This is a genomic window from Bowmanella dokdonensis, assembly GCF_017254865.1.
GTDB classification, from domain to species: domain Bacteria; phylum Pseudomonadota; class Gammaproteobacteria; order Enterobacterales; family Alteromonadaceae; genus Bowmanella; species Bowmanella dokdonensis.
This window is the reverse complement of the sequence record NZ_JAFKCV010000002.1, coordinates 56,995-112,662: the sequence shown is the minus strand read 5'-3', so window position 1 is coordinate 112,662 and position 55,668 is coordinate 56,995. Positions and strand designations below refer to the sequence as shown.

The following is a 55,668-nucleotide window of genomic DNA, read 5'->3' as shown; positions in this document are numbered from 1 at the left end:
TGAACAGCATCAGCACCAGGCCGCCGTTAAGCCACCAAAATGCGGTTTTCATCAGCCTTTCGCTGAATTGCATATTGGGTCGGATATAGCGCAGCACCAGCAGGGCAAAGCCCAGGGCCAGGAAGCCATAGACCCCGAACAGTGCGGCATGGGCATGGGTAGCCGTGGTATTCAGACCCTGTACATAGTAGAGGGACACGGGTGGGTTGATCATAAAGCCGAATACGCCTGCGCCCAGCATGTTCCAGAATGACACGGCAACGAAGAACAGCAGTGGCCACTTGATCTGTTGCATCCAGGGGGCCCGCTGTTTCAGGCGCCAGTTTTCAAAAGCCTCATAACCGAGCACCACCAGGGGCACCACTTCCAGAGCGCTGAAGGTGGCGCCAACCGCCATGACCGGAGTGGTGGTGCCGGAGAAGTACAGGTGATGGAAAGTGCCGGGTACGCCACCGAGCATAAACAGAGAGGCCGAGGCCAGGCTGGCGGAGGTGGCGACAGTGCGGGACACCAGCCCCATGCTGCAGAAGATAAAGGCCAGGGCGGCAGTGGCGAATACCTCGAAGAAGCCTTCCACCCACAGATGAACGATCCACCAACGCCAGTATTCCATGATTGACAGATGGGTACGTTCGCCGTAGAAGAAGCCGGCACCGTAGAACAGGCCGATAGCCACCACTGAGGCAGTGAGCAGGGCCAGCAGATTACGATCGCCTGGCTGGCGAAGGGCAGGGATGATGCCGCGCAGCATCAACCCCAGCCAGAAGACGATGCCGGTAAATTTGCCAATTTGCCATAAACGCCCAAGATCGACGAATTCATAGCCCTGGTGGCCCAGCCAGAAATTCCACTGGGGCGGCATAATCTGCGCGATGGCCAGATAATTGCCAATAAAGGATCCCGCCACTACGACCACTAGCGCCCAGAACAGGATGTCCACACCCAGTTTCTGGTATTTGGGATCCCTGCCGCCGTTGATAACAGGCGCCAGGAACAGCCCTGCGGTGAGAAAACCGGTGGCAATCCAGAACAGCGCCGACTGAATGTGCCAGGTTCTCACCAGGGAGTAAGGGAAGTACTGGGAGATATCCAGGCCGTAAAACTGCTGACCCTCCACTGTATAGTGCGCAGTAAAACCGCCCAGGAAGACCTGAAAGGTAAACAGGGCCACCACCAGAAATACGTACTTGCCCAGGGCTTTTTGTGACGGGGTCAGCTTAACCAGGCTGAGCGGATCCTGCTTGGGAGCTGCAGGCTCGTCGTCTTCTTTTCTCAGAAACGCCCACGCCCACACCAGACCGCCCACACCGGCAATCAGCAGCACAATGGAGACTATGGACCAGAGAATATTCTCCCCGGTGGGCTGATTATCGATAAGGGGTTCATGAGGCCAGTTATTGGTGTACGTGGCGCTGGAATCCGGTCGTTCAGTGGCGGCGGCCCAGGCCGTCCAGAAGAAGAAATTTGCCAGGCGTGCGCGTTTCTGAGCATCCGGCAGTGTGTTTTCCTTCATGGCAAAACTTTCCCGGCTGCCCTGCAAAGAGGGGTGATCGCTGAACAGCCTGTCGTAATAGCCGGCAACCTCTGCCATGGCGGCGGCACGACGCTCTGATACCAGCAGGCTGCCATCGGATTGCAGCCCGTTAGTACGGTACGCCTGCTTCAGGCGATACTGCAACAGCGCCTTTTGTTCTCCATTCAGTCTGTCATAGGCGAGCTGATACTGATCTGCGGCAGCCAGTTCCAGCCAGGCCAGTAATTCACGGTGCAACCAATCCGCCGTCCAGTCCGGCGCCTGATAAGCCCCGTGGCCCCAGATTGACCCCAGTTGCATGCCGCCCACCGATTGCCAGGCAGACTGGCCATCCAGGATCTGCTCGTGGCTCATCAGCACGGATCCTGAAGGAGTGACCACCTGCACGGGAATGGGCGGTGCCTGTCGGTACACCTCGCGGCCAAAATAGCCGAGCATGGCGAAGGTGACGGCCAGGATGCCGATAAGCAGAAACCAAAATCGACGGTAGCTACCCATGGCTTACCCCCTGAATCACATTGTCTGCCCCTTGCTGAGGGGCCGGTTTGAATGTCGTATTTACCATCTGAGGACTCCTGAGTTGTTCTATGCTTCTCCTCAGAGGTATGGCAATGCCTGTGCCATGAACTATTTTATTGATATTTATCACTTTGTTAATGAGCATGGTTAATCTGACCCGATTCTGATAGGGTATATAAAACCTTTTGAAGGGTATTATGTACCATGTATGATGAGTTTCTGGTGGCCGATTTGGCCGTTCGTTTGCCCGACCTGGCTCGCCTGGAGAGGCTGGTCAAAACCCTCAAAGCCAGTTTCAATTGCGGCGCGGTTGCACTATTGAAAATGGAAGGGGAAGTGCTAAAGCCCATGGCTGTGTCGGGCCTGGTGCAGGAGGCCCTGGGCAGGCGTTTTCTGCCCGCCCAACATCCCCGTCTGGCCGCTATCCTGACCAGCGAACAGCAGCCCGTATGTTTCGAGCACAGCAGCGCCTTACCCGACCCCTACGATGGCTTGTTGGACCAGCTTGCCGGGGCGCCGTTACCCGTGCACGACTGTATGGGGATGCGCCTCGAGCAGGAGGGTAAAACCTGGGGCCTGATTACCTTCGATACCCTGATACCTGGTACCTTTGACGAAAGCTCCAGAGCCAGTCTCAGGCAGCATAAGCTACTTATCGAAGCGGCTATCCGTACTACCACGCTGGAGATGGAAAACCGCAGCCTGCTGCAATCACGGATCAATGCCGTGTCTTTACCGGACGAGGGCAAGGGCGAGGAGACTGAGATCATCGGTCGCAGTCAGGCTCTGGTGCAGTTGCTTGATGAACTGGATACGGTGGCGGATTCGGAACTGCCCGTGCTGTTGCTTGGTGAGACAGGGGTGGGCAAGGAATTGTTTGCCCGGCGCGTGCACCTGCATTCGAGACGAAGAAATCAGCCCCTTATCCACGTCAACTGCGCCGCTTTGCCCGAATCATTGGCCGAAAGCGAGCTGTTCGGCCATGTGAAAGGGGCGTTTTCCGGCGCCCATACGGAACGGGCCGGCAAGTTCGAGGCGGCCAACGGCGGGACCCTGTTCCTGGATGAGGTGGGCGAGCTGCCCCTGGCGGTGCAGGCCAAATTGCTCAGGGCGTTGCAAAACGGCGAAATACAGCGCCTTGGGGCTGACAAGCCCAGAAAAGTGGATGTGAGGATCATCGCGGCCACCAACAGGCAATTGAAAGAGACGGTCAAAAACGGGGATTTTCGCGCCGATCTCTATCACAGGTTATCGGTTTATCCGGTGCCTATCCCGCCGCTGCGTGAGCGGGGTAATGATGTGCTGTTGCTGGCGGGGCACTTTCTGGAACAAAACCGCGCCAGACTGGGACTGCGCAGCCTGCGACTGTCAGCCGAAGCGGAGCAGGCCCTGCTTGACTATCAGTGGCCCGGGAATGTTCGTGAGCTGGAGCATGTCATCAGCCGGGCGGCCATAAAGTGCCTGGGTCGGAACGGTCAGAAAGAAGGGATATCCACCCTGGTCCCCGAGTTGCTGGATCTGGAGGTGGCCCAGCGTCGGCCGGCTGCCGTCCCACTGGTCGGGGTGACTATGTCGGCTTCGGTGCAACCGATGAAAAAGCTGCTTGAGCAGACCCAGCGACGGGCCATTCAAGCAGCCCTGGAAGAATGCGGACAGAACTGGGCTCAGGCGGCCAAATTACTGGAGCTGGACTCCAGCAATCTGCATAAACTGGCCAAGCGCCTGGGCATCAAATAATGCCAGGGCGAGTTTATCTTTTATATTGACACTCTGCTGGAGGCTATTTTTTTGTCCGGCAAGGAAGAGATAGTGAGGTTGAGTGGGCCTGAATAAGCGACTGACCAATGGGCATGGACCCCATTGGAACAGCGAAGCGGTGAAATATAGGAATATATTTCATTTCACGCTGCTGGAAAAAAAATGCCCGGAGCATTTTTTAACAGCTTGGCTGGCCGCTAGTCGGCGAGTATCAGGGATGATAGGAGTAAAAATGGCTCCAGCCCGAAGGGGTGAGGCTTACAAACCTCACTCGGCGTTGCTCCTAACTTGTTTAGATAGCTAAACGGCGTTACTCGCGCCCTGATTGAGGTTTTTTTAGCACTCAGCAGAGACAACATGAAGGATAAATACGCCCTAATCAGAGCAGGCCAAAGGCCCCAGGCAGCAATTGTTCCACTGTCCAGCTCTGCATGGTTTTGCTGTCGCAACTGGCGTGGACTTTTGCATCAGGGGGGAAAAATTCGGCGATTACCTGGCGACAGGCGCCGCAGGGCGAGTAGAGCTTTTCCCCCGGCATGTAGATCATCAGTTCGTCGAAGCTGTCCGGCTTATGGCCCTGAGCCAGGGCGCTGAAAATAGCGGTGCGTTCGGCGCAGTTGGACAGCCCGTAGGAGGCATTTTCCACATTGCAGCCCGCGATCAGGCTGCCGTCCTTAAGTTTCAGTGCCGCGCCCACCGCAAAATGGCTGTAGGGCTGATAGGCATGTTCAGCGGCCTGTTTGGCCTTGAGGTGCAGGGATTTCAGTAGTTCTTGTTGTTTTGTCATTTTCTTTTTTCTGTATCAGGTTACAGGCTGACCTGTTGTCCTTCGTTTAAAATCAGCAGGGGTACCCGGCTGTCCATCTGCTTGCGCATACTAAGTAACCTCAACAACGCCGAGTGTGAGCTTTTATCCCCCATCTGCCAACTGGCATTGCCATACCCCCAGGGGATCATCACTTTGCAACCGAGCTCATCGGCAGCGGTCAGGGCATCCTCGGGGGTGGTATGTACATAGCGATACCACCTGGCGTATTGCTCGTGGTGGTAGGAGGCAATAGGCAGAAGGCAGATATCGATCTGGCCGTACCGCTGGTGAATATCTTTAAAATGCTCTGAATAGCCTGTATCGCCGGCAAAAAACAGTTTTTTTCCTCCATGCTCAACCAACCAGCCGGCCCACAGGCTGCGTTCGTTATCTTCATAGAGGTATGGCACCCAGATTCGGCTGTTGAAATGATGGGCCGGCACGGCATGGACAGTCAGCTCACCCAAAGCCCGGCGGGTAAACCAGGCCATCTCAGTAATCTGATAGCCGTTGTCGGCAAAGTGGCTGGCGCTGTCCAGGGCGACAAAATAGCGGGCTTGATTGCCGATACGCCGAATGTCGTCCTTGTTGAAATGATCATAATGAAGATGGGAATAGAACACCGCACTGGTTCTCGCCAGATCCTCCTCCATCGGCCATTCGCCTCGCGTACGCCAAGTACCGTCAGACAAAGCCGCCGCCCAGTTAACCGGCCAATCAAACTGATCGCTGACCGGATCAAACAACAGATACTGGCCATCCGGTGCGGTCACTGCAAAGGAGGCATGGCCCAGCCAGCGCACAGTGAATCCTGTGGCCATCGATGGCGCTTGTTGTGTGCCCTGATACCGGCATTGCTCCGCCGGCGCCTGGCAGATGACATCGGGATGGGGCGGGTAGCAACTTTGTTCGCAGGTTACCGGATATGTCTTCTCGCCCGGATACAGGTTCTGGTAGCGACCATCTTTTGCCAACGGCACCACAGAGTCCTGTGGAGCTACACGGGTGACCTGATTGGGGCTGGCACAAGCTGCCAGCAACAGACTCAGGCCGGATAAAAGCAACAGAGAATGTCTATTCATTTTAATTATTCAGGTTGTCCAATGGAGGCCACTTTATCGTCAATCAGGCCAGGTGCAGCTAAAGAAATTGTAACAAAATCAAGCATCGGGACCGTTGCTAGGATGACTTGGGCCGGAAAGGCTTCATTACTGCTTCGTTGCAGGTCAGATAAGGGCCGTCCATCAGGTCCAGACAGTAGGGAACGGCTGGAAACACCGCGTCCAGGCACTGGCGTATGGCTTTGGGCTTACCGGGCAGATTAATAATCAGCGACTGCCCCCGTAAACCGGCAGTCTGACGTGACAAAATCGCTGTGGGCACATATTTGAGGCTTTCCATGCGCATCAGTTCGCCAAATCCCGGCATCATACGATCGCAAACCGCTTCGGTGGCTTCAGGGGTCACGTCCCGTTTGGCAGGTCCCGTTCCACCTGTGGTGACCACCAGGGCGCAGCCTTCCTTGTCCACCAGGGCCCTGAGTGTGGCTTCTATCAACGGTTGTTCGTCCTCTATGACCCGATACACAGGTTGCCATTCACTGGTCAGATAATCATTCAGCGTCTCGATAATGGCCGGTCCGGAGATGTCCTCATACTGGCCGCGACTGGCCCGGTCGCTCACCGTCAGGATGCCGATTCTGGCAATACTCATGTCTGGGCTCCTCGCTTGAAAAAGGCCGGACAGATTACCCCCATATGCCATCAGGCACAATTACACAGAGTAATCCCATTGGTATAAGTAGCCTTGTTTCAGATCAAAACTGGTGAAGCACAGGAATAGGATAATAGCGGCACAATCCAGCAACCAGACTGTTCAATGCAGGAAACTTCACAAGGGCCGGAACTGCTGTGCCCGGCCGGCAGCCTTAAAGCCATGCGCTATGCCTTCGCTTATGGGGCCGATGCCGTCTACGCGGGCTTGCCCCGTTACAGTTTGCGGGTGCGCAATAACGAATTTGATCTCGCCAGCTTAAAAGCCGGGATTGATGAGGCCAGAGAACTGGGCAAGAAGTTTTATGTGGTGCTGAATATCGCGCCTCACAACAGCAAACTGTCGACCTTTTTAGAGGATGCCAGGGACGTGGTGGCCATGAGCCCGGATGCCCTGATTGTCTCGGATCCCGGAGTGATTTGGCTGCTGAGAAATCATTTTAGCCAGATCCCCCTGCACCTGTCGGTGCAGGCTAATACCCTGAACTGGGCGGCGGTTAAATTCTGGCAGCAGCAGGGTATCAGCAGGGTGATTCTGTCCAGGGAGTTGTCGGTGCAGGAAATCGGCGAGATCCGCAAGGAAGTCCCCGGCATGGAGTTGGAGGTGTTTGTTCACGGCGCCCTGTGTATGGCCTATTCGGGACGTTGCCTGCTGTCCGGTTATATGGACAAACGTGATCCCAATCAGGGGGCGTGTACCAATGCCTGTCGCTGGCAGTACGATATCCAGCCTGCCGAGGAACTGGCCAATGGCGATCTGGTTGCCGCCGCGGTCAGGATCCAACCGGCCAAACCGGTATTGCTGACGGAAAGGCAACGTCCTGACGCGCCCATGCCAATGGATGAAGACGAACATGGCACCTACATCCTCAATTCAAAAGATCTTCGCGCCGTCCAACACGTACCGTCCCTGGTGGCAATGGGCGTGCATTCGCTGAAAATCGAAGGCCGTACCAAGTCATTTTATTATGCGGCGCGCACCGCACAGGTATACCGCCAGGCCATTGACGATGCCCTGTCAGGTAAAGCCTTTGACCAGCAGCTGATGTATGAACTGGAGGGGTTGGCGTCCCGCGGTTATACGGAAGGCTTTTTGCGCCGGCATATTCCGGTGTCTGAACTGCAGAACTACCAGCAGGGCGCATCGCTGAGTACGCAGCAGCAATTTGTCGGTGAGGTGCTTGGCCAAGAGCCTTCAAGCGGCCTGTATCTGGTGGAAGTGAAAAACCGCTTTTCCCTGGGCGACAGACTGATGCTGATGACCCCGGCGGGCAACCAGACTTTTACCCTGAGCAAACTTTGTGACCAGCAGGGCAGGGACGCTGCGATTGCACCGGGAGCCGGCTATCGGATGCTGTTAGCGCTCCCCGGCGACAGTGTCGCTGACTATGCCTTACTTGTCCGTAACCTGGAGATAACCCCATGAGCCTGAAGATTACTGAAGACTGCATTAACTGCGATCTGTGCGAGCCCGAATGCCCCAACGAGGCCATCAGCATGGGCAAATCCATTTATCAGATTGATGCGGATTTATGTACCGAGTGCGAGGGATTTTACGATGAGCCGGCCTGCATAGCGGTGTGTCCGCTGGATTGTATTGAACCCTTATCTGCGGGATAAGAATTGCAGCCGGCTCAGCCCGGCTGCAGGTTGACCAGTTCTCCGTCGCGGGTCAGGGTAAGAAAATCGCCAATCATGCCGCTTTGGATCTTCTTCATCATCAGGTGGAGTGGCTGTGTGGCCTCATCGGAATTGGGGGCATAGCCGCCACGACCAGACAGGGCACTGACAAAAGCAATATCCCAATGCTCCCCCGTGTTAAGGGATTCCTCAACCAGTGCTTCAAAGGAGCCCACCTCGTCCGGAAGCTTGTCCACGCAGAGCACCGGACTCAGGGCACCACCGCCTCCCTGCTCAAAGGCATTTTTCTGTTTGTCTGTATGGCCGGTGGGCAGTTCGGCCCGGGCAAATACAAACAGCAGACGTTGGGGTTCGTGCTGGGCTTTGGCGACCTGAATCAGATCCTCATAGCTGGTGATATGCATAAAATGGTCTCCTGGAGTCTGATTCGGGATCTTAGCGAAACCCGGTGATATCCGCTTAAGGCAAAAGTGTCAGTTGACCTACCCATAAAGGGGTAGGCGGCCACAAGGCCTTTATCAAGCGGGATCCAGGGGATCCCATAAAATTCAAACCCGCCCCGGCGTCTGTTCATTGATCCAGATCAATTCCATAACTCTGTCCGCCATTAAGGTTGAGACACAATATATAGTGTTTGCTGCTCATTAATGACACAAGATGATGATAAAAAGCCCTTCAATGCCTTTCCTGCACAGATCTGCTTTCAGGAGGTCCCGGATGAGATATCCCTGGCCTTTACCATCAGCGGCTGTCCCCTCAAGTGTCCCGGCTGTCACAGCCAGGATACCTGGGATCCCCATGCAGGTCGGCCCCTGACAAATCCGGCCTTTGCTGAACAGGTGGATCGCTACGCACACCTGGTCACTTGCGTGCTGTTTTTTGGTGGCGAATGGCATCCGGACGCCCTGCTTCAAAAGCTGCTTATTGCCAGGGCGAAAGGGCTTAAGACCTGTCTTTACACCGGGAAGGAGCGATTGCCAAAACGGCTTCTGCGCCAGCTCGATTATCTGAAAACCGGACCCTATGACGCACGTCTAGGCGGTCTGGACAGCCCCGTCACCAACCAACGCTTTTTGCAGCTGGCAGGCGGGAACTTACTTAACTTTCGATTCAGGGAGAACAGCCATGCTGCCGCTTAATTCAGAACAAATACAAGGCAAACTGGACTTCATTCATCAGTACCAGCAAGCGGCCAATGCTGCCGACGGGTCCAAGCTTGACGCCAATGCCAATGTGACGCAGAAAAATATCGCCACGCTGGAGGCGGAACTGATGAAAGACTTTTTCATCCAGATCAACCGGGCCCAGGTACGGGGCAAAATTGCCGAACTCTACGGGCAGGCGCTGGCCGATGAGTACGTCCGGCAAATAGAGAATCATGAAATATACGTCCATGATGAAACCAGCCTTAAGCCTTACTGTACCTCCATTACTATGTATCCCTTTCTGCTCGACGGGCTGACACGGTTAGGGGGGGAGTCCAAAGCCCCCAAACATCTGGAGTCTTTCTGCGGCAGTTTTGTCAATCTGGTGTTTGCTGTGAGCTCGCAGTTTGCCGGGGCAGTGGCGACGGTGGAGTTTCTAACCTATTTCGATTATTTTGCCCGTCGCGATTACGGCGACAATTACCTGACTGACCATACCAAGGCTATCGAAAATCATCTTCAGCATGTGGTTTATGCACTGAATCAACCCGCCGCCGCACGAGGGTACCAAAGCGTGTTCTGGAATATCTCCCTTTATGACCAGCACTACTTTGATGCCATGTTCGGTAATTTTGTATTTCCGGATATGACGGCCCCCGACTGGCAGTCGGTCAGTGCCCTGCAGGGCTTTTTCCTCGACTGGTTCAACCGGGAGCGTAACAAGGCCATCCTGACCTTTCCGGTGGTCACCGCCGCCATGCTGACAGAAAAGGGCAGGGTCAAAGACCGTGAATTTGCCGGCCTCTGCGCCCGCAATATGAGCGAGGGGGCGCCTTTTTTGTGTATCAGTCGCAAAGCGCCGATTCGCTGGCCTCCTGCTGTCGATTACGTAACGAAATCAGCGACCATACTTTCTCTTACAGCCTGGGGGCCGGCGGCGTGGCAACCGGCTCCATCAATGTGATCACACTAAACATGAACCGGCTGATCCAGGATGGCCGGGATCTCGCCACCGAAATCCGTAAGATACAGCAGTATCAGGTTGCCTATCGCAAACTGATGGAAGATCACCAGAAAAGTGGCCTTTTGGGGGTGTATGACGCGGGCTTTATCAGTCTGGATAAGCAGTTTCTGACCATCGGCATCAACGGCATGGTGGAAGCGGCCGAGTATCTGGGGATGAAAGCCGAGGTGGATCCGGCCTATCAAAGCTTTGTCGAAGGTCAGCTTAAAGTTATCTATGATTTGAACCGTCAGGCCAGAAGTGAGACCGGTTATCTGTTCAATACGGAATTTGTGCCGGCAGAGAACCTGGGCGTCAAAAACGCCAATTGGGACAGAAAGGACGGCTATCAGGTGGGACGGGACTGCTACAACAGTTATTTTTATGCGGTGGAGGACAACAGCATTAACCATCTGGATAAGTTCATTCTGCACGGTGAGCAGATGACCCGCTATCTGGATGGAGGCTCGGCGTTGCACCTGAACCTGGAAGAACGGCTCAGTGAGCAGAATTATCTTAAGTTGTTCGACGTTGCCGCCACCACCGGTTGCAACTACTTCTGTGTCAATGTGCGGATCACCATCTGCAATGACTGCGAACATATCGACAAACGCAGTCTGCCGGGGTGTCCGGCCTGTGGCTCCAGTGATATTGATTACGGAACCCGGGTCATAGGCTATCTCAAGCGGGTCTCGGCCTTCAGTGCCGGCAGACGCCAGGAGCATGATCTGCGTCACTATCATCGACAGCAGGCCGGTTGACAAAGCCGGGGAATGAGCCAAGGATGGCAGTGTCGATAGACCTAATCCTGTGGGTAAAGGAGTTCCCTGATGAAGCTGTTTTCCTGCAATCAGTGCCGTAACCTGCTGTACTTCGAAAACACCCGGTGCACCGCTTGTGCTGCGGTACTGGGATTTCTGCCCGACCAACTCGATCTGGTGGCCCTGAGGCAAAGCAGCGATAAGCGCACCTGGTATCCCATTGGCGGCCAGAGTGCCTATCGTATGTGTGTGAACTACGCCCAGCACCAGGTTTGCAACTGGATGGTTGAGGACAGCTCTGATCAGGAATATTGCCTGGCCTGCCGGCTCAACCAGACCATCCCCGATTTGTCGGTGTCCGGCAATCTGTTGTTGTGGCAAAGGCTGGAAACAGAAAAACGCCGCCTGGTCTACAGCCTGTTGCAACTGGGCCTCCCTGTGGAACCGAAAAACAGTTCTGGTCAGGGCCTGGCCTTTGATTTTCTCGCCGATACCGCGCCTTCTTTCAGCGAACTGAACAAAGTCAGGACCGGCCATTCGGATGGACTGATCACACTGAATATTGCCGAGGCGGATGACGCCGAACGGGAGAGAATGCGTGAACAGATGGCCGAACCTTACCGGACTATCCTGGGTCACTTCCGTCATGAATCAGGTCACTACTACTGGGACAGATTAATCAGAGATTCGCAGCATTTAAGGGCATTCAGGGGCTTGTTTGGCGATGAACGACTGGATTATCAGCAGGCTCTGCAAAATCACTATCGCCAGGGGCCGCCGGAGGACTGGCAGCAACGGCACGTCAGCGCCTATGCAAGCAGCCATGCCTGGGAGGACTGGGCGGAAACCTGGGCCCACTATCTGCATATGGTGGATACCCTGGAAACGGCCCAGCAGTTCGGCATGCGAATCGACCCGCAACAGGGAAGATCGCCGCCTGCCCGGGATATGCAAAACTTCAACGCCTATGGACAAGGGCCATTTGAGCCGCTGATTGAGCACTGGTTGCCCCTGACCTATGCCCTGAACAGTTTGAACCGCAGTATGGGCCATGCCCATGCCTATCCCTTTTATCTGTCTGGCGGGGCCATGCAGAAACTGGGTTTTGTTCACCAGTTAGTGCACGGCCCGTGACATAGACCGCGCCTCAGTAGACAGCCATCAGTACGCGGGTAGTGGCATCTGTATCCAGCAGCCTGTCGCAGGTGGGATAGAGGCCGAATTCATCGTTTTCAAAGTGATCGGATAACAGATACTCCAGGGTCTGATCGTCTTCGCTGCTGTCTACCTGCCGATCCAGCAGGCTTTCTATCCAGTTCATCTGTTGCCGTATCTGTTGGTGTTCCCGGCGCGCCTTGTCAAAGACCGCCTGTTCATGGCTAACCAACTCCAGCTCGGGTAACAGGCATTGTTCCTCCTGTTCAATATGACGCTCCATGCCGGACTTGAATTTGTCAAACAACTGGCGGGCCATCAGTTTGTCCTTGCGCTTGTAACGCCGGTAGGCAATGAAGAGCAGTTCCAGTCCCTGCAGGTGACTGTAGAAAAACCGGGTGATGAATTGTTGCATGGCAATCTCCCATCAATGTTCAGGCTGTTAAGAGACAAAATCGGCTCACTCAACCGGCGTGCCCTTGTGCATACAGTTGAAGTGGTCGACCGATCATAAAGGGCAGTTGATCGAGTTCCAGGCTGTCCAGCAGGTTTTTCAGTGCCAGACCCAGTTCAGTGTCACCCGATATGGACAGCTGGCGACGAAAGAACAGGGTGTCGGGATCCACCGTCTGACTGGCCATCAGCAAAAAGCTTTGCAGTTCACCACTGAAGCAGACAGTTTCTTCCCCTTGGCTTTCCACCCGCAGACGACGCTGAGATAACCGGAAGTACCAGTTCTGCTGCAGATCCCTTATCTCCACTCTTACCGTCGCTGTGTCCAGGAAGTCCAGTAGCCCCTCTGCCAATGGCTTTTTCAGGGCCAGGTTGAAAAAGTGGCTGGCCAGGTGTTGTTGCAACCCTGCTGGCGAGTAAGCCAGTATCTGCAGGCCGGGTCTGAGCAGTTTGTCAGCATGTTTAAATAAGGTAGGAAGCATTTCCAGTCGCCTGTCCGGTTTGATAACTGCCGCTAGATTACTGCTGCCAAGTACCCGGAAACTTAATCTAAATCAAAGAAACCCGAGGTTTCGCTTGGCAGAATGCCGCCTCCTTTACCTGGTTGATACAGGAGGCTGTATGGAACTACTCTGCCCAGCAGGCAGTATGCCGGCCCTTAAGAAAGCCGTAGAGCAGGGCGCCGACGCCGTCTACATAGGCCTGAAAAATGATACCAATGCCCGGCACTTTGCCGGTCTGAATTTTACCGACCGCCAAGTCAGTGAGGCGGCAGATTACCTTCACAGGCATCAGCGCAAATTGCATGTGGCCATCAATACTTTTGTCCATCCGGATGGCTGGAAACGCTGGCAATACGCAGTGGACATGGCCGTGCAAAACGGCGCCGACACCTTGATCGTCGCCGATATGGCGGTGCTGGACTATGCAGCCGGTCGCTATCCGAATGCTTGTTTGCATCTGTCGGTACAGGCGTCCGCCACCAACACGGCGGCGATTGAGTTCTACCGGTCCCAGTTCGGTGTCAGTCGTGTGGTCCTGCCCAGGGTTCTGTCCATCCATCAGGTCAAACAACTGGCTCGCCAGACCGAGGTAGAGCTGGAGGTTTTTGCCTTTGGCAGCCTGTGTATCATGGCAGAGGGACGTTGCTACCTGTCTTCCTACATGACAGGTGAATCCCCCAACACGGCCGGGGCCTGCTCACCCGCCGCCCACGTGCGCTGGCAGGAAACGGACAAGGGCCTGGAGTCCAGACTCAACGGTGTATTGATCGATCGCTATAAATGCGGCGAGAAGGCGGGTTATCCGACCCTGTGCAAGGGGCGCTTTGATGTGGACGGTAATACCTTCCATGCCCTGGAAGAGCCCACCAGCCTTAATACCCTGGACCTGCTGCCGGATCTGATCGGTTGCGGGATCTCGGCGGTCAAGATAGAAGGGCGCCAGCGCAGCCCGGCCTATGTGCAGAAGGTAACGCGAATCTGGCGCCAGGCCATTGATGCCGCCCTGGTACGAACAGCTTCATTCCAGGTTCGCCCGGACTGGCAGCAAGGACTGGAAGAGGTCTCCGAAGGCAGTCAGACCTCTCTTGGCGCCTATCACAGAAAATGGCAGTGACAACATGCAGTATTCATTAGGTCCCATCCTATATTTCTGGCCCAAGGCTGAGGTGGAAGATTTTTATCGGCAGGCCTTGGCCAGTGATGCCGATATTATTTACCTGGGAGAAACTGTCTGCTCAAAACGCAGGGAACTGCGCCAGGCAGACTGGCTGGCCCTGGCCAGGGAACTGGCCGGCAAGGGCAAGCAGGTGGTGTTGTCAACCATGGCCCTGCTTGAGGCCCCGTCGGAAGTCAAGGCCCTAAAGGCCTACTGCGACAATGGTGAGTTCCTTGTGGAAGCCAATGATGTCAGCGCCATTCAACTGGTGACCGAACAGGGTAAGCCTTTTGTGGCCGGCCCAGCCATAAACAGCTACAGCCAGTACAGCCTGAAGAAGTTGCTGGACATGGGAATGCAACGCTGGGTGATGCCGGTGGAGCTGTCCCGCCAGTGGCTGGAAAAGATGTTGCAGGGTTGTGAGGAACTGGGCATCCGAAATCGGTTTTCAGTAGAGATCTTTGCCTATGGCTATCTGCCCCTGGCCTATTCGGCCCGCTGTTTTACCGCCCGTTCGGAGAACCGCTCCAAAGATGACTGTCAGCTGTGCTGCATCAACTATCCCACCGGCCGTCTGACCAGCAGCCAGGAAGGGCAGTCCCTGTTTACCCTCAACGGCATCCAAACGCAGTCGGGGCAGTGCTACAACCTGATCAATGATCTGCCGTCCATGCAGGGCCTGGTGGATGTGGTCAGGCTCAGTCCCCTGGGCAGTGAAACACTGGACTGGCTGGCCAGATTCAGGGCCAACCAAGACGGTCAGCAGCACTGGTCTTTGCCGGGTAGCTGTAACGGCTACTGGCATAGTATCGTCGGCATGGCTAAAGCCGGAACAGAGTCCGCTTCCTGAGCGCTACTCCCAAAGAGGTAGATGAGCTAAGTTTTCTGCCTCTTTGTCTGTATAGTGCAGCCCCTGCCGGAGCTCTATGATCCCACTTTGAGCAAGCTGACTTGGAGTGGAGATGATCGCAGCCGGTAGCGTTCCTGCCAGTGCCCAGAGATGGGCGCTGTGGTTGTCGACGCTGTCTTTTACGCTGTGCTTTGCGGTCTGGACGCTGTTTTCCATCCTCGGTATTCGGCTTAAGGACGAATTCGGCCTGTCCGATACCGAATTGGGTTTGCTGATGGCCACCCCCATTCTCACGGGCGCCATCAGCCGCTTGTTCCTGGGCCTGTTGACGGATCGCTATGGCGGCAGACAGGTGTTTTCCATTCTGATGCTGGCCACGTCGGTGTCGGTGTTCCTGCTCAGCCTGGCGGACAGTTATCTGTGGCTGCTTGTCTCGGCGCTCGGGGTGGGTCTGGCCGGCGGCGGTTTTATTGTCGGGGTCACTTATATTTCTGCCTGGTATGAGAAAGACCGGCAGGGCACAGCGCTGGGGATTTTCGGTGCCGGCAATGTGGGCGCCGCGCTGACCAGTTTTGCGGCGCCCTTTGTGCTGCTGGCGCTGGGTTGGCAGGACACGGCGCGGATCTATGCAGTGGTGATGGTCCTGATGGCGGTCATTTTCTTTGTCTGGGCCAAACCCGATCCCGGCCATACCGGCAAGAACAAAGCCCCTGTGCCCCTTTCACAACAGCTGTTGCCGCTGACGGACCTGCGGGTCTGGAGTTTTTCACTGTACTATTTTTTTGTTTTTGGTGCCTTTGTGGCCCTGGCCCTGTGGCTGCCGCATTATCTGATGCAGGTGTACGGGCTGAGCCTTGCCACAGCCGGTATACTGGCTGCCCTGTACAGTATTCCTGCCTCCCTGTTCCGTATACTGGGCGGTTGGTTGTCCGATAAGTACGGCGCCAGGGCAGTCATGTACTGGACGCTCATTGCCTCTGTGCTCTGTACCTTTTTACTCAGCTATCCACCCACCCGGTATCAGGTGCGTGGTGTAACGGACATATTGTCTTTCTCATTGGAAATGCCCCTGGTGTTGTTTGCGCTGCTGACCGTTGTGCTGGGATTTTTTATGTCCCTGGGCAAGGCCGCTGTGTTTAAACACATTCCGGTTTACTATCCCGGCCACGTGGGAGTGGTGGGCGGGGTAGTGGGCATGGTGGGCGGCCTGGGCGGCTTTCTGCTTCCCCTTACCTTCGGCATGCTTAACGATCTGGTGGGGGTCTGGCAAAGCTGTTTCATGCTGTTGTTTATTGTCTGCACTCTGGCTCTGCTGTGGATGCACTTTGCCATCCGTCGTGCCGAACGACAGGAATGGCAACAGGGTACTGGCTGTACCGATCTGCCGGAGATGTCCACACCCCAGAGCGGACCACTGCATGACTGGCGTCCGGAAGACAGACAATTCTGGCTGAGCCAGGGGCGGCGCATCGCTTCGCGCAATCTGTGGATCTCCATACCCAACCTGTTTGTCGCCTTCGCTGTCTGGTCCCTGTGGAGTATCCTGGTGGTGAAAATGCCTGTCCTTGGCTTTCCCTACTCGCAGAACCAACTGTTCTGGCTCGCCGCGCTCCCCGCACTGTCCGGGGCAACGTTCAGGCTGTTCTTTGCGTTCATGGTCCCTTTGTTCGGAGGCAGGCGCTGGACGGCGCTGTCAACCTTGCTACTGTTGGTACCCTGTTTGTGGATGGCTGTCGCCCTGCAGGATACCTCCACCTCCTATCTGACCATGTTGATCCTGGCTCTGCTTTGTGGTCTGGGTGGGGGCAATTTTGCTTCCAGCATGGCCAATATCAGTTTCTTTTACCCCGCGGCGGAAAAAGGTGCTGCTCTGGGGCTGAATGCGGGCCTGGGCAACCTCGGGGTTTCTGCCATGCAGATGATTGTGCCTTTGGTGATTGCCACCAGCCTGCTGGGTGAGGCCGCCGGGCCGCCTTTGATGACGCAAAACCATGGTTTGCCCCATCCGGTATGGTTACAAAATGCGGCATTAATCTGGATCCCCTTGATTCTGCTTTGCGCTGCGGCAGCCTGGTACGGCATGCATGACATAGATCAGGTCCCTGACCATGACACGCGGCAACTCGCCGTATTCAGACACCCTCACGCCTGGCTGATGAGTTGGCTTTACCTGGGCAGTTTCGGCAGTTTTATCGGATTTTACGCCGCCTTTCCATTGCTGTGCGGTCTGTTGTTTGAAGAAGTGGACCCCGTCAAGTATGCCTTTATCGGGCCGCTGGCTGCTGCCCTGGCGCGCCCTTTCGGCGGGGTGCTGGCAGATCGGCTGGGCGGCGCTACCGTCACCTTGTACAATTTTGTCCTCATGATGCTGTTGCTCGGCGGTATCTTTGTCTGTATGCCTTCAGCAGAAGACAGCGGCAGCTTTACCGGCTTTTTCTTCCTCTTTATGTTGCTGTTCATTGCCTCAGGTATCGGCAATGGCTCCACCTTTAAGATGGTGCCGATTATCTTTATGTCCCTGAAAAGCAAAGCCATGGGACAGGCCGGGCAACGCCGGGCCGATCGTGAAGGTAGCCTCGAAACGGCTGCCGTACTCGGACTGGTGTCTGCCGTTGGTGCCTATGGAGGCTTTTTCATACCCAAGGCCTATGGCACCTCGCTGGCTCTGACCGGCAGCGTCAACTGGGCCTTGTATGCATTTATGTTGTTCTATGCAAGCTGCGTCTTGATCACCTGGCGGTATTATGCACGCCCGGGTGCCCCCGTACCCTGTTAACCGGAGAAGACCGATGCAAAATGATCGATCTGTTCATCCCTGGCCCGTACTGAGACTCGGGTTTCGTCCGCTGTTTCTGCTGGGCGGTGTGTTTGCGTTGCTGGCTATCGCTGCCTGGGGCGGCATGCTGGCTGGACTTTGGGGATTTTCTCCTTACGGGGGGGCCTATTGGTGGCATGCCCACGAAATGCTGTTTGGCTTTGTGGCCGCCATTGTGGTGGGGTTCCTGCTCACAGCGGTCCAAAACTGGACAGGGGTACCCGGAGTGAAGGGGCAGCAACTGATGCAGTTGGTAATAGTCTGGTTAACGGGCAGAGCCTTACTGTGGTTCGACCCGGCCTGGCCAGTATGGCTGACCGCCAGTCTTGATCTGTTGTTTTTACCCCTGGCTGCGGGATTTATGGCCTATCCGTTAATTAAAGTCAGGCAGACACGGAATCTGTTTTTTGTGCCTGTCCTGTTGCTGATGACGGTGGCCAACCTGCTAATGCACGTAACGGTACTGAGCGGCCAACCCAGCTGGTTTGGCCATGGCAACGGCCTGATGCTGATGCTGGTGGTGACCCTGATGTGCGTTCTCGGCGGACGGGTCATTCCCATGTTTACCGCCAATGGCACGGCCACGGTGAAAGTAAACCCCTGGCCGTGGCTGGAAAGGTTTGCGTTGGGCGGCATCTGGCTGCTGGTTGTCAATGCGTTGTTTGGGGGATTGCTGCCACCTATGTGGCTTGGCTCACTCTTGCTGGCAACCGGCCTGTTGCATCTAGTGCGTTGGCTGAGGTGGCGGGTTTGGGTCACTTTACCGGTGCCCCTGTTGTGGTCGTTGCATCTGGCTTACCTGTTTATCCCGCTAGGGCTGCTGGCGCTGGCCGGTCATTATTTGCTTGCCTGGCTTCCTTACAGCACCGCTGTGCATGTGCTGACCGTTGGAGCGGTGGCAGGCATGATTCTGTCCATGATGGCCAGGGTGTCCCTTGGCCATACCGGCAGACCACTCAAGCCCCACCCGATGATGAATCTGGCGTTTGCCGCTGTGATCTTCTCCGCCCTGGTAAGGACGGCAGGGGTCTGGCTGTGGCATGAACAGGCGCAGATGCTGTTGTTGCTGTCCAGCCTGCTGTGGTGCCTGGCCTTTGGCCTGTTTGTTTGCTTTTACTGGCCGGTTTTGACCCGCCCGAGGGTAGACGGCAGGCCAGGTTGAGGGATGACGAATCAGCTTTCATTGCACAGGGAGGGAAACACTTGCGACAACTGCCGCGTCATGCGCCGGGTGTGCGAGCCCGGCCAGTATAAGCGGGAGCAACAGGCGCAATACCAGCAATCCTGGATCATGTTTCTGCTATCCGAAGGCGCCAGGTTGGTAATTTGCGCCGGAGTGGCAGGTTCAAGAGGATGATTGCATAGCAGGCACCGCCTAAACAGTTGCCCGGGAAGTGACAGGGACCAGTGATCTACCACCTGACTGAGCTGATCCAGTGGTTTGTCATGCAGAACAAGCAGGCTGCAGTCCGGCTGCAGACCGGTAATAAGCGCCTTGTCCCTGGTCAGCAGGCAACGTTGTTCACGGTCCGCCAGATGCACAAGCTGCGGATCCGGCAAGTGGGGATAGTATGCGGTGTCCAGGTTGAGCACTCTGAGCCAGCGACAGAGTCTGCCCAACATGGCATCGGCGAGAAAAGCAGGACGGATCATAGCTTCAGGATAGACAGTGGCAAAAGGACAGACAAAAAGAGGTATAAGATGGCAGAGAACCCGGTATTCAACTATGAGGCCAACCTGGGGCAGACTTACAGCCAGGCACTTCCGACCCTTGGCCAGTCCATGGCACAAACCATCCGTCATTTTGGCGGTAATCGGGTGTATGGGGTAGGGGGAGATTTTGCCGCCAACCTGATCAAGGCTCTGGAGGGCACCCTGTCGGTATGCCCCTCAAGCAATGAGATGCATGGCGCGTTCAGTGCCTGCGCTCAGGCCGAAACTCAGGGCATGGGGTTCTGCCTGACCACTTATACCGTCGGCAGTCTTCCTTGTCTGTCGGCCGCAGCCCTGGCCATGACTGAGAGTCTGCCGGTGGTGTTTATATCCGGGGCGCCGGGCGAAGCGGAAGTGGGACCACTGGCCATTCACCATACTGTCCATGCCCGTTCTTCGTGGCAGACTCAGTATAATAATGCCCTGCAGGCCTTTTCCGCGATGGGGATGCGGGCCGAGCGGTTGCAGGGGCAACGCAGTGCAGGACAGCCCAATATGGCCGGAGAACGCTTTTTCCAACTGGTGCGCCATGCCTGGCAACACAAACAGCCGGTATTTGTCGAGATCCCCAGGGATCAGGTCTTTCAGAAAACCCAGGCCCTGAAGCCGTTATCCTTGTTCACTGACAGCCAAGACAACGGCCAGATCCTGGCTGGCAGCGAACTCATTGCCAGACAGATTGAGCATAAGCTGCAGGCCAGTCATCACCCTTTGCTGTATATCGGCGATGGAGTGAAACACAACGCCAGGCTTAAGGCGCTACTGATTCAGTTTGCCGAGCGTTTCAATATCCCCTTTGCCACTACCTGGTTTGCCAAGGGGTTGTTTGACGAATACCACCCACTGTGTCTGGGGGCCTATAATGGTCTGTTCAGCCAGAATCCCAGCCGGCCTTATATCGAAAAGCAGATGGACTACGTGCTGGATGTGGCCAGCAGCATCTACGCCCAGGACACCAATACGGCATTTTCCACCGGCAGCCATTTCATCGAGGCCTTTAACAACAAGACTGTGCTTAAGAGTACGGTAGCTTTGGAACAGGATCTGGTGGAGTTGTTCGGGTACCTGTGCCAGGCCGATGTGCGCCGATTCGAACCTCGAATGCCACCGGCCCTCAGTCCCCTGGTGGCCGACGAGGATAAGTTGGACTTTCATAATCTGGCCGCCGTTCTCAATCATCTGCAACAACAGGATCCTCGCCCTTACCTGTATCTGCCTGAAGTAGGCAACAGCTATTTTGCCAGCTACGGACTGAGAAATCGCCTTGGCGGGGTGGGCAGAGGGTGGCTGACCAATCCCTGGTATGGCGCCATGGGTACCTCCTTACCCTACGCCAGGCAGGTCTGCCGGATGATAAGGGACCTGGACCTGGACGACATTGCAGTACTGATTACCGGCGATGGCGGTTTTCACTTTCAGTGCAACGAATTGATCGAGCTGCAAAAAGACGGCGCGGCGCTGATCATCCTGTATATGCGCAATAACCTCTTTCATCTGGGCAAGAGCAGTGACGCGCCCATCTACTATTGCAACGATGACGCTTTTGATGTGCACAGCCTCATAAGTGCCTATGGCGGTGAGTCGGTCCACTGTGAGCGAGTAGGAGACTTTCGCCGCCATTTCAGACGTTTCGTCGAGGACCGCCGGGGCATCAGACTTATTGAGATCCCCTGCGATCCCTCGCCTGAGTATCAGTGTCGCGAGATTGCCCTGTTGAATCTGTATATCCGCAGCCAGAACGGTGATGAGGAAGCCCTGGCTGAGTGGCAAAAAATGATTCAGTCAGAATAAGCACTGGCACAGACCGGGCAGTGGGGATCGGGCTTTAACTGATAACACTGCCACTGGCTGGTTTGGGCATCGAACAACTGGATCTGACCCGTGACAGGTTTGCCTATCCCGGTCAGAATTTTGATGGCTTCGAGGGCCTGCATAATCCCAATCAATCCGACGACCGGTGCCAGAATACCGGCTTCACTGCAGCTTAACTGCTGTTCAGAGAACAGACGGGAAAAGCATTGGTAACAGGGCAGGTTATTGGCAGGGAGATAGCAGAATAACTGGCCTTCCAGACGGATGGCCGCGCCGGATACCAGGGGTTTGAGTTGTTTGACGCACAGTCTGTTGATCAGATTGCGGCTGGCCAGGTTGTCGGTACAGTCCAGCACCAGGTCATGACCTTGAATTTGCTCTGCCAGGCGCGCTTCATCCAGCCGGGCCGGCAGGATAGTTATCTGAGCGTCACTGTTCATGGCCTGCAACCGCGCCTGGGCAGCCTGGCATTTACCCTGGCCCACATCCTGCTCAGCGAACAGAACCTGGCGCTGCAGATTGGTCATCTCCACCCTGTCATCATCACACAAGGTCAGGCTACCGAGTCCTGCCGCTACCAGATACTGGGCTGCGGCGTTTCCCAGGCCGCCAACGCCAATCATCAACACCCTGGCATTCAACAACCTTTCCTGACCGTCCAGATCCATGCCAGGCAGTGAGATATGCCGGTTGTACCGCATGGCCTGAGCGGCGGTAAGTGTTCTTAATGGGGGATTCTGACTCATGGGAGAATTATTGACTGCCTGGTCGCTTGTGGCAATACCCCCTGCGATTGCTGTTCTACCTCTTCGGGTATATGGATCCTGTCGGTAAAAGTTGTTCAACTGACTTCTCAGGACCGGGAGTTGCAGTATATGAAAGTAGTTGGCGTAATCATGGCCCAGCAGTGTTCATCTGTCTGGCAAAATAGCGAACACTGGCAACGGTCGATCACCCGGGCCGCAGCCTGTCTGGCTCAGTGCAGTCCGGACGGGATACTCATTAACCAAAACCGGTTTGCCGACGGCTATGTGCCGGACATCTACCCCGGACAGGGTCTGCTCAGCGCCGTGCATGCGGCAGCCTACCACAGGCCGGAGCATCATTTGTTGTGTATAAGCCCCGATATGCCCGGACTGGACGGGCCGTTGCTCAGATGGCTGGCAGCAACAGGAAAAAGCGCCCGCAGGAGCTGTCACTACCAACACCATGCCTTACCCCTGTTTGTGCACAACTCGGCCTCGATGCGCCAGCGTCTGGAGCAGAGGCTGACCAGCGACGAGCCGGTGTTAACCGACAATCTGGCATTGCTTGATTGCGTGGTCATCGTTGCGCCAGAGCCAGATAAGCTTAAACGCATTACTGACGGGCCTTCCTAAGTAAGGAAAAGTCTGGCCCCAGGTGCGGGGCCGTTCCCCAGGGTCAGGTTGGGGTCTGAGGATTGTTTTCCTTAATTTTTTTAGGTTGGGCTTCCCGTGGCTTGACCGGATCTTTATCCGCCTTTTCCTTGGCCGTCGCCTCGTCCCTGGCAATATTACCGCCACTGCGGCCAAGATTAGGCATCTCCCTGTTTTCTCTGTCTCTGTCCCGACTGACTACGCCCGGGCGTTTCTCGGCTTGAGTTTGTTTTGTCATCATTGCCTCCTTTTGGCTTGTGGGGCTCAGGTTTCCTGCAAGTTACCAATCACCCGCTGGTATTCCTCTTCCACTTCGGACAGGCTCTGGTAATCCTGCTCACGGATCTGCTCAATTAATGCCAGCTCTTCTTCACTGACATGGGCCCTTGCATATTCACGCACATCCTGGGAAGAGGCGGGAAAGCTTAAGCCTTCAAACATGCTGGCCACATGACTTGCTGCAAGGGGTTTTTCCGCCTGCAGATCAGATTTTAGGGGCGCCTGGTAGCCAGGGTCGGGTTGATAACTGTCCAGCTTGCCGAGCAATTCTGTCAATTCATCGGCTTGCGTGAACTGCTGATCAGGGAGCGAGTCCAGCAGCGGCAGCAAAGTGGTCTCCCCCCTGGCTTTCAGTGCATCTTCGAGTTCGCGGGTGGTCACCGGAAATTCCACATCGCGCACCAGCTTGTCGATATGGGCAGCAGTTGCCGGGTATTTGGGATGGGCTTTGAGCAGATGTTCCTCATAGCTGGATTGGGCGGTGAATTCCCGGTGGCATTGTGGGCAAGTGAACTGGATCATCTTTCCTCCCTGTTAAGCCCGTGGCTGTGTCTGATTTGCATGATCTGAACAGTGGTAATTAATTGAGAGCATTAGCTGTGCCAGTCTTCAAAACCCCAAAACAGGCAAGGGACAGAGGTTTGCGGACCTGATGGGCGCGTAAGAATTTCAATCTGACGAAGAATTTACAGCCAGGCTTTTTACTGGACTTTGTTTGAGTCCCGTAAGCGTGACACAGGAGATTGCCTTGGTTTTGCATCCCTTTTTTCTGCCACTATGTTGGGAAGACGCATGTCGCGCCAGGGACCAGAGGCAGGAAGAATCCATCTCAACCTGAATGGGGCCTGCGATGCAGGCTGAGCGACAAGATATCCGGGACCTCGGCGGGTTGCCCGATCAGTTGGAAGAGGCAGCAGAGGAAGATCAGAGAACACTTGACCGCCTCCGTTTCCCGCAGGTTAAGGCTAATCCGGAACAGATAAACCGGGCACAGCCTTTGCTTTTTTGTCTTTCCCGGTAGAAGGCAATCACAGTCGCAATCCGGCTTTGCCAACTGACCGGTCAGGCATCATCCGATGCATTTGAACCCCAAACAGCAAGGAGAGTTGAATATGCAGATTAAAAACATCATGAGCAAAGGCGGCACCCTGGTCAATCCTGAAACCAGCATTCAGGAGGCAGCCGACAGGATGCTGGAGCAGGAAGTGGGATTCCTCTTGGTAGGTGAGCAGGACAGGCTAAAAGGCACGGTCACGGACAGAGACATAGTGCTTCAGGTGGTTGCCAAGGGACTGGATCCCAGGACGACCAAGATCAGGGACCTGTTGTCCACCGGCGACATTATGTACTGCCGGGAAAGCCAGGAAGTTGAAGAGGTGGCCGACAGCATGAGCGACAACCAGGTACGACGCATGCCGGTGGTTGATGAGGACAAACGCCTGGTGGGCGTAGTGTCGATTGGCGATCTTGCCCAGCACTTGCAGGCCGAGCGTGTCGGTAAGTTGCTCAAGAGTATCACTTCGGACCGGGGTTAAGGGTTAAAGCCGTCCCGGCAAAGACATAAGGAAGACATAAGGAGGTGAAAATGACTGATTCTAAAATACAGGCCGCTATCAATGTCCTGAATCAATGTGCTCTGGCTTGCCATCATTGTTCGACGGCTTGCCTGGACGAACCGAACCCGGGGGAAATGCTTCGTTGTATCAAACTCGATCTGGACTGTGCGGCAATGTGCGAGGTCACGTCCGCTGCGCTGGCCCGGGGAAGTGAAAGGGCCGGTTGGTTTGCCAATGCTTGTGCTGAACTATGTAAGGCATGTGGCCAGGAATGTGAAAAACATCAGGCCGAGCATTGCCAGCAATGTGCAGAAGCGTGCTTTGGGGCCGTCTCCCCCTTGAAGGAGTTGGTTGTCAGTTAACACATCGGCGGCGTAGGCGTATGGGGCAGGGTGCCCCATACGATCTTTTAATTGCTGTCACAGGAGTACAAAAAGGACAGTTCTTAACTGCGTTGCCAGAATCTCAGCGCCTTACAACTGTCCATAAAACGTTCCGCATCCCTACTATTTTCTGCCAGTTGAAGGCCCTTGTCCCGGTGCTTGTCCAGGCCGAGTTTGGCCATCAGCGGCCGGCAACCGGCGGAGTAGGCGATAAACTTCTTATGGGCATAGGCATCACTGAGGAAATCCAGACAGGGCTTACTATGACAAAGTTTCTCTGCGGCCTGATCTTGCAGCAAAAGAGCCACGGCATCGTAGACCACAGAGGGGCCGCCGTCGATCAACTGGTCAGCAGGATGTTTTTTGCCGTTGGACAGGATGGCTCCTTCAACCTGGGGAGCGACGGTCTCCACCTGGGCCCCGGCATCTTTGGCCGCTTTTATAAACGCTGACAGCAGCGCGTCATCCGTACCTTCTGCGATTAAAATACCCAGCTTACGGCCTTTAAACGTATCAGGTTGTGACTTGAGAATGCTCAGCGCATCTGAAGGGGAAAGGTCGTTACGGGGCGCCACCGCGGGTTCCGTTTTAGCCGGCAGTTTATCCAGGCCCAGGCCGTCGGCTACATGCCGTGCAAGCTTGCGATCGATATTGAGCAAATGACTCACCATACGCTGTCGAATCTGCGTTCGTTGTACCTTGGACAGTTCAAACACCAGCGCATCCTGGATATGTTGCTGCTCCGTGTCTGTCTGACTGCAGTAAAACTGTCTGGCCTGACTGTAATGGTCGGCAAAAGAGTCGGCGCGAATCCGCGCTTTTTCCCCGCCCAGGGATTCGGCGAAGCTGGTAAAGCCTGTCTGAGGATTTTCCCGCACGCCGTCTTTTTCGTCCCAGCTGTTGGGCTCGTAATTGACCCGTCCTTCAGGGACCTCCATGGTCATATGACCATCCCGCTGGTAATTATGAAAAGGACAACGGGGGGCGTTGACCGGAATGTGGGTGAAGTTTGGACCGCCCAGGCGTTTGAGCTGAGTATCCAGGTAGGAAAAGTTTCGGCCTTGCAGCAGGGGATCATTGGAGTGATCAATGCCTGGCACGATATTCTGAGTACAGAATGCCACCTGTTCCGTTTCTGCAAAGAAATTCCGGGCGTTGCCGTTCAGGGTCAGGGTGCCTATGGTACGCACCGGTACCTGCTCCTCAGGGATGATCTTGGTGGCGTCCAGTACATCGAAGTCAAAGGAATCGGCGAACTCCTGATCGAATATCTGCACACCCAGATCCCATTGGGGATAATTCCCGGCCTCAATGGCTTCCCACAAATCGCGGCGGTGAAAGTCCGGCTCCATGCCGTTGAGTTTGAGCGCTTCATTCCATACCACCGACTGCATTCCCAGTCTGGGTTTCCAGTGGAACTTGACGAAATGCGACCGGCCCTCTTCATTTACCAGCCTGAAGGTATGCACCCCAAAGCCTTCCATAAAACGAAATGAGCGGGGAATGGTCCTGTCCGACATGATCCACATGACCATATGCATGCTTTCCGGAGTCAAAGAAATAAAATCCCAGAAGTTGTCATGGGCGGTCTGGGCCTGGGGAAAGCCCCGATCCGGTGCCGGTTTTACCGCATGGATAAGGTCGGGAAACTTGATGGCATCCTGGATAAAAAATACCGGGATATTATTACCCACCAAATCCCAGTTGCCTTCCCTGGTGTAGAATTTGACCGCGAAGCCTCTCACATCGCGGGCCAGATCGGCAGACCCCTTACTGCCGGCCACGGTTGAGAAGCGCACAAAGACAGGGGTTTCCTCTCCTACCTCACAGAGGATCCTTGCCCGCGTATAGCCCTTTAAAGATTCATTCAGTTTAAACACACCATGAGCCCCGTATCCCCTGGCATGCACCACGCGCTCGGGAATTCGTTCATGATCAAAATGGAAGATTTTTTCCCTGGCGATCTGATCTTCCAACAGGGAAGGGCCACGCTGACCGCCCTTGAGCCAGTTCTGGTTGTCGGCAACGGTAACCCCCTGGGCCGTGGTGAGATCTTTATTGCTTTTGCCGGCTGATTGATGAAGCTCGCCGGCATTTCCTGATTTATGTTGTGACATGTTGGATTCCTTGCTTTTGATCTGTGACTGCTTGTCGGTTGTCCCGCTCCTGAGGTTGGTTCCCCAGAGAACTTGATCGTCCGCAGCAAGGTCGGTGCCAGCTCCAATTCAGGTGTTTGGGACGCAAAGGGGCGGCTTAGCCCTTTAAACTCCATGCTTCGCCGGTAATTTTTACCACCGGATAGAATTTTTGACCCTGGCGGATTCCCACTACCGCGGGCCCTTCCTCCTCAAAGGCATTATTCAGGCCCGTTAACCCGACATGCTTAGCTCGATAAAGCAGGTATGGCATTTGCTGTAACAAATCGGGGCTCCGGCAGCGGGATCCCTATCTACCCCGCTCAGCGGCACTGACCCTGCAGAGGAGTGATGATTTCTCAGCAAACAAGAAGACGGCTGTGCAGTTCAAAGCCATAGGGTCTGGCCCGTCACTAAGCAGACGAAGTGACACAGCAAAGGAGCCGCCAAAAAAATCCCGGTTTCTGCCGGAGCAAATGGTTGGCGTCGTTCCTGTTGGTGACTCAGCCGCTCGTCTGCCCATGGAACCAGCGGGGGTAATTGATCAAAACGCTGTCAACAGATCAGGACGACTCAACATTCAATACCATCCAATCGGTATAAAAGGAGACTGTAATGCCGCAAGCATGGAGCGAGAAAGACGAAAAGCAGTATCAACATATCAAGAAAAGCGAGCGCGAACGCGGTGCCGGCAAGGACAAAGCTGAGCGCATTGCTGCCAGTAAGGTCAACAAGCAGCGCAGAGAGGAAGGCAGGGCGTCCAACAGCACTTCCCAGGGTAAGGGTAATCCCAACCAGAACCTTGAGAAACGCAGCAAGCGTGAGCTTTACAATCTGGCCAAGGAGCGCAATGTCGACGGTCGCAGCAAGATGAATAAGGAGCAATTGATTGAAGCGTTAAGGAGCAGACAATGAAGCACAGTCCAGACAATGAACCAATCCAAAGTAATCAACCAGGCCAGGAATGGCAGATGCAGCGCAAACCCCAGTACCTGCGTGAAGGCTATAAGGGCAGCGGAAAGCTGGAGGGTAAAGTCGCCATCATCACAGGTGGTGATTCGGGTATCGGTCGCGCCATTGCCGTTCATTTTGCCCTGGAGGGAGCCGACCTCGCACTGGCTTATCTCAATGAAGAGAAGGATGCCGTGCAAACCCGGAGACTGGTCGAAAAGGAGGGCGCCAAATGCATGCTGTTCAGCGGCGACCTGGGCGACAGCCAGACATGCCGGCAACTGGTCGATAAGGTAATTGACGAATACGGTTGTATTGATGTGCTGATCAACAATGTGGGGGAGCAGCATCCCCACCAGGACATCAGTGAAATTGATGATCAGCAGTTGGAGAAAACCTTCCGTACCAATATCTTCAGCTACTATCGGATGATCCGCGCGGCGTTGCCGCACATGCAACAGGGGGCCACCATAGTCAATACCTCATCCATCATAGGTAACCGCGGGGCTGATTTCCTGATTGACTATGCCGGCACTAAAGGCGCCATTGAAGCCCTGACAAAATCCATGGCTCAGTCCGTGGCCGATAAGGGCATCAGGGTTAATTGCGTGGCACCGGGTCCCATCTGGACACCGCTTATTCCGGCGACCTTCACGGCAGAAATGCTGGAGGGATTTGGCAAAGATACCCCCTTGGGCAGAGTGGGAGAGCCCTGGGAGGTCGCCACCTGCCATCTGTTTCTTGCCTGTGCGGACAGTGCCTACCTTCCCGGTCAGACACTCCACCCCAATGGGGGTGACTATATGGGCTGACCCCCAGAGTATAAAAAGGGAAGTCCTTGCCGGACTTCCCTTTTTAACAACGAAGGATTGCCGGTTTACAGGATATCCATCCAGCCGTCGTCCCCGGCGTCATCCCATTCATCCTCGTCCATGGTACAAAAACTGCTAAAACTGCTATAGAGCAACTATCACAGATAATGCAGAGGGAAAAAGGAGTGCAAGATGGCAGCACGAGCGATATGGAAAGGCCAACTGAGACTATCGCTGGTTTCTATTCCGGTTGAGCTCTACTCGGCCAAAAAATCCAGTGCCAAAATACGCTTTCGTCAGATCCACCAACCCAGCGGCCAGCCTGTGAAGTATGAGAAGGTGGTGAAGGGTATCGGACCGGTCGATCCTGAGGAAATCGTAAAAGGCTACCAGTATGACGAGGACAATTACTTGCTGCTGGAGCCCGATGAAATCGAGTCCATCAAGCTAAGCAGTCGCAAAACCCTGGAGTTGGTCCAGTTCGTAGGCGCCTGTGAAATCCCGCCTATATACTTTGATAAGCCTTACTACCTGTTCCCCACTGACAATCTGGCAGAGGATGCTTATCGGGTGGTAAGGGATGCATTGCGTAAAACGGAGAAGATAGGTCTGGGTCAGATCAGTTTCAGGGGCAGGGAGTACCTGGTGGCCATCAAGCCCTGTGGCGACGGCTTGCTGATGGAAACCCTGCATTATGCCGAAGAAGTGCGGGACGCCGATCCCGTGTTCTCCAGTATTGAAGACAAGCCGGTGGATAAGGAACTGCTTGAGGTGGCCCAAGCGCTGATTGACAAAAAGACGTCCGCATTCAAACCCGACGCCTATTCAGACAATTATCAGCAAGCTATGCAGGAACTGATAGACAAGAAACTTAAGAGTAAGAAGAGCAGCAGAGTCAGCGGGGTAAATGAGTCTGCCGATCCAGAAGATAAGGTTATCGATTTGATGGCGGCCCTTAAAAAGAGCCTTAAGGGCGCCTCGGCAAGAGGCGCCAGCTCTGGCTCAAAATCTGCTGGAAAGTCCGCAGGTAAGTCAACCAGTAAACCTAAGGTTTCATGAAAGAGTTGTGTGAATGGCTGGAGAAAATGACCCACTGCGCACCTACCGGGAAAAGCGTGACTTTTCCCTGACTCCCGAGCCTGATCACCGTCCCGGTGGCCGCACAAGTGAGCCGATTTTCCTGGTACAAAAGCATGATGCCCGACGCCTTCACTATGATTTCCGACTGGAATGGCAGGGGATTCTACTCAGTTGGGCTGTGACCAAAGGCCCCAGCAACGATCCGAGCCAGAAGCGGCTGGCGGTCCGCACCGAAGATCATCCACTTTCTTATCAGGATTTTGAGGGGAGTATCCCTAAGGGCCAATATGGCGGAGGAACTGTCATGCTTTGGGACAAGGGATTGTGGCATCCCCAGGGGGATACCGAACAGGGACTCCGCGACGGGAACCTGAGTTTCACGCTGGACGGACAAAGAATGCAGGGAGGCTACAGCCTGGTAAGGATGAAAGACAAAGGAGGCAAAAGACAGAACTGGTTATTGATCAAAAGCCATGACGAGTTTGCCTCGTCGGAACCGGACGGCCTGACCCGGCGCTTTACCACCAGTGTCACCAGCGGCCGTGATCTGGCAGAAATTGCCTCAGGCAAGGATCAGCGCCGCCAAGGGGCAGACCTGGCCGGGGATATAAAAGCCCGTGCACCGAAAGCGTCCGGCAGGCCGGATTTTGTCAAACCCCAACTGGCGACACTGGTCCGTCAGCCGCCTGAAGGAAAGGGTTGGCTGCATGAGAGCAAATTTGATGGTTACCGTTGCCTGGCGGCCATAGGTGGAGGTGGGGTTAGGTTGTATACCCGTTCGGGTTTGGACTGGAGCGACAGGTTTGGCCGGTTACAGGCCGACCTCAATGCACTGGATTGTGGCAGCGCCTTGCTCGACGGTGAAGTCGTGGCAGCCCACAACGAAGGACAATCAGACTTCTCTGCCTTGCAGCAGGCGCTGAAACAGAATAAACCGCTGCGCTTTTATGCATTCGATCTCTTGAAGCTTGATGGGGAGGATCTTCGCAAAAAGCCCCTGCTTGAGAGGAAGAAGAGATTGAAGGCGCTGCTGGCAAAGCAGAATGAACAGAGCTCAGTTCGCTATTCCGAGCATATACAGGGGCAGGGAAAAGAAGTCCTGGCCAGTATCTGCCAACAAGGCGGTGAAGGTATCATCTCCAAACGTGCTTCCGCTCCTTATACGGGCAAGCGCACCAAGGACTGGCTGAAAAGCAAATGCACCCGCAGGCAGGAGTTCGTCATCGGCGGATACTCGCCGTCAGACAAACCCGGCAGGGCACTTTCGTCGCTCCTGTTGGGTACCTTTGAAAAAGGCGGCTTTTGCTACAGGGGCAGAGTGGGAAGCGGTTTTTCTTCTGCGGATCTGACTGAGCTTGGCCAGGCCCTGGCAGTGAGGGAGCAGGAGACATCCCCCTTTGTAGAGGTGCCGGACAAGGTAAGTCGCACCGCCAGATGGGTCAGACCTGATTTGGTCACCGAAATCGACTTTGCTGAGTTCACCCATGACCGCCTTATTCGCCATGGGGTCTATCTGGGACTAAGGGAGGATAAAATGGCAGCCTCAGTCAGCACCGAAACCCCGCTGGAGGAAAAGCAGGGCAGCGTAAAACAGATAAAGATAAGTCACGCCGAACGTGAAGTGTTTCCCGGGGCAGGCTTTAGCAAGCTGGACTTGGCCCATTACCATGCTCAAATCGGTGAGCGGATGATAAAGATAGCCGGTCACCATCCCCTGGCGCTGCTGCGCTGTCCCCGGGGGATAGGCCAGCAATGCTTCTTTCAGAAACATGCAGGCAAGGGTTTTCCCGAACAGGTCAGCCGGCTGGCTATCAGGCAGAAAAACGGCAAGACAGCCACAGGTATGTACCTTACCAGCATCGAAGCTCTGGTAGCCTGCGTGCAAATGGGAGTGATCGAATTCCATCTCTGGGGTAACAAGATTGACAGGATGGACAGGCCGGACCGACTTGTATTTGATCTGGACCCGGATGAAGGTCTGGACTTTTCCGGGGTCAAATCTGCAGCCTTTGAAGTAAGGGACTGGCTGGCGGAACTTGGGTTAGCCTCAGTCCCAGTGGTCACAGGGGGAAAAGGCGTTCATGTCTGCGTATTGCTCAGACGCACCCTGGACTGGCAGCAGGGCAAAGACTTCAGCAAGACCCTGGCGCAGACACTTGCCCACCGGTATCCACAGCGTTACACGGCAAGCAGTGCCAAAAACAAAAGGAGGGGCAAGGTCTTTGTTGACTGGCTACGCAACAGCCCGGGGGCCAGTGCGGTAGCGCCCTACAGCGTAAGGGCAAGGAAAGGGGCGCCTGTGGCCATACCGGTGCAGTGGGACGAGTTGGCCGACCTGGACTCTGCCAATAGCTTCGGTATCCGTCAGGCGGTCAAGCGACTGGACCGGCCCTGTCCCTATCTAATAGCGATGCAGGAGCCGCAGACGCTGAGCAGGAGCGTGCTGAGGAAACTCGACATTTAGAGTCAGGCCAGCGCTTAGCAGATGGTTTACCCGACCCCCTGATTAACAGATACTAGGGGTATTCCAGCCAGCAAGAATGATTCATGTCAGACAATAATCCCAATGCCGAAAAACAGCGCCGCTTCAGAGAACGGCAGAAGCTTAAAGGCTACAAGGAAGTGCGCGGCTATGTGAGTCCCAAGGGTATGCACAGCTATGAAGAATTATCGAAGAAAAGCGGGTGGACCGACGGAGAATTGATTAACAATGCGTTACGCATAACCTATGCCGCATACCGCTGCGGACAGATAAAGCTGCTCAATGAGTGGTTGAAGAACAACGACTGTTAACCGGTGCCCTGAGGCAGGGCTTCCCTTAACGTAGGGGACAATTCCACCAGCCGTCGCTGATAACGCAGATTGGCGCTAATGGCCCTGAGCAATTGCTCCAGACTGTTGATTTCCAGATGTTGGGTCATGGTGGAGCGGATCAGCCTGTGCCTCAGCCTGGCATACTGCTCATTCAATGCCTGCCAGGGAATCTCCAGGTTCTCCATGCCCTGCAGTTGTAATTCGCTGAACGCCCGGGATTGCTTCAGCCAGTCCTGCAACTCGGTCTGTTGCGGGTCGAACTGGCCGCTGAAATCGGTATACTCCTCGTAAGACTCCAGTGCTGCCGATAAGCCGTGCAGTACGGCTAATGCCCCTTCAAGCTTCTGGCTTTGCAGCTCAGTCAGGGTGTTCTGTCCGGATTTGATCACAAAGTTCTGGCATTCGCTGAGCTTTTGCCTGATGTCGGACAGGGCATGTCGTTGCTGCGCAGGCTCCAGAGACAGACTGAGAACATCCTGGCGCAATGTCTGGATCTGTTTGAACAGCGCGGAAATAGCCAAATCGGGCACCGCCGCCAGGTTATCGTCCAATGCCGATAAGCGCACTGTCTTTTTCCGGAATCTTGCCAACAGCCATCTGGACATTACCGGTTCAAGAGGCAGCATAAGCAATACCCCAAACAGGTTGAATCCCGAATGGAAGACGGCCAGATAAAAAGGAAACTCACCCGGGTGACCGTCCAGATCATCAAAGAGCCAGCCGAGCAGAGGCAACAACAGTAGCGCCACAGTGGCGGTAATCAGGTTGAACATCACATGGGCCAGCACCAGGCGCTTGGCGCTGGCTGACGCCCCCAAACCGGCAATAAGGGCCGTGGACGTGGTGCCCACATTGGCGCCGATGACGGCGGCTGCGGCCAGGTGCAGATCGGCCATGCCACTGGCTGACGCGGTCAGTATGATGGCGATGGCGGCACTGGATGACTGGGTCAGTATGGTCAGGATTATACCCAGGAACAGGCCGGTGAATACCGGGCTGTTCAGCCATTGACCCAGTGCCAGTTGCTGCACATCGATGGCATAAAAACTTTCCTGTAGGGCACCGATGCCCATAAACAACAGGCCAAAGCCGGCCAGGGCCATACCTAATGACTGCCCCCTGACTCGGGGGGAGAACACTTTAAGCAGTGCACCGACACCCACCAGCGGCAGGGTGATCAGTGACATATCCAGTTTGAAACCCACCAGGGTGACCAACCAGGCAGTGAAGGTGGTACCCACATTACTGCCGAAAATGACCCACACGGACTGGGAAAAGCTCATCAGACCGGCGTTAATAAAGCCGATGGTAGCCACTGTCACCGCACTGGAGGATTGTACCAGGCCGGTCACCAGCACACCGGCCAGAAAGCCGCGCAGACGACTGGAGATCCACTTGCCAAGCATATGCTCCAGGGCCTTGCCGCCGGCAACCTTCAGGCCTTCGGTCATCAGCCACATGCCGATCAGGAATAAACCCAGTGCGCCGAGAATCTGCATCCACATAGGCCTAGAACACCAGACTGTCGCCGTTGGTCGGAATGGTGACCCTTAACTGCTGCTCCTTCCACAAGCGCTCGGCCAGCGCCTGCTGCGCTCTGGGTTCGCCGTGCACCAGCACCACCTTGGGCCTGGGCTTAAAATGGCCGATCCAGTTGACCAGTCCGGATTGGCCCGCGTGGGCTGAGAATCCACCCAGTGTCTCGATGCGTGCCTTGACCACATAAGGCTCACCGAACAGTTTGATGTTCTTTGCCCCGTCAATCAGGATCCGTCCCAGAGTTCCCCTGGCCTGAAAACCGACAAAGATCAGGGTGTTATTACGGTTCCAGATACGCTGCTTAAAATGGTGGCGGATACGTCCTCCGTTACACATACCGCTGCCGGCAATGACAATGGCGCCCCTGGCGATACGGTTAATGGCCATGGAGTCTTCCGGCGTGACGGACAGGAACAGGTTGGGCAAAAACTCTTCCAGCGGCAGTTTATGTTTCAGGTTTAATCTGGCGATATCTTCTTCAGCCAGCAGATCCACCCATTTCTCGTAGACCCGTGTTACCTCAATGGCCATAGGGCTGTCGAGGAATATCTGCCAGTTGTCCAGTTTTCCCTGTTGATGCAGACAGCCCAGGTAGAACAACAATTCCTGAGTGCGGCCCACGGCAAAGGCGGGGATCATGACATTGCCGCCCCGTTGCCAGGTCTCGCTGAGAATGCTTTGCAGCTCGTTCAGCGTATCCAGCTTAGTCTTGTGTTCCCTGTCCCCGTAAGTGCTTTCCATCAGCACAATATCCGCCTTGCGCACAAGACTGGGATCATTCATCAATACCGCATCGCGCTTACCCAGATCGCCGCTGAACACCAGTGTTTTATTCAGTTCCCTTTCTGTCAGGGTCAACTCCACGATACTTGAGCCGAGTATATGGCCGGCATCATGCATCATAAGCCGGGCCCCGGGGCCGACATCATGTTGTTCACCATAATCCAGGCCAATGCATTGTTGCAGGGTCTGCTCCACGTCATCCATGGTGTATTCGGGCTTCACCAGCTTCTTGCCCTGGCGTTTGAGTTTGAGATTTTCCCGTTCCAGATCCCTTTCATATAAACCCGCCGAGTCCCTTAGCATAATGTCCAGCAAGTCGGCTGTGGCATGGGTACAGTAGATAGGTCCGGCGAAGCCCTGATGCACCAGCTTGGGCAGCATGCCGGAATGATCCATATGAGCGTGGGAAAGGATCACTGCATCGATGTTGGTGGGGTTGAACGGAAAATCCTCGTCCTGCAGCCGCGACACCACGTCGCCGCCCTGATGCATACCGCAATCCAGCAGGATGCGTCCCAGCGCCTCTGATTCGATAAGATGACAGCTGCCGGTGACTTCCTGTGCAGCGCCGTGAAAGGTGATTGTCGCCATGGGTTCCCCTGAATATGTTCTGGACTTCCTTACTTTATCAATTACTTAAGCTTATCAAAGAGGAATCCGCCAATCTGTTGACCTGGATCATCTAGCTGGCTCTCGGTAGGTCGGAGACTATGAGCGATGGAAGGTCTCGGCGGGGATTTAAGCCCCGACGGAATACTGATAGTGTTATTCACCATGGCGTACCCACAAGAATTGATGATGAGGAAAAACTTGCCGATTTGCAGCCCAGGCTTATGCCGGCATTGGTTAAGCGCTCTGCTGCTTACGGTGCACTTGCCCGTTGCGGCACTCACCTTTGACCTGCCAAGGGAAGGCAATGACCTGGTGGGCAAACTGTACCGGGTCAAGGCCACGGCCGGACAAACTCTGGTAGATATCGCCGAGCAACATGGCCTGGGTTTCAACGAGGTCAAGTCCGCCAATCCGGGCCTGGATCCCTGGTTGATCCGAACCGGGCAGGAGGTGCTGATCCCGGCCAGGTTTATCCTGCCTCCAGGACCAAGGGAAGGCATAGTGATCAACCTGGCAGAGTACCGCCTGTACTACTATCCCCGAGCGGCGGAACAGGTGATGACCTATCCCATCGGCATCGGCAGGGCAGGCTGGGACACACCGACCGGCACGAGCAGGGTAAGGGGCAAAGCGAAAGATCCATGGTGGAGAGTGCCTGAATCGGTCAAGCGGGAGCGCCTCGAACGGGGGGAAAAAATGCCGGATTTTATCCCACCGGGTAAGGACAATCCCATCGGGCGTCATGCCCTGACCCTGGATATGCCAGGCTACCTGCTCCACGGCACCAACAAAAACTTCGGCGTCGGCACCCGCATCAGCCATGGCTGTATCCGCCTGTACCCTAAGGATATTGAAACCCTGTTTAATCTGGTACCCGAAGGGACACCGGTGACCATTGTCAATACGCCCAGCAAGGCCGGTTGGTGGGACAATGAACTGTATCTGGAAGTCCAGGAACTGACCGGACCGGACAAGAACCAGACGACTAACCTGACCCCGGTTATCCAGGCCATTGTGGAAGCCAGAAAAGGACGGCAGATAGCGGTCAACTGGGACAAGGCCATGGGGGAGGGCAAACTCGCCAGTGGTATTCCCATCAGTGTCGGCAGTCCACCCAGGGAGGTGACACCGGCCGGCTAACTCAGGACCTGGATAGCAAAACATTGAACAAACAGCATATTTTGCTAGCTTTATTGTGTATCCCATCCGTTAGACAACCAAGGAGAGATCCGTATGCAGAACAAGATGAAGATGTTTGTGGCGGCAGTTTGTATCGGCTTGCTGGGCGGTTGCGCCGCCAATGCCAGCAGTGAGGCAGATGCGGCTCAAAGTCAGTTGGATGATCTGAGAAGTCAGGTCAGTGAGCTTAAGCGACAGGTAGAAAGTGCCAATTCAAATGCCAAATCAGCCCAGAGCAAGGCCGACGAAGCCATGACTGAAGCCAGAAAGGCACAGATGATGGCCACCGAAGTCAATGACCGGGCGAATAAGATGATGGAGCGTTGCTGCGGCAAGTAAGCGACAGATTCTTACTGTAAGAACCCGTCAGCCTTGGGCTGGCGGGTTTTTATATGTTTGCAGCAAGTTGGATTGATTCCATATTCATAGGGCAGGGGCTGCTACTGTTCCAACAACTTGGAGAGGCTGAAAGCTCCGCGTAAATCCCCCAACGAAAAACCAGTGGCCTGATCCTGCGGATAATATTCCTGTAGCAGTGCCTGTGTTGCTGGAGCAAGGTCCTTGCCGTGACACGCCAGACAAAGGCTTTCTGTGCCGATGCCCTGCATATAGCGGAAATAAACGTTCCCCTCGAGCTCTACACGGCTTGAGACTCTCAGGCTGTTCGGGGCTACGCCAGTGCCGGTCTGTTTGAGAAAATGCTGCAGTTGCTGCTGTTCCCACGGATCCGGTCGATTAGCTGGATTTCTTACCCTGTGGCTGGTGCGAGCAATATGCCAGCCGGACTCGCTGTGCCGTTGGGCAATTTCCCCTGCCTTCTCGTGACACACATGAATGGCCTGCTCGATACCGCCGGCCTGCATGGCGGAGCTCAGGGCCTGTTTGAGTTCCCCGGAAAAGGCAAGGATTTTTGCCCGGGCCTGTTGTTCCAGCTCTGTGTCTGTAGGATTCTCTCCGGCCAAAGCTGACAGGGGCAGGGCAATCAAAACGGCTAAAAGGGTTGGCAACATGATCTGTCTCCATAGATAGAGGCTTTAATTGTTGTCAATTGAATCCAATGTTGGAAGTCCACTCAGACTAAAGTCTGTGGTGTTTTTATGTCTCTTAGCGAAAAAAGGAAAAGGGCGGGCAACCCGCCCTGAGAGTCAGTCTGGCTGGCCGACGTGGTATCCGGGAGCAGAGAAATCAAACAGTTCAGGTGACAGAGGCTGGTTAAAAGTCAGGTCCGCCTCCAGCTTAAAGACCTCTTGATCCTTTTCTCCCGATGCGGTCACTATTACTTTAAGCGGCCACTGGCTATCATTGGCGGCCCAGATGGAGGTGCGTACACCGGACTGCTCGATCCTGTACAAGGTGGTGGCCTGGCCATCGATGAGCCCGCCATCCCGGGTGACCACCTCACCCTGATACTGCTTCAGTGCCTCCAGCCAGTAGAGGGGGTCGTCCTCTGGAGAATCCTGGTGACCAAAGTCAAAAGGCAGGGCCATCATAGGTCCCGGCATCAGGATCAGTCCCTTACCCGATGCGGTGTCCATCAAATTGATCGTGGCCGGCCCATCGAGGTTATCCATGGCCGGACTAAACTCGGTGCGTACCAGCGACGGCGCCTGATAATACACCCTTAGTTTCATAGTGGCCTGCCCGTTACTGTACATTGTCCCTGTGTATTGCAGGGTGCTGATCTGTTTGAGCTTTTCAACGACCTCGGCAAAGGCTGGATGAGATGCACCGCCGCCCAAATAGAGCAGGGCAATCAGGCCCACCGTGGCCAGGGAGCCACCCACTTGCCATGTCGGTATGCGCACGCTGCGTTTGATCCATTGGTTAATCTGCTGCCAAAGTCCCAGGTGCGGCGATTCCGCCATTGGTTCGGCGGACAACCGTGCCTGAAGCCTGGCCATAGCGGCCTGGGTCATCACATCGCTGGGCTGTTGGGCCTTAAACTGCTGGACATGCTGTTCTAAAGAATCAGTTGATTTCATAAACCGCTCCTAAAAATTGTGATTCGGTCAGTTGCTCTGAAAGCCGGCTTTGTGCCCGGTTCAGGGTCACGCCGACCAGGTTGACAGAAATATCCAGTTGCGCGGCTATTTCCTTGTAACTGAACTCTTCCAGGTGGCGCAGGCAAAACACCTGGCATTCCAGCTGTGACAGGCGGGTCAGTGCAGCGCGAAGCTTTTCCAGATCCCGGCTCACAGAAAGCGCCTGCATAGGCCCAGGAGGCTCTGCAGTCTGCCCATCCGGCGCCGGTTGCCGATCCTCCTGATACTCCTCAGCCAGCAGCTGATGTCGGCGTTGCCGTAGCAGATCAATGGCCAGGGAAGTGCCCATAGTGGTGAGGTAAGCCGGCCAGTTTTTCACCCCATCGAACTGCCGGGGTTGTCTGAGCAGTTTGAGGAATACCTCCTGCAACACATCTTCGGCAAGTATCGGGTCTTTCAGCAGTCGGTAAGCCGCACGAAACACCCGCGGACCGCATTCATCAGCCAGGCCGGCGATGGCGGCTTTGGTCAGTTGTGGCAACGTCAGTCTCCCTTTTGTTTTGGTTATCCTGATGACGAAACAAGGCTCGGTTTTATTACAACTATTTATTTGGACATGTCATCAGCGTTGGAACATTGCACATTTCTCAGGGCCAGGTCCGATTTTTGCCTACCAATGACTTAAATGCATGCAGCCGCGATGTCATACACTAAGTATCGCAATTTTGCTGCGCGTTAAACGGAGGTTAACTACATGCAGATGAGACGATTTGAGACCCCCGGCATCGCCCACTACGCCTATCTTATTGCTGATGGCGGCAAAGCTGCCGTGTTCGATCCTGGACGATTTGTCGAGCCCTATCTGGACGCGGCCCAGGAGCTGGATGCCCATATTACCCACGTGGTTGAAACCCATCGCCAGGAAGATTTTACAATGGGCTCGGCATATCTTGCACAACTCACAGGTGCGCAGATTGTCAACGGTCCCTTCGAAACTTTCGGCCATGGGGATCTGCGCCTGGATGACGGCGATTGTTTCAGCTTGGGTGGGCTAACCATCCGCGGCCTGCACACACCCGGGCACACGCCAGAGAGTATGAGCTATGTGGTGTACCCACCTGGCAACGAAAGGTCCGCCTGGTGCGTATTGACCGGGGATGCCCTGTTCTACGGCACTACCGGTCGCACAGACCTTCCGGATGAGGACAAGTCTGTGCAGAATGCGGCGCTGCTGTATGACTCAGTACATAGCAAATTAGCCGGTCTGCCAGACACCACGTTGGTGCTGCCAGCACATGGTCCTGGGTCGGTTTGTGGCAGCGGAATGGCGGAGAAACCTTTTTCCACCCTTGGCGAGGAAAAGCAATACAACGAGGTGTTCCGGTTGAGCAGGGATGAGTTCTCCCGAAAGAAGGGAGGGGAGCGCCTTCCCCGTCCGCCGTATTTTCGCCTGATGGAACGGGTCAATCTCAAGGGAGGCTTGTCGCCTTGCCAACGTATTGACGCGGTCCCTCTGTTTGAGGCCGATGATTTTGCTGACAAAAGCGCCGGCAGCCTGGTAATAGACGCCAGGGAGCCGGAAGGCTTTGCCGGCGGCCACATACGAGGCAGCCACAGCATCTGGCTGGGGGGCCTGCCGGTATTCGGCGGCTGGGTGGCGGACGAAAAAAGCCCCGTTTATCTGATCACGGACCGCACGGCCGATGTCAGACAGGCTGCCAGACACCTTGCGCGTATCGGCATCGATCAGATAGATGGCGCCCTGGCAGGGGGGTTCGGAACCTGGCGCAAGTCAGGGCTTCCCATTGAGATGTCGGGCACCCTGACACCGCAAACCCTGGCAGATAACCAAGACAGATTCCAGGTGCTGGATGTGCGGGAAGCGGATGAGTATGCTGAAGGTCACATACCCGGTGCAATTCACATGTATGTGGGGTATCTGGCCGACAATCTGCACAAGTTGCAACTCAGCAAGGAGCGTCCCCTCGTGGTGACGTGCGGGGTAGGGCATCGGGCCGGGCTGGGGGTCAGCATTCTGCTCCGGGCCGGCTTCAGGGAAGTGCTCAACCTGTTAGGCGGTATGTCTGCGTGGAAGGCCTCCGGACTGCCGGTGGAGCACTGACCATGACATATACAATGACAGAATTTACTCCCTGGTCGGGACTGGTTGGTGGCGCCTTGATAGGCCTGTCGTCGGGCTTGCTGCTACTGCTAATCGGCCGGATTGCCGGCATCAGCGGTATTGCCTCCGGATTGATGAGTACCAATGTCAGGGAAATGGGATGGCGGGCCGCATTTATCGCCGGTTTGCTGCTCGCTGCGTTACTTTTTCCTTGGTTTAGCGGCCAGCCACTACCGGTCGATATCCAGGCAGATCTGCCCACCATGGCCATCGGCGGGCTGCTGGTGGGATTTGGTACCCGAATGGCCTCAGGTTGCACAGCCGGCCACGGCATCAGTGGACTGTCCAGGTTGTCGTTCCGTTCACTGGCCGCCACTGCCACTTTCTTTGCCACAGCAATGATCACCGTCTTCGTGGTAAGGGCCGGCTAAGCTGATGCTTTATCTGATTTCCCTGCTATGCGGCGTCCTGTTTGGCCTGGGCCTGATTGTCTCCGGGATGATTAACCCTGCCAAAGTGCTGAACTTCCTGGATGTCACCGGCCAGTGGGATCCCACACTGGGGCTGGTCTTCATGGGCGCCCTGGCGGTGGCTATGCCTTTGTATCAATGGGGTCTGCGTCGGCACAGCCAGCCCGTGGCAGCAGAGGACTTTAAGGTGCCAAAGGGCAGGTCAGTGACCCTGTCCCTGATCGGGGGCTCCGCCTTGTTCGGCATAGGTTGGGGACTTGCCGGTTTCTGCCCCGGACCTGGTATTACCTCCCTTGCCTCGCTGCTTCCTGGTTCCATCGTGTTCGTTATCGGGCTGTTTGCCGGAGCCATAGCCTACCGGTTTCTGCTGGCTCGCTGATGATAAACTGATTCCGCAGACGGCGAACGCGGCAGAAAAAGCCTAGCGGGCCCGGTGGGTCATATTCGACCAGAGGGCTTGGCGGGAGTCGCACACGGATTGCGTATAAGGATGGCCGCTTTTCAGCCCGGCCGCCACATCCCGTCGCCCCCTGGGAGCGCTGCCGTCCCGGCAGGTAAACCACTCCCTTCCCTTATCCTGCCTGAGAGTCGCCTCACCACCGTCAGCGCAGTAGACGTCGACAAACTCATCTTCAAGGTTGAGATCTTCTGTTCTGTGATCGGCAATGATACATTCATCCCGCAACACCGCATTGGGTACCACAAATCCCATAGTGTCTGTGGCCCGATCCACTGACCGCTCTTCATTTCCCAGACGTATACGTGGTTGGTTTTGCTGATGACAAGCGGCGCAATCATTGAGTCGGCGCAGAGCCTGGAGACCTGATTTGTCCAAGGGCTTAGCGGCCAGGGCACTTTTGGTGGTTGAGGCATGATCAATCAGGGCTTGTGTCGCTTTTTGTTTGGCGGCCTCATTGTCCCGTGGCCAGCGCCAGCCAATCAGCTTTGCATGGGGCTCACTGCCTGCTGGGCGATAAACATGGAACCATTGTCGCCCTTCTACCAGGGTTGTCCCACGCACATCCGCGACGGTCCAGTTTTGTTCTTCAAGCTGACCCGTTCCAAAAAGGGCATAGTCCACCAGGTTAGGCACGGTGTTGCCGACGAAAAAGTACTCGACCCGATCCGCCCTGGTCCCTTCCGGGTAAACTAATGTATGCCTTTGCTGGTCTTCGAGCCATTGCACATCAATCTTGCCGCCTGGGGGGAGTTTCAACCAGACCTGGATCAGATCGCCGTGATCATGGGTGGTAGGGGGATGAATCGAAGGGATAAGCGGAATGTAGCTTTGCGACCAGTAATCAAGCGGATTGTCGATAGATTGGCGCGAATAGGACGAGGAAGCGGCAGTGCCCGCATCTGACAGCAACAATGCCCACAAGAATACGCCACGGTGCATCACAGGGTGGTCAGCCATTCCAGTTTCCTGTGGCAAAACCGACTGTATTGATCAACGCCAGTACCCCTTGGGCTGCCAGGCCAAGGGCAAGCACTCCGATTCCCATGGCCAGCGTTGTGCCCCAAGAGAGCTTTCCCAGCAGATGCATGCTCTGCTCAGGGGCCTTGAAATACATGATCTGCACCAGGCGCAGATAATAGAACAGTGAGATTACCGTGTTGGCAATGGCCAATACCGCAAGCCACAGGTATCGCCCTTCTATCGTCGATGAAAACAAGGCCAGCTTGCCGAAGAAGCCAAACAGCGGCGGGATCCCCACCAGTGACAGGAAGCTAACCACAATAACCAGTGCAATGGCAGGTTGCTTTTGCGACAGGCCCGCATAGTCAGCAAAATCCGTGCGACCACGCAACGCAGTGACTGCCGCAAACAGCGCCAGGTTGGCGGTGGCATAGCCGGCAAGAAATACCAACAGGGCCGGCAATGCTGAATCCGTGCGATTTAGCACAGTGACAGCCATAAGCGCATAGCCGGACTGGGAGACAGAAGACCACCCCAACAGACGGCGCATGTCCTTTTGCCACACTGCAGCCAGATTACCCAGTGTCATGGTGGCAGCGGCCACGCAGGCCAACAGGGCCGGCCAGGAAAAATCGACAGGCAGAATCTGCACAAAACGCGCCAGGGCAACGGCGGCACCTATTTTCGGGACCACTGAGAGCAGGGCTGCCACTGGTACGGGGGCACCCTGGGCGACATCGGGCATCCAGGTATGCAGGGGAAAGGCCGCCAACTTGAAGCAAAGGCCAGTCAGGACGCAGGCGAACCCAGCGGTGAGGATCCAGGGATCAGCCCGGGCCGCCAGTTGGGTATGTATCACTCCATAGGCCGTGTCGCCCACCAGGCCGAACAGCAGTACCACACCGACCAACAGGATGGCATTGGCCAGTGCACCAGCCAGGAAATACTTCATTCCCGCTTCGGTGGAGGGGGCCCAATTGCGGTGGAAGGCCACCAAAGGATAGCTGGCAGCGGACGACAGCAGTACCCCCATGATCAACTCCATGCTGCCGTTGGCCGAGGCCAGAACAATTGCTCCCAACGCCGTAAACAGCACCAAGGTATAGTACTCCCCGTGACGCCTGTCTTTGTTTAGCCATTGAGGCGAAAGCAGCACACAAATGAAAGTCGCTGCCAGGATGATAGATTTGGCAATCACCGCTCCCCGATCTATGGCCCACACCGTCTTGAAACTGAGTTGGTTGGTCAAAGACCATTGATCAAGGGTCAGTCCCATGGCCACCGCCAGGGTCATCAGGGCAAGTAAGGTACAGCAAAGATGCCGCTGGCGGGGAAGAAAAGTGGCCGACACCAGTATGATGGCGGCGCCAAGGATAAGTGACAGTTCGGGAAGAATATCCCCTACAGGCATTATGGCCTCCCGACCAGCAGCGTCACTGAGGCCTCGATGGGGCCCAATAACACATTGGGATAGATCCCGATAACGACAACCGCAAGCAACAAAACAGCCAGCACAAGGCGCTCATCCCTGCCCAGGTCGGTGAATTCCGTCCAGCGCTGGGGTAAAGAACCAAAAAACAGCTTCTGCAGCATCTGTAGAAAAAGTGCGGCGGTAATGAGTATGCCGAGCAAGCCGATGGACGCCAGCCAGGGATAGATAGCAAAGGTTCCGGCAAAGATTTGAAACTCGGCCACAAATCCCGCCAGTCCGGGTAAGCCGAAACTGGCAAAGGCCGCCAGCACCATGGCAAAGGCCAACACAGGAGCTTTGGCGGCCAAGCCTCCGTAAGCGTCCAGATCGTATTCCCGGGTGCGTTGCCAGAAAGAGCCGGTGATGAAAAACAGTGAACCTGTGATCAGCCCGTGGGCCACCATCTCTACTGTTGCGCCGGTCAGGGCCAGGCGCTGAGCCATGGGACTGTCGGACATCAAGGCCCCGGCCGCTGCGATCCCCAGTACCGTGTAGCCCATATGGTTGATGGATGTGTAGGCGATTCGACGCTTCAGATTGTGCTGTGCCAGCGCCACCAGAGCACCATACAAAATGGACACCAGCGCCAAGACAGCGATCGCCAAAGCATATTGTTCAAAGGTCTGGCGCATCATGCTGTAGGGGATCCGGATCATGCCGTAGGTGCCCATTTTCAACAATACGCCTGCCAGGATCGCCGACACCGGGCCCGGGGAGTCTACATGCGCCTGGGGAAGCCAGGTGTGCAGAGGGGCCAGGGGAGTCTTGATGATCAGGCCAACCATCAGCCCCAGGAAAACCAGCGAGGCCAACAGACCGGTACCTGCCAGGGGCTGTTGTTCTATGAGAATCCGCATGTCAAAAGTACGGGGCTCCACTGACAAATAGAGTCCCAGTATGCCCAGCAGCAAGGCCAGCGAGCCACAAAGGGTGAATAGAAAGAACTTGGTGGCGGCAAACCTGGCCTTGCCATGCCCCCAGCGGGCAATCAGGAAGTACATGGCCACCAGGTTGAGATCGAAAAACACATAGAACAGCAACAGATCAAGGGCCAGGAATACCCCCAGGGAGACTGCCTGCAGGAACAGGATCCAGGCATAGTACTGCCTGGCCCGGCCATAGGTATCCACCGGATAGAAAGCCGCCCCGGCGATGAGGAACGAACTCATGGTGGCCACCGCCAGGGCGATGCCATCGGCACCAACCCGCCAGGCCATACCCAGCGAGGGTACCCAGGGAACCTCATGCACATGTTGGAACAGGGAGCCCCTGGTATCGAAATTGACCCAGGCAATGACCAGCAACAGGCACGGCACCAGGGCAATGCCGGTAGCAAAACCGCGATAATAACGTTGTGGCCAGTGCAGGGGAAACGCCAAAAGCAACGCCGCCAACAGTGGAACCAGTAATGAGATCGTGAGAATCAAAACATCTCTCCTGTTATCAGCACAAGGATAAATGAAATCACACCCACCACTGCCAGGGTGTAATACTGATGGCTCAGGCCGGTCTGTAAAGACTGAACCCGGGTGGCGCACTTATCGCATAAAGCTGCCATCCCTGTGGGTATGCCGTTGAATAGCCATTCGCCCGCCCTGGCATTGAGCTTCGCCAGGTAGCGGGTCAGCCTTGCACTGAGCATCGTTGCTTTATCCACCGCCCGTTGGTCTAAGCGGGCCAGGTGATGGCTTATCGCTCCCACCGCGCCCATTCCCAAAGCAGCAAACTGCTGCTCTGCCCGGGACAGCAACTGGCTGGATATGCGCACCGGCTTGACAACCAGCAGGTGACCCAGCACCGGCAGAGACCACCAACCGGCAAAAAACCGCCCTAGGGCTGGGTCGACAGTACTTTGCCTGCCTGTCAGCCTGCACCCCAGTAAGCCACCGGCCACCACCAGGATGGTGGAGAGAATCAGTTCCCAGGCTTTAAAAGGGGGAAGCGGAGCTTTCAGCCATTCCTCCAATGTCTGGCCTGCACTGGGCAGCCAGAGCAGGGATAAGAGCACAGTGCATAGGGCCAGAAAACACAGGGGGGCAAACTCGGCAACAGAAGCCCGATACGCTGGGCCCCGGCCTTTTAAGGGACGGCCTAATGTCCCAAACAGATGCAGGTGGAAACGGGCGGCGTAGATTGCACACAGGGCACCGGCCAGCATGGTGGATAAAGCGACTAACGGGGTCACATGCCCGGCAACGGTGACGATTTTTTCCTTGGTCCAGGCCGCTCCCAGAGGAAAGAGCCCGGCCAGCGCCAGGACAGATACGAGGCTGATCACAGCCAGCAGACTTCGCTGTTCGGCCTTTCCCATTTTTTCAAGGCGGTAACTGCCTGCGCTTTTTGCCACCACACCCGTGACAAGGAATAATGCTGCCTTGAGGGCAGCATGCACCACAAAATGCAGGGTAGCCACTGCCGGATATCCCCCTCCAATGGCAACCCACATAAAGCCATAGTGAGCCGAGGTGGACGCGGCCAGCAGCTTTTTGGCATGCCCCTGTGCGCAGGCCACCAACCCTGCCGCCAGCGCGGTGCAAAGCCCCAGGCCCAGCACAACAGGTTCAAACCAGGGGACGGGCGCCAGAATGTCGTACAGGCGGATGAGAATAAAGGTGCCTGCCGCTACCATAGTCGCCGCATGTAACAGCGCTGAAACTGGAACGGGGCCGGCCATGGCGCAGAACAGCCAGGGAGAGAAGGGCACTTGTGCAGACTTGGTGGCGGCGGCCAATACCAGGCCCGCCGCAAATAGATGCAGCAACCCGCCGCCAAGTTCGCTCAATGCCCCATAGCTAAGAGAACCGGTAGCCGCCAAAGCGGAAAATACCGCTACGAACAGGCCCAGATCCCCCAGACGGGTCACCAGAAATGCCCAGCCCGCCTGTTGAACCTTGTGTTTGTCCCGCCATTGGTGGCTTATCAGCGCCCAAGAGCAGGCACCCACCAGTTCCCAGGCAATCAGCAGGCTCAGCAGATCTGCCGCCAGCACCAGCATTGTCATGGCGCCGGTGAAGAACAATAACAGGCTGTGCAGACGGGGCAGACCATGCCTGGTCTCGTGGTATGCGGTAAAGATGACCACAGGTGCGGCGGTGGCCGCGATGGTCAGCACAAACAGGGCAGTCAGGGGGGTGAGATCCAATTGCAGGGTCAGGGTTTGATTCCAGGAGTAGGTCCCTTGCCAGCCTGCCTGTAAGCCATACCATGCCAGCATAAACATGACGATACAAATGCCGCCTGTAAAGGTTGCCAACCAGATTCGCTGCCAGCGCCGCCCAAACCAGAATAGTAAGGGGGCGCCCAGCAGGGCTATGGCAGGTATGCTCCAGAGCATCAGTGCTTCAGATCCTGCAGCGCTTCAGTGGTGTCGGCCTGACTGGTGCGAAATACCGCCACCACCAGGGCAAAACCCATGGCCATTTCTATCGCCATCACCGCCATCACAATAATGGTCAACAATTGGCCTTCAGGAATGCCATGACCAGCCAGAGCCCAGAACGCCACCGCATAAAGCATAATACCGTTGAGCATCAGCTCAAGCCCCATCATCAGCATTACAAAGGACTGCTGGGACAAGGCCCCGTAAAGACCGGTACCTATCAGGGCTGCGCCCACAATCAGCAGCATTGTCAATGTCATGGAGTCCCCCTTAATTCTGCCTTTTTCCGTCTGATCGGTTACTGGTCATGGTCCTGTTTATCCTCTTCCTGTTCTTTTTGCTCTTCCCGTTGCTGCTGCTTCTGCGCCGCCGATTTGGCCGGCGGGCCGCCTGGATCCAGACCCGGGGGCTCCGATCCTTCATTGGCGGGACCATAACGTCCCCGATGGCTGGACAACACTACGGTGCCGATCATGGTAGCCAGCAGGGCAATGCCGGCGGATTCGAACACCAGCATGGAGTCCCCCAGCAATTCCCTGCCCAGGGAACGTACCGGATCGAGATCCGCGGGAGCCGGATTGGCTGGGAACTCACCGTAAACCGCTACCAGCGATAAACCGGTAAAAACAGCGAAACCGAGCAGAGCAGCCACCCATGGCTGATGCACCATATTCATGGGATTCAGGCCGGCCGGATTCATCATAAACATGACCATAAAGAGGGCCATCACCATCATTTCAACGGCCATCATGAAAAACAGCGCCGTACCCAGATAGACTGCAGCCAGCAGTAACATGATGACGCCCACCGCCAAAAAAGAGATCAGCAGCAGGAAAGAAGCCCGAACCATGGAGTCCGTTCTGAATACCCGCCACCCGGAAAAGACCGCGATGGCCGCGCACAGATAGAAGGTAATGTCGGTCCAGATGCCTACCATAGGGCCAGTGCTCCCGCCCAGATAAGATCCACAAAGGACAGGGGTAACAGCAGTACCCAGGCAACACTGATAAACTTATCCGGTGTCATAACAGGCAGGTTATGGCCCATCCACAGCAGGATCAGCAGCACCAGCGTCGCCTTTAACACCAGCCAAAGCGGGCCGGGGAGCCAGGGCCCCAGCCAGCCGCCGAGAAAAACGGTGGCGGCCATAAAGGAAAAAGCGACCAGCATGGCGTAACGGGCCAGTTGCCAGACCAGGCGGGAAGCGCCTGATTGATCTGCGGATATCCCCCGATCCAGATCAGGCGAGCTGGCGAAATCGAGCGGCCCCCAGAAAGTCAGCCCCAGGCCGACAATCAGAAACAGCGGCAATCCCATTGGCTGGCGTAGCACATTCCATATTTCCCGTTGCGACTCCACCACAGCGCTCAGTTGCAATGATTCGGCCGGCAGGGCCACCCCAATCAGCACAAACATGCTGACGAGCATGTAGGACAGGCCGAGGGAAACGTAACGATAGGCGCCAAGCAGCGGTAAATGGGCATTGGCGGACCAGCCGCAGAGGAAAATCACCACAGTGGCAAGCACTTCCACGGCACCCCAAAGCACCATGCCGGTGACCAGATCAGCGGGAATAAAGTCAGCCGACCAAGGGACTACCGCAAGGCCCAGCGCGGCCAAGGCGAAATACAAAGCCGGTGCCAGGCGAAGGTTAAGTCTGTCTGGATGCTCGGTGATCACCGATTGCTGACTCAAGGCAAGTCCCAGCCGGTACAGTGGCGCCAGCGGATTCAGGGACCGCCTCAGACTCATCTGTTTGCCAAGTGCACTGGTGGCGTGGTGCAGATAATCCACTACCCCCGCGCCCAGGATAAGCGTTATCAGCACTACAAAAATGGGCAACAGCAGTTCGTTCAGGATCATTGCCATCCGCCCTCCCTTGTTGCGCCCGCCACCGGCAGGCTGGCCAGAGTCATCAGGGCTTCACGCCATTCCATGCCTGGCAGCAGGCTCTGCAACATCTCGCTGTGATCCTTGGGGGCCTGTCGCTTGGTTAACCTGCCCACCGGAGTTTCAATCTCCTCATGGGTTAACATAACCTCTTCCCGTCCTGCCTTTGCTGCCAGGGCGATGGCCTGGTGAACTTCAGCAAACAATTGCAAGCGGCGACTTTGCACATCCCCTTTATCCTGACAGGAAACGGTGAATCCCAGGGCCTGATATGGCTTGCTTGTGCTGCGAGCATCCTCCTGCATGCCACAGGCGCGCCCCACATAACCGCCCATAAGGTTTGCCTGTTGGGCATCGAGTTCACCGATACCGGCACCCAGGGCAAAAAATCCACGCTTTCTCAGGTGCTTCTCAAGGGATCCGACTTGTTTTTGCAAAGCTCCCAGCCCGGCTTGCGTTATGCAGGGCAGGGGACCGGCCAGGCGCAGGGTACGCACAGCCGCACAGTCCAGTCCGTCCAGCGCCATCATTCTGGCCAGTCGCTGCAGATGAACCCGTACGCGCCAGATTTCCAGATCTGCCAGTGGGGTATCTTGGTGCAGGGCGCGGACAAAAACCGACGGCAGAGCAGTAGGGAAGGGAGGCGATTCCACCTGCCACTTTAGGATGACGTCACCCTGCAGGCTGACGCTGGCCATCAGCCCAGCGGGCAGCCCGTGGTAAAAAGGCCCCACGGAAAACTCAAGGGCATCCAGCATCAGCCCGTCACGCAGGTCGGCCTCCATCATTGCCATGGGGCGGCCATAGGGTTTGCCTCCCATCATACCTTCCCCCCCCTGGCCATGATCCCCTTTACCTTGCCAGGGGGCAGGGGGCCTATCCGGATTGAGGTCCGGCTCGCTTTGCCGTTTTCCACTTAAAAGCTGCTTTTGTGTTTCCTTGATCCGCTGTGGCAGATCCTCAGCACTCGCCACCAATGTCTGAGGTGACGGGGCCCTTTTGGCAGCGATAAATTCAAAACAAGGCTGTCCGCCACACCAAAGGGTGGCTCGCGGGTGGGGAAGTTGATCATGAATGATGGCCAGGCTCTGTGACTGTTCCACTGGAATCTGCCCGGTAACCACTAACAGGCTGGCGTGACGCGGAGTAAACACCAGCTTGATACGACCGGTCTGCCAGAGCATATCCTGAATTTCGTCTGGCTCATCCTTGCCGGATGCCACAAATACGGGGACGGAGGCACGGGCAGCCAGCCGCTGCCAAAGGCTTACTGCCATCTGAAGACCCCTTCCCGCCAGGCATAGACAATACCCAGCGCGAGTATGGTCAGGAACATACCCATTTCCATCAGCGCCTTGATGCCTTCGGCCACATAGACCACCGCCCATGGATACATGAACATCATCTCCATTTCGAAGGCAATCAGCAGCAGGGCCATGGGGTAGTAGCGAACATGAAAGCGGCACCAGGCATGGCTCGAGAGGTCGCCGCCCCCTGAGTAGGGCCGGGCTTGGGGGTAGGAGGAATGATTACGTCTCAGGCATTTTTCCAATGCCAGAATAAGCACAGCGGCGATAAGCGGGATGAGTAGCAGGTTTGCCAGATCCAAGTGTGTCCCTCCTTTTTCTGTGACTACCAAGCATTTTTTATTCCGGGGTGAAAGTACCGAAATTCAGGCATCGCAGTTCGATTTTCGTTCGGTCAGGAAGCAGCAGGGGTAATTTTTACAGAGCACAGAGATATTATTGACACGCGGTTTATTATGAATCATGTTTGGCACTCAAAATAACCATTATCAATGCCCATGGAATTAACCGAGATCATCTTCGCCCAGCGCCAGAGACTTGCGTTTATCGACTTCTGTTTGATGTTTCGCGGCCACCTGACCCGCCATGATCTGCTGAAGCGGTTCCAGGTGGGGCTGTCGGCCGGTTCCCGAGATTTCAATCTGTATAAATCCCTGGCGCCGGACAACCTTATTTATGACCTGGCGCTAAAACGCTATCTGCAAACCCAGACATTCAGACCACTGTTTGAGCATGATGCGCGCAAAACCCTGATGAAACTGGCCAATGATATTTCCGATGGTTTCGACGCCATTGGCGATATACGTTTTCCGGTGGAAGCACCCAGTCAGCTCAATGTACCGGACATTTTTGTGGTGGCCCGCCTGGTGCAGGCCATCCTCAACAGCAAGCCGGTAAGTATTATCTATACGTCGCTGAGCAGTGGTTCAGGGGCGCGGGAAATCGTGCCCCACAGCATTGTGGATAACGGCCTGCGATGGCATGTGAGGGCCTATGATCGCAAATCAGACGCGTTCCGTGATTTTGTCCTGACCCGCATCGCCAAGGCTACCTTGCTGGCAGGGGAGGGACAGCCGGGCGAGGATAAACAGGACGATCACCAGTGGGTCAGGATGATGCCGTTGCATCTGATTCCCCATCCGCACAATGTAAAGTATCCCACTGCCATAGAAATGGATTACGGCATGGAAAACGGGCGTCTGAAGATAACAGTACGGGCGGCTATGGCCGGCTACCTGCTGCGTCGCTGGAATGTGGATTGCACCGCCAGCGCCGGACTGAGGGGGCCGGAATACCAACTCTACCTGGAGAACCGCCAGACGCTTTATGGGGCGGAAAATCTGGCTATTGCACCTGGTTACCTGGCTGACTGTTAATGGCGTTTCGACAGAGACGCAGTAGGGAGTCAGGTAAAGCCGTATCTGACCCGGGCAAGGCAGATAACTGCCAATCATGGCGCCACATGCAGTAGAATGCAGCCAGTTGATTGGTTGAGGAAAGTTGACGTGAGCTTGCATTGGTTTCCGGGGCACATGCACAAAGCCCTGAAAGAGATAAAGGAATCGCTAAATCAGGTGGATATCCTGATTGAAGTGCTGGATGCGCGCATCCCCTATTCGAGTGAAAACCCCGAAATTGCCAGGATCCGCGGCGATAAACCCTGCCTGAAAGTTCTCAACAAGTTCGATCTGGCCGATCCGGACATTACGGCGCAGTGGCAGGCCCACCTTGAGTCTGAGCGTGGGGTAACCACCCTTACCACCTCCAACGGCAATCCGGCTAACAGCAAGCAGATCATACAGCTAATTCGTAGCGCCTGTGCGCAAAAGGCGGCTTCAGTCAAATCCATCAACGCGATGATCACCGGCATTCCCAATGTGGGTAAGTCGACCCTGATCAATATCCTTGCCGAGCGTACCATTGCCAAAACCGGCAATGAGCCTGCGATCACCAAAAGCCAGCAGCGCATTAACCTGGGCAGCGGCATTGTGTTGTACGACACGCCGGGGGTGCTGTGGCCCAAGATAGAGAATCCTAATTCCATCTACCGACTGGCGGCTTCCGGAGCGGTGAAAAACACGGCGATGGAATATGATGATGTGGGCTTCTATGCGGCCGATTATCTGATTAAGGCCTATCCGCAGTTGATGAAAGAACGCTTTAAGCTGGAGGAGCTACCTGATACCGAGTTGGCTTTCTTAGAGGCGGCAGCCAAAAAGCGCGGCGCGTTGATGAGCGGTGGCCGGGTTAACTTGCACAAGATCTGCGAGGTGCTGCTCAACGAACTTCAATCCGGCAAACTGGGCAGAATCAGCCTGGAGACACCGGCGATGGTCGCTGAAGAGAAAATTGAGATGGCCGAAGCCGCCGCCAAAAAGATCGCCGACAAGGCCAGGCGTAAGCAAAAGTTTAAAGACGGCTCACTCACCCCCGAAAAGCAGGATCGCAAAGAAAAACGCACCGAGAAGCGTGAGGCGCAGAGTAAAAGGATGAAGCAGGGGCGCTAACTTTCCCCGAATGCCAGCGCCAACGCCTCTGCCACCCGAATACCATCGATGCCCGCCGACCAGATACCGCCTGCATAGCCGGCCCCTTCACCGGCCGGGTACAGGCCCCGCACATTGACGCTCTGGTAATCCTCGCCACGCTTGATACAGACAGGAGAAGAGGTGCGGGTTTCCACCCCGGTCAGCAAACCGTCGGCTTTGGCAAAGCCTTTAATCTGCCGCTCAAAGGCGGGAATGGCCTCGCGAATGGCCTGGGTCACATAATCCGGCACTACCTTGCTTAAATCGGTCAGGGTCACGCCCGGCGTATAGGAGGGTTTGACCTCACCCAGCTCCGTGCTGGGTTTGCCGGCCAGAAAATCACCAATTAACTGGGCCGGGGCATGATAGTTCTCACCGCCGGCATGAAACGCCAGTTCTTCCAGGCGGCGTTGCAGTTCGATACCTGCCAGGGGATGGCCAGGGTAGTCCTGCTCAGGGGTGATACCTACCACAATGGCGCTGTTGGCATTACGCTCATGGCGTGAATACTGGCTCATGCCGTTGGTGACGACCCGGCCGGGCTCTGAGGCGGCAGCCACAACCGTACCGCCCGGGCACATACAAAAGCTGTACACTGAACGGCCATTCTTGCAGTGGTGCACCAACTTATAGTCGGCGGCCCCTAAAATAGGATTGCCTGCGTTATCACCGAAGCGGCAACGGTCGATCATGCTTTGTTCGTGCTCTATACGAAATCCGATGGAAAAAGGCTTGGCCTCCATGTAAACGCCTTGTTCATAAAGAGCGGCAAAGGTGTCGCGGGCACTGTGTCCGAGAGCCAGAATCACCTGCCGGCATGCCAGATACCCGCCGCCGGACAAATGTAACCCTTTGATTTGGTAGCCATCGTTCTGCCGGTCAAGATCCAGTTTTTCGACCCGGGTGCTGAAGCGGATTTCTCCGCCCAGGGAGAGGATCTGCTCACGCATTTTTTCCACCATACTGACCAGCTTAAAGGTGCCGATATGGGGTTTACTCACATACATGATCTCTTCGGGGGCGCCGGCGGCAACAAATTCGTGCAGTACCTTTCGGCCGTAGTGTTTACGATCTTTCACCTGGCTGTACAGTTTACCATCAGAGAAAGTGCCGGCACCGCCTTCACCAAACTGCACATTGGATTCCGGATTCAGGGGCTGTTTGCGCCAGAAGCCGAAGGTGTCTTTGGTGCGCTCACGAACGGCCTTGCCGCGCTCCAGTACTATGGGTTTAAAACCCATCTGTGCCAGAATCAGGGCGGCAAACAAGCCACAGGGACCCAGGCCCACCACCACGGGTCTGTGGCTGAGTTCACTGGGAGCCTGGGCAACAAACTGATAGCGCATATCAGGGGTTACGCGTACCGACTGATCGTCTGAAAATTGTGCTAATAAGGCTGCCTGGTCCCTTACCTCCACATCCAGGGTATAGATAAATTGGATGTCTTTATTGTTACGTGCGTCGTAACCACGTTTGAACAAATCGAAGGAAATCAGCCGGCCTTTGTCTATATTGAGCTTGCTTAAAACGGCCTGCTCCAGGGCGTGTTCATCGTGATCCAGGGGTAACTTAATATCCGTCAAACGCAACATAATAGACTCTCGTAAACTCGCCGGACGGCCGTTCCGCCAGGGCGGGGTATTTTAAAACAGCGGGTTGCCTATAGATAGGGAAACTGACCCGGTCAGGGTGAAAGACACTTGAGATTTAACCGGGCTACTTTACACTTGCCGGCATTATCGCTGATGAAGACGCTCCGATGACCTTTGTAGTGACCGACAACTGCATAAAATGCAAATACACTGACTGTGTGGCTGTTTGCCCGGTGGATGCGTTTTTTGAGGGGCCGAACTTTCTGGTCATTGCCCCGGAAATCTGTATCGACTGCGCTTTATGTGTGCCGGAATGCCCGGCTGAGGCAATTTTTCAGGACACCGAACTGCCGCCTGACCAGGCGGAATTTCTGCCCATCAACGCCCAGCTGTGCCGGGAATGGCCAAATATTACCGAACTGAAAGCCCCGCCAGAGGATGCCGACCAGTGGAACGGTGTGGCGGATAAACTGCCGCTGCTGGAGCGCTAGCAGGGCTACGGGAGCGGTGTCAGCCTTTGAATCCCTTGGCCACCAGATAGACTTCCCGGGAGCGGGGGCGCGAAGCAGCGGGTTTACGCACCAGGACT

The 55,668-nt window shown here is 55.6% G+C and carries 54 protein-coding genes and 1 pseudogene (2 of these 55 cut by a window edge); 27 read left to right on the top strand and 28 right to left on the bottom strand.

The genetic code is table 11. From position 1 onward, the window contains the following. Nucleotides 1–2,032: the 5' portion of a nitric-oxide reductase large subunit gene (locus J0A66_RS03715; protein ID WP_206572448.1), read on the bottom strand. It extends 242 nt beyond the left edge of the window; only the first 2,032 of its 2,274 coding nucleotides appear in the window; it begins with the start codon at nt 2,030–2,032; its stop codon lies off the left edge, out of view. Between the two features lie 225 nt (nt 2,033–2,257). On the opposite strand from J0A66_RS03715, the gene norR reads away from it, so the two are divergent. Then, nucleotides 2,258–3,790: a nitric oxide reductase transcriptional regulator NorR gene (norR, locus tag J0A66_RS03710; protein WP_206572447.1), complete on the top strand. Its 1,533-nt coding sequence runs from the start codon at nt 2,258–2,260 to the stop codon at nt 3,788–3,790. Between the two features lie 400 nt (nt 3,791–4,190). On the opposite strand, the gene J0A66_RS03705 is transcribed toward norR, so the two are convergent. The 3 genes from J0A66_RS03705 to mog all read right to left on the bottom strand — a co-directional run bounded on the left by J0A66_RS03705 (nt 4,191) and on the right by mog (nt 6,332). After that, nucleotides 4,191–4,598, bottom strand: coding sequence for a cytidine deaminase (locus tag J0A66_RS03705; protein ID WP_206572446.1), 408 nt, complete (start codon nt 4,596–4,598; stop codon nt 4,191–4,193). Nucleotides 4,599–4,618: 20 nt separating this feature from the next. Beyond that, the gene (locus J0A66_RS03700) at nt 4,619–5,701 is read right to left on the bottom strand and encodes an MBL fold metallo-hydrolase (RefSeq protein WP_206572445.1); all 1,083 of its coding nucleotides are present in this window, start codon (nt 5,699–5,701) and stop codon (nt 4,619–4,621) included. Between the two features lie 97 nt (nt 5,702–5,798). Then, nucleotides 5,799–6,332 (bottom strand): molybdopterin adenylyltransferase, encoded by a 534-nt coding sequence (mog, locus tag J0A66_RS03695; RefSeq protein WP_206572444.1) that lies wholly within the window; start codon nt 6,330–6,332, stop codon nt 5,799–5,801. A 165-nt stretch (nt 6,333–6,497) separates the two neighbouring features. On the opposite strand from mog, the gene trhP reads away from it, so the two are divergent. Both trhP and J0A66_RS03685 read left to right on the top strand, forming a co-directional pair. Then, entirely contained in the window at nt 6,498–7,817 is a 1,320-nt protein-coding gene (gene trhP / locus J0A66_RS03690) for a prephenate-dependent tRNA uridine(34) hydroxylase TrhP (protein WP_206572443.1), read from the top strand. Then, on the top strand, nt 7,814–8,011 hold the full coding sequence (locus tag J0A66_RS03685; RefSeq protein WP_206572442.1) for a YfhL family 4Fe-4S dicluster ferredoxin: 198 nt from the start codon (nt 7,814–7,816) through the stop codon (nt 8,009–8,011). The genes trhP and J0A66_RS03685 overlap by 4 nt, the downstream gene beginning before the upstream one ends. A 14-nt stretch (nt 8,012–8,025) precedes the next feature. Here the strand turns inward: J0A66_RS03685 and J0A66_RS03680 are convergent, their stop codons facing one another. After that, the gene (locus J0A66_RS03680) at nt 8,026–8,436 is read right to left on the bottom strand and encodes a ribonucleotide reductase subunit alpha (protein ID WP_206572441.1); all 411 of its coding nucleotides are present in this window, start codon (nt 8,434–8,436) and stop codon (nt 8,026–8,028) included. Nucleotides 8,437–8,679: 243 nt separating this feature from the next. On the opposite strand from J0A66_RS03680, the gene nrdG reads away from it, so the two are divergent. The 3 genes and pseudogenes from nrdG to J0A66_RS03665 all read left to right on the top strand — a co-directional run bounded on the left by nrdG (nt 8,680) and on the right by J0A66_RS03665 (nt 12,075). After that, the gene (nrdG, locus tag J0A66_RS03675) at nt 8,680–9,171 is read left to right on the top strand and encodes an anaerobic ribonucleoside-triphosphate reductase activating protein (RefSeq protein ID WP_206572440.1); all 492 of its coding nucleotides are present in this window, start codon (nt 8,680–8,682) and stop codon (nt 9,169–9,171) included. Further along, a pseudogene (gene nrdD, locus J0A66_RS03670) lies at nt 9,158–10,941 on the top strand (anaerobic ribonucleoside-triphosphate reductase). The gene nrdG and the pseudogene nrdD overlap by 14 nt, the downstream one beginning before the upstream one ends. A gap of 69 nt (nt 10,942–11,010) precedes the next feature. Continuing rightward, on the top strand, nt 11,011–12,075 hold the full coding sequence (locus J0A66_RS03665) for a zinc-binding metallopeptidase family protein (RefSeq protein WP_206572439.1): 1,065 nt from the start codon (nt 11,011–11,013) through the stop codon (nt 12,073–12,075). 13 nt (nt 12,076–12,088) lie between these two features. On the opposite strand, the gene J0A66_RS03660 is transcribed toward J0A66_RS03665, so the two are convergent. After that, a complete protein-coding gene (locus J0A66_RS03660; protein ID WP_206572438.1) occupies nt 12,089–12,511 on the bottom strand; it encodes a hemerythrin domain-containing protein in 423 nt (140 codons plus the stop codon). Nucleotides 12,512–12,560: 49 nt separating this feature from the next. Further along, nucleotides 12,561–13,031 carry a ubiquinone anaerobic biosynthesis accessory factor UbiT gene (gene ubiT / locus J0A66_RS03655; RefSeq protein WP_206572437.1) on the bottom strand — a complete coding sequence of 157 codons (471 nt, stop codon included), beginning with the start codon at nt 13,029–13,031 and terminating at the stop codon, nt 12,561–12,563. 139 nt (nt 13,032–13,170) lie between these two features. On the opposite strand from ubiT, the gene ubiU reads away from it, so the two are divergent. From ubiU to J0A66_RS03635, 4 genes are all read left to right on the top strand, one after another. Then, nucleotides 13,171–14,166, top strand: a complete 996-nt coding sequence (gene ubiU, locus J0A66_RS03650) for a ubiquinone anaerobic biosynthesis protein UbiU (RefSeq protein WP_206572436.1) — start codon at nt 13,171–13,173, stop codon at nt 14,164–14,166. Between the two features lie 4 nt (nt 14,167–14,170). Next, on the top strand, nt 14,171–15,058 hold the full coding sequence (locus J0A66_RS03645; RefSeq protein WP_206572435.1) for a U32 family peptidase: 888 nt from the start codon (nt 14,171–14,173) through the stop codon (nt 15,056–15,058). Between the two features lie 112 nt (nt 15,059–15,170). Continuing rightward, nucleotides 15,171–17,834, top strand: a complete 2,664-nt coding sequence (locus J0A66_RS03640; RefSeq protein ID WP_206572434.1) for a nitrate/nitrite transporter — start codon at nt 15,171–15,173, stop codon at nt 17,832–17,834. A gap of 13 nt (nt 17,835–17,847) precedes the next feature. Continuing rightward, a complete protein-coding gene (locus J0A66_RS03635; protein ID WP_206572433.1) occupies nt 17,848–19,035 on the top strand; it encodes an NnrS family protein in 1,188 nt (395 codons plus the stop codon). Between the two features lie 11 nt (nt 19,036–19,046). On the opposite strand, the gene J0A66_RS03630 is transcribed toward J0A66_RS03635, so the two are convergent. Then, nucleotides 19,047–19,526: a Mut7-C RNAse domain-containing protein gene (locus tag J0A66_RS03630; protein WP_206572432.1), complete on the bottom strand. Its 480-nt coding sequence runs from the start codon at nt 19,524–19,526 to the stop codon at nt 19,047–19,049. A gap of 48 nt (nt 19,527–19,574) precedes the next feature. On the opposite strand from J0A66_RS03630, the gene J0A66_RS03625 reads away from it, so the two are divergent. Then, a complete protein-coding gene (locus J0A66_RS03625) occupies nt 19,575–21,377 on the top strand; it encodes a thiamine pyrophosphate-binding protein (RefSeq protein ID WP_241264008.1) in 1,803 nt (600 codons plus the stop codon). Here the strand turns inward: J0A66_RS03625 and moeB are convergent. Further along, entirely contained in the window at nt 21,365–22,144 is a 780-nt protein-coding gene (gene moeB / locus J0A66_RS03620) for a molybdopterin-synthase adenylyltransferase MoeB (protein ID WP_206572431.1), read from the bottom strand. The genes J0A66_RS03625 and moeB overlap by 13 nt on opposite strands. A 129-nt stretch (nt 22,145–22,273) precedes the next feature. On the opposite strand from moeB, the gene mobA reads away from it, so the two are divergent. After that, nucleotides 22,274–22,777, top strand: a complete 504-nt coding sequence (gene mobA, locus J0A66_RS03615) for a molybdenum cofactor guanylyltransferase (protein WP_206572430.1) — start codon at nt 22,274–22,276, stop codon at nt 22,775–22,777. Nucleotides 22,778–22,820: 43 nt separating this feature from the next. Here the strand turns inward: mobA and J0A66_RS03610 are convergent, their stop codons facing one another. Both J0A66_RS03610 and J0A66_RS03605 read right to left on the bottom strand, forming a co-directional pair. Continuing rightward, complete coding sequence (locus tag J0A66_RS03610) at nt 22,821–23,033, bottom strand: hypothetical protein (protein ID WP_206572429.1); 213 nt, start codon at nt 23,031–23,033, stop codon at nt 22,821–22,823. A gap of 26 nt (nt 23,034–23,059) precedes the next feature. Further along, a complete protein-coding gene (locus J0A66_RS03605) occupies nt 23,060–23,596 on the bottom strand; it encodes a DUF2795 domain-containing protein (RefSeq protein WP_206572428.1) in 537 nt (178 codons plus the stop codon). Nucleotides 23,597–24,186: 590 nt separating this feature from the next. On the opposite strand from J0A66_RS03605, the gene J0A66_RS03600 reads away from it, so the two are divergent. Next, the gene (locus J0A66_RS03600; protein WP_206572427.1) at nt 24,187–24,609 is read left to right on the top strand and encodes a CBS domain-containing protein; all 423 of its coding nucleotides are present in this window, start codon (nt 24,187–24,189) and stop codon (nt 24,607–24,609) included. A 50-nt stretch (nt 24,610–24,659) separates the two neighbouring features. Beyond that, nucleotides 24,660–24,992 carry a four-helix bundle copper-binding protein gene (locus J0A66_RS03595; RefSeq protein ID WP_206572426.1) on the top strand — a complete coding sequence of 111 codons (333 nt, stop codon included), beginning with the start codon at nt 24,660–24,662 and terminating at the stop codon, nt 24,990–24,992. A gap of 83 nt (nt 24,993–25,075) precedes the next feature. On the opposite strand, the gene J0A66_RS03590 is transcribed toward J0A66_RS03595, so the two are convergent. Next, nucleotides 25,076–27,130: a catalase gene (locus tag J0A66_RS03590; protein WP_206572425.1), complete on the bottom strand. Its 2,055-nt coding sequence runs from the start codon at nt 27,128–27,130 to the stop codon at nt 25,076–25,078. Between the two features lie 633 nt (nt 27,131–27,763). Here J0A66_RS03590 and J0A66_RS03585 point away from each other — a divergent pair. From J0A66_RS03585 to J0A66_RS03565, 5 genes are all read left to right on the top strand, one after another. Then, nucleotides 27,764–28,063, top strand: coding sequence for a Rho termination factor N-terminal domain-containing protein (locus tag J0A66_RS03585; protein WP_206572424.1), 300 nt, complete (start codon nt 27,764–27,766; stop codon nt 28,061–28,063). Then, on the top strand, nt 28,060–28,911 hold the full coding sequence (locus J0A66_RS03580) for an SDR family oxidoreductase (RefSeq protein ID WP_206572423.1): 852 nt from the start codon (nt 28,060–28,062) through the stop codon (nt 28,909–28,911). The genes J0A66_RS03585 and J0A66_RS03580 overlap by 4 nt, the downstream gene beginning before the upstream one ends. Before the next feature lie 192 nt (nt 28,912–29,103). Next, nucleotides 29,104–29,970, top strand: coding sequence for a non-homologous end joining protein Ku (gene ku, locus J0A66_RS03575; RefSeq protein ID WP_206572422.1), 867 nt, complete (start codon nt 29,104–29,106; stop codon nt 29,968–29,970). A 13-nt stretch (nt 29,971–29,983) separates the two neighbouring features. Beyond that, nucleotides 29,984–32,455, top strand: coding sequence for a DNA ligase D (ligD, locus tag J0A66_RS03570; protein ID WP_206572421.1), 2,472 nt, complete (start codon nt 29,984–29,986; stop codon nt 32,453–32,455). A gap of 83 nt (nt 32,456–32,538) precedes the next feature. After that, nucleotides 32,539–32,784: a RepB family protein gene (locus J0A66_RS03565; protein ID WP_206572420.1), complete on the top strand. Its 246-nt coding sequence runs from the start codon at nt 32,539–32,541 to the stop codon at nt 32,782–32,784. On the opposite strand, the gene J0A66_RS03560 is transcribed toward J0A66_RS03565, so the two are convergent. Together J0A66_RS03560 and J0A66_RS03555 are read right to left on the bottom strand one after the other, a co-directional pair. Beyond that, a complete protein-coding gene (locus J0A66_RS03560; RefSeq protein ID WP_206572419.1) occupies nt 32,781–34,304 on the bottom strand; it encodes a Na/Pi cotransporter family protein in 1,524 nt (507 codons plus the stop codon). The genes J0A66_RS03565 and J0A66_RS03560 overlap by 4 nt on opposite strands. A 10-nt stretch (nt 34,305–34,314) precedes the next feature. Then, nucleotides 34,315–35,718: an MBL fold metallo-hydrolase RNA specificity domain-containing protein gene (locus J0A66_RS03555; protein ID WP_206572418.1), complete on the bottom strand. Its 1,404-nt coding sequence runs from the start codon at nt 35,716–35,718 to the stop codon at nt 34,315–34,317. A gap of 207 nt (nt 35,719–35,925) precedes the next feature. Between J0A66_RS03555 and J0A66_RS03550 the strand changes: the two genes are divergently transcribed. Further along, nucleotides 35,926–36,879 carry a L,D-transpeptidase family protein gene (locus J0A66_RS03550; protein ID WP_206572417.1) on the top strand — a complete coding sequence of 318 codons (954 nt, stop codon included), beginning with the start codon at nt 35,926–35,928 and terminating at the stop codon, nt 36,877–36,879. Nucleotides 36,880–36,972: 93 nt separating this feature from the next. Continuing rightward, nucleotides 36,973–37,257, top strand: coding sequence for an Lpp/OprI family alanine-zipper lipoprotein (locus J0A66_RS03545; RefSeq protein WP_206572416.1), 285 nt, complete (start codon nt 36,973–36,975; stop codon nt 37,255–37,257). Between the two features lie 101 nt (nt 37,258–37,358). Here the strand turns inward: J0A66_RS03545 and J0A66_RS03540 are convergent, their stop codons facing one another. From J0A66_RS03540 to J0A66_RS03530, 3 genes are all read right to left on the bottom strand, one after another. Further along, a complete protein-coding gene (locus J0A66_RS03540; protein WP_206572415.1) occupies nt 37,359–37,928 on the bottom strand; it encodes a Tll0287-like domain-containing protein in 570 nt (189 codons plus the stop codon). A 135-nt stretch (nt 37,929–38,063) separates the two neighbouring features. Next, nucleotides 38,064–38,900, bottom strand: a complete 837-nt coding sequence (locus J0A66_RS03535) for a LolA family protein (protein WP_206572414.1) — start codon at nt 38,898–38,900, stop codon at nt 38,064–38,066. Then, nucleotides 38,887–39,441, bottom strand: a complete 555-nt coding sequence (locus tag J0A66_RS03530) for an RNA polymerase sigma factor (protein WP_206572413.1) — start codon at nt 39,439–39,441, stop codon at nt 38,887–38,889. The genes J0A66_RS03535 and J0A66_RS03530 overlap by 14 nt, the downstream gene beginning before the upstream one ends. Before the next feature lie 213 nt (nt 39,442–39,654). Between J0A66_RS03530 and J0A66_RS03525 the strand changes: the two genes are divergently transcribed. From J0A66_RS03525 to J0A66_RS03515, 3 genes are read left to right on the top strand one after another with little or no spacing between them, the layout of a single operon-like run. Beyond that, nucleotides 39,655–41,022: an MBL fold metallo-hydrolase gene (locus tag J0A66_RS03525; RefSeq protein WP_206572412.1), complete on the top strand. Its 1,368-nt coding sequence runs from the start codon at nt 39,655–39,657 to the stop codon at nt 41,020–41,022. Nucleotides 41,023–41,036: 14 nt separating this feature from the next. Further along, nucleotides 41,037–41,453: a YeeE/YedE family protein gene (locus J0A66_RS03520; protein WP_206572411.1), complete on the top strand. Its 417-nt coding sequence runs from the start codon at nt 41,037–41,039 to the stop codon at nt 41,451–41,453. A gap of 4 nt (nt 41,454–41,457) precedes the next feature. Then, nucleotides 41,458–41,871 (top strand): DUF6691 family protein, encoded by a 414-nt coding sequence (locus J0A66_RS03515; RefSeq protein WP_241264007.1) that lies wholly within the window; start codon nt 41,458–41,460, stop codon nt 41,869–41,871. A gap of 42 nt (nt 41,872–41,913) precedes the next feature. On the opposite strand, the gene J0A66_RS03510 is transcribed toward J0A66_RS03515, so the two are convergent. From J0A66_RS03510 to J0A66_RS03470, 9 genes are read right to left on the bottom strand one after another with little or no spacing between them, the layout of a single operon-like run. Continuing rightward, on the bottom strand, nt 41,914–42,909 hold the full coding sequence (locus tag J0A66_RS03510; protein WP_206572410.1) for a hypothetical protein: 996 nt from the start codon (nt 42,907–42,909) through the stop codon (nt 41,914–41,916). After that, nucleotides 42,902–44,323, bottom strand: a complete 1,422-nt coding sequence (locus J0A66_RS03505; protein ID WP_206572409.1) for an NADH-quinone oxidoreductase subunit N — start codon at nt 44,321–44,323, stop codon at nt 42,902–42,904. The genes J0A66_RS03510 and J0A66_RS03505 overlap by 8 nt, the downstream gene beginning before the upstream one ends. Continuing rightward, complete coding sequence (locus J0A66_RS03500) at nt 44,323–45,810, bottom strand: complex I subunit 4 family protein (RefSeq protein ID WP_206572408.1); 1,488 nt, start codon at nt 45,808–45,810, stop codon at nt 44,323–44,325. Before J0A66_RS03500 ends, J0A66_RS03505 begins: the two co-directional genes overlap by 1 nt. Then, nucleotides 45,807–47,717, bottom strand: a complete 1,911-nt coding sequence (locus tag J0A66_RS03495; protein ID WP_206572407.1) for an NADH-quinone oxidoreductase subunit 5 family protein — start codon at nt 47,715–47,717, stop codon at nt 45,807–45,809. The genes J0A66_RS03500 and J0A66_RS03495 overlap by 4 nt, the downstream gene beginning before the upstream one ends. Next, nucleotides 47,717–48,022, bottom strand: coding sequence for an NADH-quinone oxidoreductase subunit NuoK (locus J0A66_RS03490; RefSeq protein WP_206572406.1), 306 nt, complete (start codon nt 48,020–48,022; stop codon nt 47,717–47,719). Before J0A66_RS03490 ends, J0A66_RS03495 begins: the two co-directional genes overlap by 1 nt. A gap of 38 nt (nt 48,023–48,060) precedes the next feature. Next, nucleotides 48,061–48,699 (bottom strand): NADH-quinone oxidoreductase subunit J family protein, encoded by a 639-nt coding sequence (locus J0A66_RS03485; protein WP_206572405.1) that lies wholly within the window; start codon nt 48,697–48,699, stop codon nt 48,061–48,063. Next, complete coding sequence (locus tag J0A66_RS03480) at nt 48,693–49,631, bottom strand: NADH-quinone oxidoreductase subunit H (protein WP_241264006.1); 939 nt, start codon at nt 49,629–49,631, stop codon at nt 48,693–48,695. The genes J0A66_RS03485 and J0A66_RS03480 overlap by 7 nt, the downstream gene beginning before the upstream one ends. Continuing rightward, complete coding sequence (locus tag J0A66_RS03475; protein WP_206572404.1) at nt 49,622–50,929, bottom strand: NADH-quinone oxidoreductase subunit D-related protein; 1,308 nt, start codon at nt 50,927–50,929, stop codon at nt 49,622–49,624. Before J0A66_RS03475 ends, J0A66_RS03480 begins: the two co-directional genes overlap by 10 nt. Next, nucleotides 50,920–51,261, bottom strand: coding sequence for an NADH-quinone oxidoreductase subunit A (locus J0A66_RS03470; protein ID WP_206572403.1), 342 nt, complete (start codon nt 51,259–51,261; stop codon nt 50,920–50,922). Before J0A66_RS03470 ends, J0A66_RS03475 begins: the two co-directional genes overlap by 10 nt. A gap of 195 nt (nt 51,262–51,456) precedes the next feature. Between J0A66_RS03470 and J0A66_RS03465 the strand changes: the two genes are divergently transcribed. Then, nucleotides 51,457–52,335 carry a WYL domain-containing protein gene (locus J0A66_RS03465; RefSeq protein WP_206572402.1) on the top strand — a complete coding sequence of 293 codons (879 nt, stop codon included), beginning with the start codon at nt 51,457–51,459 and terminating at the stop codon, nt 52,333–52,335. Between the two features lie 129 nt (nt 52,336–52,464). Next, on the top strand, nt 52,465–53,466 hold the full coding sequence (ylqF, locus tag J0A66_RS03460; protein WP_206572401.1) for a ribosome biogenesis GTPase YlqF: 1,002 nt from the start codon (nt 52,465–52,467) through the stop codon (nt 53,464–53,466). Here ylqF and J0A66_RS03455 read toward each other — a convergent pair. After that, nucleotides 53,463–55,079, bottom strand: a complete 1,617-nt coding sequence (locus J0A66_RS03455) for an NAD(P)/FAD-dependent oxidoreductase (protein WP_206572400.1) — start codon at nt 55,077–55,079, stop codon at nt 53,463–53,465. The two genes, ylqF and J0A66_RS03455, sit on opposite strands and share 4 nt — an antisense overlap. Before the next feature lie 167 nt (nt 55,080–55,246). Here J0A66_RS03455 and fdxA point away from each other — a divergent pair, with 167 nt between their 5' ends. Then, nucleotides 55,247–55,570 (top strand): ferredoxin FdxA, encoded by a 324-nt coding sequence (gene fdxA / locus J0A66_RS03450; RefSeq protein ID WP_206572399.1) that lies wholly within the window; start codon nt 55,247–55,249, stop codon nt 55,568–55,570. 19 nt (nt 55,571–55,589) lie between these two features. Here the strand turns inward: fdxA and rlmE are convergent, their stop codons facing one another. Beyond that, on the bottom strand, nt 55,590–55,668 hold the end of the coding sequence (gene rlmE, locus J0A66_RS03445) for a 23S rRNA (uridine(2552)-2'-O)-methyltransferase RlmE (protein WP_206572398.1). Its footprint extends 542 nt past the window's final position; only the last 79 of its 621 coding nucleotides appear in the window; the start codon falls outside the window, past its right edge; the stop codon is at nt 55,590–55,592.

What these genes read in the sequence shown, in the direction of transcription:
- norR (WP_206572447.1), top strand. Translation starts at nt 2,258, where the DNA reads ATGTATGATGAGTTTCTGGTGGCCGATTTGGCCGTTCGTTTGCCCGAC.
- J0A66_RS03705 (WP_206572446.1), bottom strand. Translation starts at nt 4,598, where the DNA reads ATGACAAAACAACAAGAACTACTGAAATCCCTGCACCTCAAGGCCAAA.
- J0A66_RS03700 (WP_206572445.1), bottom strand. Translation starts at nt 5,701, where the DNA reads ATGAATAGACATTCTCTGTTGCTTTTATCCGGCCTGAGTCTGTTGCTG.
- mog (WP_206572444.1), bottom strand. Translation starts at nt 6,332, where the DNA reads ATGAGTATTGCCAGAATCGGCATCCTGACGGTGAGCGACCGGGCCAGT.
- trhP (WP_206572443.1), top strand. Translation starts at nt 6,498, where the DNA reads ATGCAGGAAACTTCACAAGGGCCGGAACTGCTGTGCCCGGCCGGCAGC.
- J0A66_RS03685 (WP_206572442.1), top strand. Translation starts at nt 7,814, where the DNA reads ATGAGCCTGAAGATTACTGAAGACTGCATTAACTGCGATCTGTGCGAG.
- J0A66_RS03680 (WP_206572441.1), bottom strand. Translation starts at nt 8,436, where the DNA reads ATGCATATCACCAGCTATGAGGATCTGATTCAGGTCGCCAAAGCCCAG.
- nrdG (WP_206572440.1), top strand. Translation starts at nt 8,680, where the DNA reads ATGACACAAGATGATGATAAAAAGCCCTTCAATGCCTTTCCTGCACAG.
- J0A66_RS03665 (WP_206572439.1), top strand. Translation starts at nt 11,011, where the DNA reads ATGAAGCTGTTTTCCTGCAATCAGTGCCGTAACCTGCTGTACTTCGAA.
- J0A66_RS03660 (WP_206572438.1), bottom strand. Translation starts at nt 12,511, where the DNA reads ATGCAACAATTCATCACCCGGTTTTTCTACAGTCACCTGCAGGGACTG.
- ubiT (WP_206572437.1), bottom strand. Translation starts at nt 13,031, where the DNA reads ATGCTTCCTACCTTATTTAAACATGCTGACAAACTGCTCAGACCCGGC.
- ubiU (WP_206572436.1), top strand. Translation starts at nt 13,171, where the DNA reads ATGGAACTACTCTGCCCAGCAGGCAGTATGCCGGCCCTTAAGAAAGCC.
- J0A66_RS03645 (WP_206572435.1), top strand. Translation starts at nt 14,171, where the DNA reads ATGCAGTATTCATTAGGTCCCATCCTATATTTCTGGCCCAAGGCTGAG.
- J0A66_RS03640 (WP_206572434.1), top strand. Translation starts at nt 15,171, where the DNA reads ATGATCGCAGCCGGTAGCGTTCCTGCCAGTGCCCAGAGATGGGCGCTG.
- J0A66_RS03635 (WP_206572433.1), top strand. Translation starts at nt 17,848, where the DNA reads ATGCAAAATGATCGATCTGTTCATCCCTGGCCCGTACTGAGACTCGGG.
- J0A66_RS03630 (WP_206572432.1), bottom strand. Translation starts at nt 19,526, where the DNA reads ATGATCCGTCCTGCTTTTCTCGCCGATGCCATGTTGGGCAGACTCTGT.
- J0A66_RS03625 (WP_241264008.1), top strand. Translation starts at nt 19,575, where the DNA reads ATGGCAGAGAACCCGGTATTCAACTATGAGGCCAACCTGGGGCAGACT.
- moeB (WP_206572431.1), bottom strand. Translation starts at nt 22,144, where the DNA reads ATGAGTCAGAATCCCCCATTAAGAACACTTACCGCCGCTCAGGCCATG.
- mobA (WP_206572430.1), top strand. Translation starts at nt 22,274, where the DNA reads ATGAAAGTAGTTGGCGTAATCATGGCCCAGCAGTGTTCATCTGTCTGG.
- J0A66_RS03610 (WP_206572429.1), bottom strand. Translation starts at nt 23,033, where the DNA reads ATGACAAAACAAACTCAAGCCGAGAAACGCCCGGGCGTAGTCAGTCGG.
- J0A66_RS03605 (WP_206572428.1), bottom strand. Translation starts at nt 23,596, where the DNA reads ATGATCCAGTTCACTTGCCCACAATGCCACCGGGAATTCACCGCCCAA.
- J0A66_RS03600 (WP_206572427.1), top strand. Translation starts at nt 24,187, where the DNA reads ATGCAGATTAAAAACATCATGAGCAAAGGCGGCACCCTGGTCAATCCT.
- J0A66_RS03595 (WP_206572426.1), top strand. Translation starts at nt 24,660, where the DNA reads ATGACTGATTCTAAAATACAGGCCGCTATCAATGTCCTGAATCAATGT.
- J0A66_RS03590 (WP_206572425.1), bottom strand. Translation starts at nt 27,130, where the DNA reads ATGTCACAACATAAATCAGGAAATGCCGGCGAGCTTCATCAATCAGCC.
- J0A66_RS03585 (WP_206572424.1), top strand. Translation starts at nt 27,764, where the DNA reads ATGCCGCAAGCATGGAGCGAGAAAGACGAAAAGCAGTATCAACATATC.
- J0A66_RS03580 (WP_206572423.1), top strand. Translation starts at nt 28,060, where the DNA reads ATGAAGCACAGTCCAGACAATGAACCAATCCAAAGTAATCAACCAGGC.
- ku (WP_206572422.1), top strand. Translation starts at nt 29,104, where the DNA reads ATGGCAGCACGAGCGATATGGAAAGGCCAACTGAGACTATCGCTGGTT.
- ligD (WP_206572421.1), top strand. Translation starts at nt 29,984, where the DNA reads ATGGCTGGAGAAAATGACCCACTGCGCACCTACCGGGAAAAGCGTGAC.
- J0A66_RS03565 (WP_206572420.1), top strand. Translation starts at nt 32,539, where the DNA reads ATGTCAGACAATAATCCCAATGCCGAAAAACAGCGCCGCTTCAGAGAA.
- J0A66_RS03560 (WP_206572419.1), bottom strand. Translation starts at nt 34,304, where the DNA reads ATGCAGATTCTCGGCGCACTGGGTTTATTCCTGATCGGCATGTGGCTG.
- J0A66_RS03555 (WP_206572418.1), bottom strand. Translation starts at nt 35,718, where the DNA reads ATGGCGACAATCACCTTTCACGGCGCTGCACAGGAAGTCACCGGCAGC.
- J0A66_RS03550 (WP_206572417.1), top strand. Translation starts at nt 35,926, where the DNA reads ATGAGGAAAAACTTGCCGATTTGCAGCCCAGGCTTATGCCGGCATTGG.
- J0A66_RS03545 (WP_206572416.1), top strand. Translation starts at nt 36,973, where the DNA reads ATGCAGAACAAGATGAAGATGTTTGTGGCGGCAGTTTGTATCGGCTTG.
- J0A66_RS03540 (WP_206572415.1), bottom strand. Translation starts at nt 37,928, where the DNA reads ATGTTGCCAACCCTTTTAGCCGTTTTGATTGCCCTGCCCCTGTCAGCT.
- J0A66_RS03535 (WP_206572414.1), bottom strand. Translation starts at nt 38,900, where the DNA reads ATGAAATCAACTGATTCTTTAGAACAGCATGTCCAGCAGTTTAAGGCC.
- J0A66_RS03525 (WP_206572412.1), top strand. Translation starts at nt 39,655, where the DNA reads ATGCAGATGAGACGATTTGAGACCCCCGGCATCGCCCACTACGCCTAT.
- J0A66_RS03520 (WP_206572411.1), top strand. Translation starts at nt 41,037, where the DNA reads ATGACAGAATTTACTCCCTGGTCGGGACTGGTTGGTGGCGCCTTGATA.
- J0A66_RS03515 (WP_241264007.1), top strand. Translation starts at nt 41,458, where the DNA reads ATGCTTTATCTGATTTCCCTGCTATGCGGCGTCCTGTTTGGCCTGGGC.
- J0A66_RS03510 (WP_206572410.1), bottom strand. Translation starts at nt 42,909, where the DNA reads ATGGCTGACCACCCTGTGATGCACCGTGGCGTATTCTTGTGGGCATTG.
- J0A66_RS03505 (WP_206572409.1), bottom strand. Translation starts at nt 44,323, where the DNA reads ATGCCTGTAGGGGATATTCTTCCCGAACTGTCACTTATCCTTGGCGCC.
- J0A66_RS03495 (WP_206572407.1), bottom strand. Translation starts at nt 47,717, where the DNA reads ATGCTCTGGAGCATACCTGCCATAGCCCTGCTGGGCGCCCCCTTACTA.
- J0A66_RS03490 (WP_206572406.1), bottom strand. Translation starts at nt 48,022, where the DNA reads ATGACATTGACAATGCTGCTGATTGTGGGCGCAGCCCTGATAGGTACC.
- J0A66_RS03485 (WP_206572405.1), bottom strand. Translation starts at nt 48,699, where the DNA reads ATGGTAGGCATCTGGACCGACATTACCTTCTATCTGTGCGCGGCCATC.
- J0A66_RS03480 (WP_241264006.1), bottom strand. Translation starts at nt 49,631, where the DNA reads ATGGCAATGATCCTGAACGAACTGCTGTTGCCCATTTTTGTAGTGCTG.
- J0A66_RS03475 (WP_206572404.1), bottom strand. Translation starts at nt 50,929, where the DNA reads ATGGCAGTAAGCCTTTGGCAGCGGCTGGCTGCCCGTGCCTCCGTCCCC.
- J0A66_RS03465 (WP_206572402.1), top strand. Translation starts at nt 51,457, where the DNA reads ATGGAATTAACCGAGATCATCTTCGCCCAGCGCCAGAGACTTGCGTTT.
- J0A66_RS03455 (WP_206572400.1), bottom strand. Translation starts at nt 55,079, where the DNA reads ATGTTGCGTTTGACGGATATTAAGTTACCCCTGGATCACGATGAACAC.
- fdxA (WP_206572399.1), top strand. Translation starts at nt 55,247, where the DNA reads ATGACCTTTGTAGTGACCGACAACTGCATAAAATGCAAATACACTGAC.